The organism is Bradyrhizobium sp. 23 (assembly GCF_023073295.1).
Taxonomy (GTDB): Bacteria; Pseudomonadota; Alphaproteobacteria; order Rhizobiales; family Xanthobacteraceae; genus Bradyrhizobium; species Bradyrhizobium canariense_D.
The window spans coordinates 1-56,064 of sequence record NZ_JADPJF010000103.1 but is presented as its reverse complement, the minus strand read 5'-3'; the positions used below and the strand labels follow the sequence as shown (position 1 = coordinate 56,064).

Genomic DNA, 56,064 nt, shown 5'->3' with positions numbered 1-56,064 from the left:
GACAGCGCGGCGTTGAAACGGCCCTCGCGCTTCTCGAGCTGCTGGCGCAGCGTGTGCAGCGTCGCGATCGTCCTGGTCCGGCTCTCGTCGGCATAGAGCACGATGTCGTCGCCCTGCGCATTGGCCGGCCAGAAGCCGACGGTGGCGCGCGCGCGGAACCATTTCTCCTTGACGATCAGGTCGAGCATCTTGCGCGCGTCGCCGTAGAGCGAGCGCGCAACTTCGCCGACCTTGGCGTCGTCGAGGATGGCGGGGAAGCGTCCGGCGAGCTCCCAGGTCTGGAAGAAGGGGGTCCAGTCGATATAGGGCACCAGCTCGGCGAGATCGTAGTCGTCAAAGCTTCGGGTGCCGAGGAAGGTCGGCTTCACCGGCTTGTTCGCGGTGAAGTCGACCGGCACGCGGTTGGCGCGGGCGGTCGCCAGCTTCAGCCGCTTCTTGTCGGCCTGGGCGCGCATATGGGCGTCCGAGATCTTTGCGTATTCGGCGCGCACCTCCGCGGCATAGGCCTCGCGCGTCTCGGGCGACAGCAGCGCCGACGCAACACCGACGGCGCGGCTGGCGTCGTTGACATGCACCACGGGGCCTGCGCGATAGCTCGGGTCGATCTTCACCGCCGTATGCACGCGGCTCGTGGTGGCGCCGCCGATCAAGAGCGGCAGCTTGAGGCCTTCGCGCTGCAATTCTGCGGCGAAGAACGCCATCTCGTCGAGCGAGGGTGTGATCAGGCCGGACAGCCCGACGATGTCGGCCTTCTCCGCCTTCACCGTATCGACGATCTTGGCCGCGGGCACCATCACGCCGAGGTCGATGACCTCGTAATTGTTGCACTGGAGCACGATGCCAACGATGTTCTTGCCGATGTCGTGGACGTCGCCCTTGACGGTCGCGAGCACGATCTTGCCGGCGGACGAGGAGCCTTCCGTGCCGATGCCGTTGGCGAGATTGCGCGCCTTCTCCTCCTCCATGAACGGCATCAGCCAGGCGACAGCCTGCTTCATCACGCGGGCCGACTTCACCACCTGCGGCAGGAACATCTTGCCGTCGCCGAAGAGATCGCCGACCACGTTCATGCCGGCCATCAGCGGTCCCTCGATCACGTCGAGTGGCCGCGTCGAGGCCTTGCGGGCCTCTTCGGTATCCTGCTCGATGAATTCGGTGATGCCGTGCACCAGCGAATGTGACAGCCGCTTCGCCACCGGCCATTCGCGCCAGGCGAGATCGGCTTCCTTGGTCTGAGTCTTGTTGCCGCGGAATCTTTCCGCAAGCGCCAGCAGACGCTCGGACGCACCGGGGTCGCGGTTGAGGATGACGTCCTCGCACACCTGGCGCAATTCGGGATCGATATCGTCATAGACGATCATCTGCCCGGCATTGACGATGCCCATGTCCATGCCGGCCTTGATGGCGTGATACAGGAACACCGAGTGCATGGCCTCGCGCACCGGCTCGTTGCCGCGGAACGAGAACGACAAATTGGACACACCACCAGAAATGTGCGCGCCCGGCAGATTCTTGCGGATCCAGCGCGTCGCCTCGATGAAGTCGACGCCGTAATTGTTGTGCTCCTCGATGCCGGTTGCGATCGCGAAAATATTGGGATCGAAGATGATGTCTTCCGGCGGGAAGCCGACGCGGTTCACCAGGATGTCGTAGGCGCGCTTGCAGATCTCGGTCTTGCGGGCGAACGTGTCGGCCTGGCCGACCTCGTCGAACGCCATCACCACGACGGCCGCGCCGTGACGGCGGGCGATCTTGGCCTCGTGAATGAATTTGTCCTCGCCTTCCTTCATCGAGATCGAGTTGACGACCGGCTTGCCCTGCACGCATTTCAGGCCGGCCTCGATCACGGAGAATTTCGAGCTGTCGACCATTACGGGGACGCGGGCAATGTCGGGCTCGGCGGCGACAAGGTTGAGGAAGGTCACCATCGCGGCTTCCGAGTCCAGAAGACCCTCGTCCATGTTGACGTCGATGATCTGCGCGCCGTTCTCGACCTGGTCGCGCGCGACCTGCAGCGCGGCGGTGTAGTCGCCGGCGGTGACCAGCTTGCGGAAGCGGGCGGAGCCGGTGACGTTGGTGCGCTCGCCGACGTTCACGAAGGGAATGGCGTCGGTCAGGATGAACGGCTCGAGGCCGGAGAGCCGCAAGCGAGGTTCGATCTCCGGCACGATGCGCGGCTTGTGCGGCGCGACCGCAGCCGCAATCGCCGCGATATGGTCCGGCGTGGTGCCGCAGCAACCGCCGACGATGTTGACGAGGCCATCGCGCGCGAACTCGCCGACCAGGCGGGCCATGTATTCCGGGGTCTCGTCATACTGGCCGAACTCGTTGGGCAGGCCGGCATTGGGATAGGCGCAAACAAGCGTGTCGGCGACGCGGCCGATATCGGCGATATGCGCGCGCAGATCTTCCGCGCCGAGCGCGCAGTTGAAGCCGATGGTGACGGGCTTGGCGTGCTGGACCGAATGCCAGAACGCTTCCGGCAACTGGCCGGACAGCAGGCGGCCGGACTTGTCGGTGATGGTGCCCGACACCATCACGGGCATGTCGATGCCACGTTCTTCCGTGATCTCGGCGATCGCGTACAGCGCCGCCTTGGCGTTCAGCGTGTCGAAGATGGTCTCGACCAGCAGCAGATCGACGCCGCCGTCGAGCATGCCGTTGATCTGCTCGCCATAGGATTTGCGCAGGTCGTCGAACGTGACGGCGCGGTAGCCGGGATTGGACACGTCGGGCGAGATCGAGGCGGTGCGGTTGGTCGGTCCGATGGCGCCGGCGACGAAGCGCGGCTTGCCGTCCTCGGCCTCGACGCGGCGTGCGGCGTTGCCGGCGAGGCGGGCGCCTTCTCGCGCCATCTCGTAGACGATGTCGGCGAGATCGTAATCGGCTTGGGCAATCGAGGTCGTGGAGAAGGTGTTGGTCGCGACGATGTCGGCGCCGGCGCGCAAGTAAGCGGCGTGGATGTCCTCGATCGCCTGCGGTTGGGTCAGGATCAAGAGGTCGTTGTTGCCGCGCAAATCGCGATGGAAGTTCTTGAATCGCTCGCCGCGGAAGGCGGCCTCGTCGAACTGGAGATTCTGGATCATCGTGCCCATGGCGCCGTCGAGCACGAGAATGCGCTCGCGCGCGGCGTTGAGCAGGGCGGTTCGCTTGGGAGAGGTGGATACGGTCATGGTGTCTTAAGCCGCCTTCTGCGCGCTCTTGGCGCGGATGCCGAGCAAATGGCTGATCGCGAACACGAGATCGGCGCGGTTCATGGTGTAGAAATGGAAGGTGTCGACGCCGTGCTTGGCCAGCTTCTGCACCTGGCCGGCCGCGACGGTCGCCGCCACCAGCTTGCGGGTCTCGGCGTCTTCGTCGAGCCCCTCGAATTTCGCGGCGAACCAGTCCGGCACGGAGGTGCCGGCGCGGGTGACGAAATTGCGAGCCTGCTTGAAATTATGCATGGGCATGATGCCCGGCACGATCGGGATGTTGATCCCGCGCGCGCGCACGCGGTCGAGATAGCGGAAATAGAGGTCGTTATCGAAGAACACCTGCGTGATCGCGCGGGTCGCACCTGCATCGACCTTGGCCTGCAGCGTGTCGATGTCATCGTCGAAGTCGCGCGCCTCGGGATGCTTCTCAGGGTACGCCGAGACCGACACCTCGATATCGCCGTGCCGCTTCTTGATGCCGGCGACGAGGTCGGCGGAGCTCTGGTAGCCATCGGGATGGCTAGAATAGGCCGTGCCAATGCCGCCCGGGGGATCGCCGCGCAGGCCGACGATGTGGCGGACGCCGACCTCGTGATAGCGGTCGACGATCTCGTCGATCTCCCCGCGGGAGGCGCCGACGCAGGTCAGATGCGCGGCCGGCAGCAGCGCGGTTTCTTTCAGGATGCGCGAGATGGTCGCGTGGGTCCGCTCACGGGTCGAGCCGCCGGCGCCATAGGTCACCGAGACGAATTTCGGGTCGAGCGGGGCCAGCCGGTTGATGGTGTCCCAGAGATTGCGCTCCATATCTTCGGTCTTGGGCGGAAAGAACTCGAAGGAAATCGCAGGCCGCTTCAGGTACCCGTCTTGCCCGCCGGTGTGGGCAGGCATTGTCGCGTCAGTCATGGGCACCACTCACTCTCCAAGGGCGCGCCGGGTCGTTGGCGGCCGGCGGTCAGGTCTAGATTGCGAAAGGCCAAGATAAGCCAAAGCGGCCGCATCCGACAGCCCATCGGTAATGGGAAGTGGCCCACTTTGGCGGTGTTGGCATAAAATATTCGGTGATTTAGAATCGAAGTGGGAAGCTCGGTTTGGTATAAAAAGATAAATATACCAGCCAAGTAGGGAGAACTTGCGGATTAACTGGCGCAATATATTGAGTGGGCAATATGAAAGTCATGTTGCCAGATTGATCATTGTCCCAACGCCGCGGCGCGGGTCCGGAGCGCGCGGGCCCTGGCCTGCACGTCAGATCTGCGCGCCCTCCCATTGCCGCCGCGCTGCCCTCCACTACGTTAGCGCGCCATGATCCCGCTCTCAGTCCTCGACCTCTCCGTCGTCACCACCGGCACAAAGCCCGCCGCGGCGCTGCGCAACAGCATCGACCTGGCGCGCCATGTCGATGGGCTCGGCTATGTCCGCTATTGGCTCGCCGAGCATCACAACCTCGCCTCCGTCGCGAGCCCGGCGCCCGACGTGATGATCGGGCAGATCGCGGCGGTGACCAAGCACATCCGCGTCGGCTCCGGTGGCGTGATGCTGCCCAATCACGCGCCGCTGGTCGTGGCCGAGCGCTTCAAGATGCTGGAGGCGCTGTTTCCGGGCCGCATCGATCTCGGCCTCGGCCGCGCCCCTGGCACCGACGGCGCCACGGCCTATGCGCTGCGCAGCCGGCTCGACCGTCGCGAAGGCGACGATTTCCTCGAGCGGCTGCACGAATTGATCCTGTGGCAGACCCGGGAATTCCCCTCGGGCCATCCCTATCACAACGTCGTTGCGATGCCCGACGATACGCCGTTGCCGCCGATCTGGCTGCTCGGCTCCAGCGATTATTCGTCGGAGCTCGCCGCGCAAATCGGCATGGGGTTCGCATTCGCCCATCATTTTGCGTCCCACGATGCGATCGATGCGATGGTGCATTATCGCAATCGTTTTCAGCCCTCGGCCTGGAGTGCGAGCCCGCGCGCGATCCTCGCGGTCGCCGTCATTGCGGCCGACACGGATGACGAAGCCGAAAAGCTCGCCGCGTCTTTCGACCTCAACCGCCTGCGCCGGGACCGCGGCCAGTATCTTCCGTTGCCGAGCGTCGAAGAGGCGCTGGCCTATCCCTATACCGACTCGGAGCGCGCCTCGATGCGGCGCAACCGTTCCCGTCTGTTCGTCGGCAGCCGGGCAACCGTGCAGAAGACGCTGCAGCCGTTGATCGATGCGAGCAAGCCGGACGAGTTGATGGTGATTACCGCCGTGTACGATCACGAGGCACGAAAGAAATCATATTCGCTGCTGGCGGAGGCGTTCGGGCTTAAGGCGGTCGGATAAGGCTCTGGTGCTCCGGCTCGCGCTTCGCGCGTCCGGGACACGAATCTATTCCATCGTCGCGCGGAACGGGTGCCCCGGATACACGCCAACAATGCGGAATTCGCGTGAGAAGAATTTCAGCTCCTCGATCGCGAAAGCGAGGCCCTTGTCCGCGGGGTGGCCGTCGACGTCGGCATAAAACTGCGTGGCGAAGAAATTGCCGTCGACCATATAGCTCTCGAGCTTGGTCATGTTGACGCCGTTGGTGGCAAAGCCACCGAGCGCCTTGTAGAGCGCGGCGGGCAAATTGCGCACCCGGAACACAAAAGTCGTGACCAACGGACCGGAGCCCTGTGCGGCCCATTTCGGTTCGCGCGCGAGCACCACGAAGCGCGTGGTGTTGTGGGCCTCGTCCTCGATGTCCTCCGCGAGGATGTCGAGGCCGTAGATCTGCGCGGCGAGGCGCGAGGCGATCGCGGCGACGGACTTGTCGTTACGCTCGGAAATGTCGCGGGCGCTGCCGGCGGTGTCGGCGTGCACGATTGGCTTGATGCCAAGCTTGCGAATGATGCGCCGGCATTGGCCGAGCGCGTGCACGTGGCTCTCGACGCTCTTGATGTCCTCGAGCCTGGTCCCCTTCACCGCCATCAGCTGATGCCGGACCGGCAGAAACCATTCGCCGATGATGAAGAGGCCGGAGGCCGGCAGCAAATGATGGATGTCGGCGACGCGGCCTGCGACCGAATTCTCGATCGGAATCATGCCGAGATCGGCTTCGCCCGACGAGATCGCCGACAAGGCGTCCTCGAAGGTGGCGCAGGGCATCGGCTCGGCGTCGGGATAGGCCTCGACGATGGCGATGTGCGAATTGGCCCCAGGCTCGCCCTGGAATGCGATTTTCAGCTTGCTCATGCTCGGCCTTGTAACAGCGGCTCAGGATTTGGAAAGGATGCTGCGGGCGGTTTCCAGGTCCGCCGGCGTGTCGACCCCGCGGGGCACGGTATCGACAATGGTGAAGTCGATGCGCATTCCGGCCTCGAGCGCCCGGAGCTGCTCGAGCTTCTCCTGCAATTCCAGCGGCGACGGCGGAAGCCGGACGTAGCGCTCCAGCGCGGCACGGCGATAGGCATAGAGACCGATATGGTGGTAGCGCGGTCCGTCGCCGGTCGGCGCGGTTGCGCGGGTGAAATAAAGTGCGCGCATGCGTCTGCCGCCGAGCGAGGTTCCGATCGCCTTCACGACGCTCGGCGCGAGGTCCTCCTCCTCGGTGTGGATCTGCGACGCCAGCGTTGCGATATCCACGGCGGGGTCTTGCAGCGGCGGCAACACCTCGCGGATGTTGTCGATCGTGATGGTCGGGAAATCGCCCTGCAGATTGACCACGATCTCGGCTTTGCCGTCCGGATCGAGCTTCTGCATGGCCTCGTGGATGCGGTCGGAGCCGGACGGATGCTCCGGGCGGGTCATCACGGCCTCGCCACCATGGGCGGTCACGACGGATGCGATCTCCGCGGTGTCGGTTGCGACCGCGACCCGGCCTATCCCGGCCGCTTCGGCACGGCGCATCACGTGCACGATCATCGGCTGCCCCGCGATATCGGCTAGCGGCTTGCCGGGCAGGCGGGTGGCGGCCATGCGGGCCGGAATCAGCACCAGGATGCGGGGATCGATCATCGGTTCAAGGGCCTGGAAACGGGGCGTTTTCCGCGCCGGGAAATGGGGTGGGGACGGGGGTGAAGCCCGCTCGCTTATACGGGTTGCCAGACCCCGGGCAAACCGATATCTCAATGGCAAAACTCGGGGAAACAGTAAGGAACGTTGATTCTCCGAGGCTCGTCCTGGCGGCCGCACTGGGCCGCTCGATCCTTCTTGCGGTGTGGGGCCTGGCCGGAAATGGACTCTTTCGAACTGAACAAGATTCTCGGTGCCGTGCTCGGCACCTGTCTCCTTCTGCTGGTGACGAGCTTCACCGCCAGTGCGCTGTTCTCGCCCAAGATGCCGGAGAAGCCGGGCTTCGAGATCGCCGTGAAGGAAGACGCCGGCCACGGCAAGGAAGGCGGCGCTGCCGCCGCGGCTGCCGAGCCGATCGAAAAGGTGCTCCAGACCGCCTCGGTCGAGAAGGGCGCCGCCGCTGCCAAGAAGTGCGGCGCTTGCCACACCTTCGAGAAGGGCGGCCCGAACCGTGTCGGTCCGAACCTCTATGGCGTCGTCGGCGACCATGTTGGCGAGGGCCGCGGCGGCTTCAACTTCTCGGCCGCGATGAAGGCCAAGGGCGGCACCTGGGACTTCGATGCGCTCAACAAGTTCATCGCCAATCCCAAGGCAGCTGTCCCGGGCACCGCGATGGGCTTTGCTGGCATCCCGAAGGATAGCGAGCGTGCCGACGTGATCGCTTACCTGAACAGTCTCTCCGACAGCCCGAAGCCGCTGCCGACCGCGGCGAAGTAAGGCCTATCGACTTCGATCTTAGTACGCGGCCAGGCTGAAAAGCCTGGCCGTTTGCTTATCCGGGCCTCGCGGCGTTGTTATCGGGGCGTTTGGCCGCAGCGATCGGCCAGCTGGCCCTCCAAGATGAGGAAAAAGCAACATATTCCGTCGAAACCTCGCCTATATTGGGAACTTAAAGGAGTAGCCTCCTTCAAGACAGGAATGTTGATTTGGCCCTTACCCGACGCGATCTCCTGCTCACCGGCACTGCTGCCGCAACGCTCCCCGCCCTTGGTTCCGTAGGGGGCCTTTCCGGCGTCGGCGTGGCACACGCGCAATCCGCCAACGAGCCCACCTGGCGGCACGCGCTGTCGCTGTTCGGACAGATCAAATACCCGGCGGATTTCAAGCGCTTCGACTACGTCAATCCGGAAGCGCCCAAGGGCGGCGTCGCGCGCCAGATCGCCGTCGGCACATTCGACAATTTCAACATCGTCGTCTCCGGTGTGAAGGGGCAAGTCGCCGGTGCCGTGGCGTTCATCTACGAATCCCTCACGACGGCCTCGCTTGACGAAGTCTCGACCGAGTACGGCGCGCTGGCCGAGGCCGTCAGCCATCCGGATGATTTCTCCTTCGTGACTTACCGCTTGCGGCCGCAAGCCAAATGGCACGACGGCAAGCCGGTAACCGCGGATGACGTGATCTTCTCGCTCGATTCCTTCAAGAAGCACCACCCGCAGTACTCGGCCTATTACAGCCATGTGACGAAAGCCGAGAAGGTCGGCGAGCGCGAGGTAAAATTCGTGTTCGACGCGCCGGGCAACCGCGAACTGCCGCAGATCGTCGGGCAGCTCACGGTCCTGCCGAAGCATTGGTGGGAGGGCACGGATGCGCAGGGCCGCAAGCGCGATGTCTCCGCCACCACGCTTGAAGTGCCTCTAGGTTCCGGCCCCTATCGGGTCAAGGAATTCGTTGCCGGGCGGTCGATCGCGCTGGAGCGCGTCAAGGATTATTGGGGGCGCGACCTCGCCGCCAATGTGGGCCGCAATAATTTCGACGAGCTGCGCTATGAGTATTTCCGCGACGCCACCGTGGCGATTGAGGCATTCAAGGCCGATCAGGTCGATTGGCGCACCGAGAACAGCGCGAAGAACTGGGCGACAGCCTACGATTTCCCGGCCGTCACCGAAAAACGCGTGATCCTCGAGGAGTTCGCCAATCGCAGCTCGGGCGTCATGCAGGCCTTCGTGCCGAACCTGCGCCGCGCCAAGTTTAAGGATCCGCGCGTGCGACGCGCGCTCAATTACGCGTTCGACTTTGAGGAGATGAACAAGCAGATCTTCTACGGCCAGTACAAGCGCATCAGCAGTTATTTCGACGGCATCGATGAGCTGATGGCGACCGGGTTGCCGCAGGGCAAGGAGCTCGAGATCCTCGAGACAGTCCGCGCCGAGGTCCCGCCCGAAGTCTTCACCACGGCCTACACCAACCCGGTCGGCGGCAGTCCGGAAGCCGTTCGCGACAATCTGCGCGAGGCGCTGCGCCTGTTCAAGGAAGCTGGCTACGAGGTGCGCGAGCGCAAGCTGATCGACGTCAAGACGGGCGCCCAGTTCTCCCTTGAATTGCTGAACTCGGATCCAAGCTTCGAGCGGATCACGCTGTTCTACAAGCCGTCGCTGGAACGGCTCGGCATTGCTGTCAGCGTGCGGACGGTGGATCCCACTCAGTACGAGAACAGGACGCGCGAGTGGGATTTCGACATCGTCACTAACTCCTGGGGCGAGTCGCAGTCGCCGGGTAACGAGCAGCGCGAATTCTGGTCCTCGAAGACGGCTGACATCGCCGGTTCACGCAACATCACCGGCATCAAGAATCCGGCGGTCGACAAGCTGATCGAGCGGGTGATCTACGCCAAGGGTCGCGACGATCTCGTCGCGGCAACCAAGGCACTCGACCGCGTGCTGCTGTGGAATCACTACGTCGTACCGCAGTGGACTTATACGAAGGTGCGCACCGCGCGCTGGGATCGGTTCGGCCGGCCGGCGGAATTACCCAAATACGGTCAGTCCGGCTTCCCGTTCATTTGGTGGTACGACGCGGACAAGGCGGCGCGGATCGCAAAGAAGTCGTGAAGGGCATTTCTCGCATGGCGCAGCTTTCACGCCGGCATGTGCTGGCCTTGGGTGCCGGTGGCGCGTTCAGCGCCGCCTGGCTCCGGGGCGCGACAGCGTCCGAGATGCCTGCAGAGGCCCACGGCATGTCGGCCTTCGGCGACCTCAAATATCCCGCCGACTTCCATCACTTCGACTACGTCAATGTCGACGCGCCGAAGGGCGGCACCTTCTCGCTTATCCCGTCGGTGCGCGCGTACAACCAGTCCTACCAGACCTTCAACTCGCTCAATGCCTTCATCCTCAAAGGCGATGGCGCGCAGGGCATGGACATGACTTTTGCGCCGCTGATGGTGCGAGCCAATGACGAACCGGACGGGATGTACGGGCTTGCCGCCAAGTCTGTAAATATATCGGCAGACAGGCTGGTCTATCGCTTCACCATGCGGCCAGAGGCGAAATTCCATGACGGCACCAAGCTTACCGCTCACGACGCGGCGTTTTCGCTGACGTCGCTGAAGGCCAAGGGGCATCCGCTGATCATCGTGCAGATGCGCGACATGGTCAGCGCGGAAGCCGTTGACGATGCGACGCTGGTCGTCACCTTTGCCAAGGGACGCGCGCGTGACGTGCCGCTCTATGTGGCGAGTCTGCCGATCTTCTCGAAAGCATATTATGCCTCTCGCGCTTTCGACGAAACATCGCTCGATATCCCGTTGGGCTCGGGCCCGTACAAGGTCGGCAAGTTCGAGGTCAACCGCTACATCGAATACGAACGCGTCAAGGATTGGTGGGCTGCCGACCTGCCCCCCTGTCGTGGCAGCTACAATTTCGACGTCGTGCGCTACGAATTCTACCGCGACCGCGATGTCGCTTTTGAAGGTTTCACCGGCAAGAACTATCTCTACCGCGAAGAGTTCACCGCTCGTATCTGGGCGACCCGCTATGACTTCCCCGCGGTCAAGGAGGGTCGCGTCAAGATGGAGGTCGTGCCCGACGACACGCCGTCCGGCGCGCAAGGATGGTTCATCAACACGCGGCGCGAAAAATTCAGGGATCCTCGCGTGCGTGAGGCACTGATCGACGCCTTCGACTTCGAGTGGACCAACAAGACCATCATGTACGGTGCTTATGCCCGCACGGTATCGCCATTTCAGAACTCGGACCTCATGGCGAGCGATGGGCCTCCGCCGCCGGAAGAGCTGAAGCTGCTGGAGCCGTTTCGCGGCCAGGTTCCGGACGAGGTGTTCGCCGCACCGTTCACGCCGCCCGTCTCCGACGGCTCCGGGCAGGATCGCAGCCTGTTGCGCAGGGCGCAGCGATTGCTGAGCGAGGCCGGCCTGCCGATCAAGGACGGCAAGAGGATGCTGCCGAACGGCGAGATCTTCAGGATCGAATTTCTGTTGGACGAGCCTTCGTTCCAGCCGCACCATGGGCCCTACATCAAGAATCTCGCGACGCTTGGCATCGAAGCGAGCGTGCGCCTCGTCGACGCCGTGCAATACAAGGTACGCCAGGAAGATTTCGACTTCGATATGACGACCCAGCGCTTCAGCATGTCGGCAACGCCGGGCGACGCCATGCGCTCGTTCTTCTCGTCGCAGGTCGCGGCAACGAAGGGCTCGTACAATCTTGCGGGCGTCGCCAATCCGGCCATCGATGCCATGATCGAGAAGATCATGGCGGCCGACAGCCGCGAGGAATTGACCGTCGCCTGCCGCGCCTTCGATCGCCTGTTCCGCGCCGGCCGTTATTGGGTGCCGCACTGGTTCAACAAGACGCACCGGCTTGCTTATTGGGACCAATTCGGTCATCCGCAGAAGCCGCCGCGTTATGCCAACGGCGTCGGCGCTCCCGACATCTGGTGGTACGATGGCGGCAAGGCCGCCAGGCTCGAGCAGGCGAAGCAGCCATGAGCGCCTACATCGCCCGCCGCATCCTGCTGATGATCCCGACCTTGCTCGGGATCCTCTTCGTCTCCTTCATCGTCGTGCAGTTCGCGCCGGGCGGCCCGGTCGAGCGCGTGATCGCGCAGCTCTCGGGCGCGGACACCGGCGGGACCTCGCGCATTTCGGGCGGCGGCGACTTTGCGCAGCGCGCCCCGGGGCAGTTGGGAGCCGGCGGCGACGCCATCAACTCGAAGTATCGCGGCGCGCAAGGCCTCGATCCCGATTTCATCAAGAAGCTGGAAGTGCAGTTCGGCTTCGACAAGCCGGCGCCGGAGCGCTTCGCGCTGATGGTCTGGAATTTCGCCCGCTTCGATTTCGGCAAGAGCTATTTTCGCGACGTCAGCGTCCTGCAGCTCGTCAAGGAGAAGTTGCCGGTCTCGATCTCGCTCGGCATCTGGCTGACGCTGCTGACCTACCTGATCTCGATTCCGCTCGGCATCCGCAAGGCGGTCAGGGACGGGACGCGCTTCGACACCTGGACGTCGAGCGTGCTCGTACTTGGCTACGCGATTCCCGGCTTTCTATTCGCGATCCTCCTGATCATCCTGTTTGCCGGCGGTTCGTTCTTCAACTGGTTCCCGCTGCGCGGACTGACGTCAGACGGCTGGTCGCAGTTTCCGTGGTATTGGAAGATCATCGATTACTTCTGGCATTTGACGCTGCCGCTGATCGCCATGGGGCTCGGTGCGTTCACCACCATGACGTTCCTGACCAAGAACTCGTTTCTGGACGAGATCCGCAAGCAATACGTGATGACCGCGCGCGCGAAGGGCTGCAGCGAGAATCGGGTGCTTTACGGTCACGTTTTCCGCAACGCGATGCTGATCGTCATCGCCGGCTTTCCCTCGACCTTCATTCACGCCTTCTTCTCGGGCTCGCTTCTGATCGAGACCATCTTCTCGCTGGACGGACTGGGACTGCTCAGTTTCGAGAGCGTTCTCAATCGCGACTACCCCGTGGTGTTCGGCACGCTCTTCATCTTTTCGCTCGTCGGCCTCGTGATCAACCTGATCTCTGACCTGACCTATATGTGGATCGATCCACGAATCGATTTCGAGGCGCGGGAGGTCTGATGACGCTGGCCGCCCCCACCACGCCGATCGAAACCACTGCGAAGTCGCCGCTCGGCAGTGCCGTGCCGATCACTCGCAAACCGTTCGTGCCGTCGCCGCTCAACAGGCGCCGCTGGCAGAATTTCAAGGCGAACCGGCGCGGCTATTGGTCGTTCTGGATCTTCCTGATCCTATTTGTGGTGTCGCTGTTCGCCGAGCTGATCGCCAATGATCGGCCGTTCCTGATCAAATATGACGGCCACCTTTATTGGCCGTCCGTCGTCACCTATTCGGAAACCACTTTCGGCGGCGACTTCGAAACCGCGGCCGACTATCGCGATCCCTATTTGCAGAAGCTGATCAGGGACAAGGGCGGCAGCATCGTCTGGCCGCTGATCCGCTATTCCTACGACACCCACAATCTCGATCTGCCGACGCCGGCGCCGTCGCGGCCGACCTGGATGTTGACGGAAGCGCAGTGCAAGCCCGTCGTCGAGAAGAAAGGCCTCAAGAGCTGCCGCGATCTCGAATACAACTGGCTCGGCACCGACGATCAGGGCCGCGACGTGGTGGCGCGGCTGATCTACGGCTTCCGCATCTCAGTGCTGTTCGGCCTCTGCCTGACCATCGTCTCCTCCATCGTCGGCATCGCGGCCGGCGCGGTGCAGGGCTATTTCGGCGGCTGGATCGACCTGTTGTTCCAGCGTTTCATCGAGATATGGACTGCGATCCCTTCGCTCTATCTGCTGCTGATCTTGTCGTCGGTGCTGGTGCCCGGCTTCTTCGTGCTTCTCGGCATCCTGTTGTTATTTTCCTGGGTGTCGCTGGTCGGACTCGTGCGCGCGGAATTCCTGCGCGGGCGCAATTTCGAGTATATCCAGGCGGCGCGGGCGCTCGGCGTGTCGAACAAGGTCATCATGTTCCGGCATCTGTTGCCGAACGCGATGGTCGCGACCATGACGTTCCTGCCGTTCATCGTGTCGAGTTCGGTGATGACGCTGACGGCGCTCGATTTCCTGGGGTTCGGACTGCCGCCCGGCTCGCCGTCGCTCGGCGAGTTGCTGTCGCAGGGCAAGTCCAACGTGCAGGCGCCGTGGCTCGGTTTTTCCGGCTTCTTCTCGGTCGCGATCATGCTGTCGCTTTTGATCTTCATCGGCGAGGCCGTGCGCGACGCATTCGATCCGCGCAAGACGTTCAGGTAAGCCAATGGACGCGATCAACCAGCCTTTGCTCAGCGTGCGCGACCTCTCGGTGGCCTTCCACCAGGGGGGCGCCACCACGCTCGCGGTCGACAAGGTCTCGTTCCAGATCAAGCGCGGCGAGTGCCTGGCGCTGGTCGGCGAGTCCGGCTCCGGCAAGTCGGTCAGCGCGCTCTCGATTCTCAAGCTCTTGCCCTATCCAAATGCCTCGCATCCCTCGGGCAGCATCCACTTCAAGGGCCAGGAACTGATCGACCGGTCGGAGCAGGAGATGCGGGAGATTCGCGGCAGCGACATCTCGATCATCTTCCAGGAGCCGATGACCTCGCTCAACCCGCTGCATACGATCGAGGCGCAGATCGGCGAGATCATTCAGCTGCACAATCCGACCAGCAATGCCGAGGCGCGCAGGCGGACGCTGGAATTGCTCACGCAGGTCGGCATTCCCGAGCCTGAAACGCGGCTGAAGAGCTATCCGCACCAGCTCTCCGGCGGCCAGCGCCAGCGCGTGATGATCGCGATGGCGCTCGCCAACGAGCCGGACCTCCTGATCGCGGACGAGCCGACCACGGCGCTCGACGTTACCGTGCAGGCGCAGATCCTGACGCTGCTCGCAGAGATCCGCGGCCGGCTCGGCATGAGCCTGCTCTTCATCACCCACGATCTCGGCATCGTGCGCCGCATCGCCGACCAGGTCTGCGTCATGAAGGGGGGCGAGATCGTCGAGCAGGGGCCGGTCGAGCACGTCTTCAAGACCCCGAAGCATCCCTATACGCGCGACCTGCTCGCCGCGGAGCCGAAGCCAGATCCGGCGCCGCCGCAGCCGGATGCCCCGGTGGTGATGTCCGCCGACGACCTAAAGGTCTGGTTCCCGATCAAGCGGGGGCTGATGCGTAAGACGGTCGGCCACATCAAGGCGGTCGACGGCGTCAGCATCGCCGTGCGCAAGGGCGAGACGCTCGGCGTTGTCGGCGAGTCCGGCTCGGGCAAGACCACGCTGGGGCTCGCATTGCTGCGGCTGATCTCCTCGAACGGACGCATTGTGTTCCTGGGAAAAGATATCCAGGGCCTGCGCTTCAAGGAGATGCGGCCGTTCCGGCGCGACATGCAGATCGTGTTCCAGGATCCGTTCGGCTCGCTCAGCCCGCGCATGTCGGTCGCCGACATCGTCGCCGAAGGCCTCACCGTGCATCAGCCGCAGCTCTCGCGAGGCGAGCGGGAGGAGCGCGTCGTCAAGGCGCTCGAGGACGTCGGACTGAAACCGGATACTCGCCACCGTTATCCGCATGAATTCTCCGGCGGCCAGCGCCAGCGCATCAGCATCGCGCGGGCGGTGGTGCTGGAGCCGGATTTCGTCGTCCTGGACGAGCCGACCAGTGCGCTCGACATGCTGATTCAGGCGCAGATGGTCGATCTGCTGCGTGAATTGCAGCGCCGGCGCGATCTCACTTACATGTTCATCTCGCACGATCTGCGCGTCGTCGCCTCGCTCGCCAGCCATCTGATCGTGATGCGTGGCGGCAAGGTGGTCGAGGAAGGTCAGGCCGCCGAGCTCTTCAAGAACCCGAAGACGGATTACACGCGCGCGCTGTTTGCGGCGGCGTTCCGGCTGGAGACGGCGGAGAACGGGTCCGCGGCGACGTAGCCTCCGTCAGAGCCGCTTGATCGCGGCGACCTCGCTGCCGGCTTGCTTGATCCTTGCGATTGCCGGCTCGATCGGCTCGATCACCGTTGCCATGTGATGCGCATTGGCGTGAACCATGGTGCTGCCATCGCGGACGATGGCGACATGACCTTTCCAGAAAATGAGATCGCCGCGCAGCAAGCTGCTTTGCTCATGGGGCTCCAGCGCGCGGCCGAGGCCGGCCTGCTGCATGTCGCTGTCGCGCGGGCAGCCGATGCCCGCCGATGTCAGCGACATCTGGACCAGGCCGGAGCAATCGACGCCAAGGCTGCTCTTGCCACCCCAGAGATAGGGCGTGCCGACGAAACGCTCGGCGACTGCGACGAAATCCGGCTCGCAATGACCAAGCGGGGCGAGATGGGCCTTCGGCAGATAGTGTCCGTCGCGTGTCACGGCGAAGCTGCCGTCCTCGCGTGCAACCGCGATCTTCGATCCCATCACCAGCGTGTCTGCTGGCCGCAGCTTGATCGAGGGACCGGGGAAGGCAAAGGTTCGTAAAGCACTGACCATATGGGTCGGCGCGGCCGCGGGCTTCATGAGCGCTGCGTCCGGCAGCCAGCCGACATAGCCGTCACCTGAAAGTTGACCCCATGCCCAGCCTTCGCCGTTGCGGTCGTAAACCGTGACGCCCTCGCCGCGCAACGCTTGTGTCATTAGCATCGCGTTCGACGACGGCTGCTCGCGCACGGGCGCGATCGCCGCGATGATCTCGAATTCCTCGCCCGTGACGAAACGATCCGCCTGCACCTTGCTTTCGAGGTATTTCGCGGCGATGTCGCCGCGCGACGGTGTCAGCCTTGGATCGTATCTTGGATCGTGACTTGGATCGTGGCTTAGATCGTGTTCTGGATCACGCATAGCGCTCGCTCAGCAATGTGTAGATCGCGCGCGCGGCCTGGCACTCGCCGCCCTCGGGGCGTGCGGGCTTCGCCGACGGCGTCCAGCCGTAGATGTCGACATGCAGCCAGCTCCTGGCATGCTCGACGAAGCGTTGCAGGAACAGCGCGCAAATGATCGAGCCGGCAAAGCCGCCTGATGGTGCGTTGGTGATAGTGGCGGTCTTGGAATCCAGCCACGCATCGTAAGGCGGCCACAGTGGCATGCGCCACAACGGATCGTTCTCCCTCGCCGCGCATCGTGCGACGTCAGCGGCAAGCGTCTCATCATTGGTGTAAAAGGGCGGTAAATCCGGCCCCAGCGCGACGCGTGCCGCTCCCGTCAACGTGCCGAGATCGATCAGCAGGTCCGGCTTTTCCTCGTCCGCAAGCGCCAGCGCGTCGGCGAGCACCAGCCGCCCCTCTGCGTCCGTATTGCCGATCTCGACCGTGATGCCCTTGCGCGAGGTGAAGATGTCGAGCGGGCGGAAGGCATTGCCCGCGACCGCGTTCTCCACGGCCGGAATCAGCACGCGCAGTCGCACCTTCAGCTTCGCATCCATCACCATGCGCGCCAGCGCCAGCACGTTGGCGGCGCCGCCCATGTCCTTCTTCATGATCAGCATGCCGCTCGGAGGCTTCAAGTCGAGCCCGCCGGTGTCAAAGCAGACGCCCTTGCCGACCAGCGTCACCTTGGGATGAGCCGGGTCGCCCCAGCCAATGTCGATCAGCCGCGGCGCGCGGCTAGATGCCATGCCGACGGCGTGGATCAGTGGAAAATTCGTCTTTAAGTCGTCACCGATGGTGCAGGCAAAGCTTGCGCCGAATTCGGCGGCGAGATCCTGCGCGGCTGCGGCCAGCTCCTCCGGCCCCATGTCGTTGGCCGGCGTGTTGATGAGGTCGCGCGCCAGCATTGCGGCGTCCGCCATGCGATTGATGTCGGTCGCGTCGACGCCGTCGGGGGGAACGAGGCTGACCTCGGGGCGATCGGCCTTGCGGTACCGGGCGAAGCGGTAGCTGCCGAGCGCGAAGGCGAGTGCGGCGAGCCGTGCATCCTGCGGTGCATTGGCGAAGCGATAGATGCCCGGCGGCAGGAGGCCGGGCAGGGCGCCCGGTCGGAACAGGTCGCGCGATTTTGCACCCTCGTCCTCGAGCCCGAACAGCACTTGCGCGATCGCGCCATCGGGCGCGGGCAGCGCGAGATAGCCGCCCGGCTTTGCGGTGAAGGCGCTCGCGGTGGCGAACTGGCGTTGCGCCGCCGGTAGCCCCTCGGCGACCTGATCCCAGCTCGACTTGGTGACGAAGGTGATCGGGATGGCGGTAGGCGACGTCTCGAAGACAGAAGGCATTGGCGGGTCCGGATCGTCAGATCGAGCGGGTCATACGAACGGACGAGATTTCGCAGAGTTTTGCCGCCGCCGCAATCAGCTTTGCTGCCACCGTTCGGCGGTCCGCTACTCGCAGCAAAGGGGCCATGCTAGGTTCCGGCAACGGCCGTCAGGTGTGCAGATCTCCGGCGGCCGACGACAAAGCCGGCCGGGAGGAAATGCAATGGAATTTGTGTGGAGCGTGGTCACCTTCATCGGGCAGGCGGTCGAGGCGATTTTTGGCTATGTCGAGCATCATCATTGGATATTCGCGTTCCTTGCCGGCGGTTACGTCTTCTATCTCCACGACCGCTCCGTTCACGCGCGGTTCGATGCATTGGACAAGCGCATTGATGAAATTCGCAAGAGGCTCGCTATCGAATATTGATCGGGTGAGCGAAACCATCATCGGGCGAGCCCCGTCTCATGCCGAGGACACGATCCACGCGAGCGGCCGCAGGGCTTTACTAGCGCTGCGGTTGTGGCATTATTGCCCAATATTTTAGATTGTGTCGTACGGTTCTGCACGGAGTGCAACAACAGGGGATGGGGTCAATTCTTACCCGGCTCATCATGGCCCGGGCTGATTGATACCGGACTGAACCTGATCGTCGAAGGCATTTCTCTCATCGTTTGCGCGGCGCGGCATTCGCAAATAAGCGACGCAAAATGGATAGATCGTTCGTCATCGTACAGATTTCCGACCTGCATCTGGACGGGTCTGGTCGACTGCTTGCGACCATCGAGACGCTCAATGCCGCAATTCGCGAGAGGATGGCGGACTTCGCGGATGTTCCCGATCGCATCCTGCTGATCACCGGCGATATCGTGGACGACCCGGCGCCGCCTGCGCTCGACGAAGCGATCGCCGTCATTGCGTCCTTCCGGCAGACCGGGCTGTTCACCGACATCCAGGCAATTGCCGGCAATCACGACGTCAAGCGACCGAGCCAGCGTGCAGGTCGCCACGATGTTTATGATTACCTGCATTTGCCGCGGACCTCGAAGAGCGTCTACTACCGTCAGGCCGGCCTCGATCTGGTGCTGCTGGATTCCAACCGCGCGAGCCTCACGACGCTCGTGAGCGGCAACGTCGACCAGAGCGCCTATAGCGCCATGGTTTCGGATTCCGCGCGGCTGAGCGTCAAGCTCGCGGGCAGCCTCGGGTCGGGCGGCCGCGCCGATTATGCCGAGCCGGTGGAAAACCTCGTGCGCGTGCTGGCGCTGCACCATCATCCACTGCCGCAGGCGACCGGAGAAGGAAAGCGGTTTCTCGGCGTGCCCGACGAGCCGCTGATGTATCTCGCCGCGCCCGCGACCTTCCTCGAAGCGGCGACATCGCTCAATGTCGATCTGGTCCTGCACGGACACCGGCATGTCGAAGGGCTGACGCGTTATTCGATTCCCGATCCGCGCGCCACGTCGAGCGAGAGCGCTGAAGCATTCTGGCGCACGATCTACGTCCTGTCCTGTCCGTCATCGACCGGGCAGGCCGGTGACGATGCCGGCTTCAACGTCATCCATTTCGGCCCGATGTCCGACCCGATGTCCCATGGCGGCCGCACAGAGTATCGCTTCGCGATCGCCCGCTACTCACGTCCGCGCAAGGATGGTGTCTTCAGGCCGCTCGATTCCAACCTGCCGCACGGCGTCGTCAGACTGCCGGCCGGACGGGATTTTTCCCGAGATCCGGCCGTCCAATCGGGCATCGAGATCGACGCATGCACCACGCTGAAACGGAATCAGGTCGCAGCATTCGCGCGCCGGCTCCTGCTGCGCCGCGCCTTCTATGCCGACGACGAGGTGGATTGGGCCAATTTGCTCCACGTCTATCTCGTGACCTCTCATGTCTGGGCCGATCTGGAAAGCAAGTTCTCGAGATCCGCACGCAAGCATGATGTCGAGGCCGCGGTGACGTCACTACTGCGCCGACTGATCGAGCAATCTGCAAATGTGCTCGGCATCGACGACGTTCAGCTCGACGAGCTCCGCGCGAGGCGTCTGGTCAATCGTGACGATCTTCGACGCGAATTGCCGAGGGTCGTGCGTCCGGGCATCGATGTCGCGATCGAGACGCGGCAACGACTGCAATTGCTGCGGGACCTGAACGAGCAGGCGAAGGCGCTCGGCCTCGATGCGGGTCTCGGCGGCGAGGTGCCGCCGCAGGCGCCGCAGTGACGGGCCCGGGCCGGGAGCATTAACCGGCCGTTAGGGTTAACAGTCTATTGCTGGCGCGTTCGGCTCGATCAATCGGCTCGAGAGTCAAAGCGTCATGCGTCAACGGTTCAGTCGTGAACGGTTAAGTCTTGCCCGGCTTCTTGCGTCCACCTCGCTGGTCGCAGCGGTGGCCATGGGTCTCGGCGGCTGCACGGCGATGTCGAAACTCTCCGACGTCACGGGCTCGGTCGGGCCGCGGGCGGAAGCCGCTCCCACCGATCCCGCGCGCGCTGCTGAAGTCTATGGCGAGCGCTATCGTGCCAATCCCAAGGACGCCGACGCGGCGCTCGCCTACGGCCAGGCCCTGCGCGCCAACGGCCAGCGCGCCCAGGCTGCCGCCGTGCTCGAGCAGGCGACCATCGCCAATCCCGGCAACAAGGCGCTGATGGCCCAATACGGCCGCGCGCTCTCCGACAACGGCAATTTCCAGCAAGCCTTCGACGTGCTGTCGAAGGCGCATTCGCCCGATAACCCGGATTGGCGCCTGCTCTCGGTGCAGGGTACCGCGCTCGATCAGATGGGGCGTCACGAGGAAGCGCGCTCCTACTATGCGAGTGCGCTCAAGATCGCGCCTGGCGATCCCGGCGTGCTCTCCAATCTCGGCCTGTCCTACATGTTGTCGAGAGATCTGCCGAAGGCCGAAGACGCGCTGCGCCAAGCCTATGCCTCGCCGCACGCAAGCGCGCGGGTGCGGCAGAATCTCGGTCTTGTCGTCGGTCTCCAGGGCCGCTTCGCCGAAGCCGAGACTATTGTGAAGGCGGACCTGCCGCCGGACCAGGCTACGGCCAATGTCGCCTATCTCAAGGAAATGTTGACCCGCAGCGACGTCCGGCGTGGTGCGCCGAAGCGGACGCCGGTCGCCTCGCTCGGCCTGCCCGACTGATCAGACGTGATCTTCCGATCTTGATCTTCCAATCTTGAAGGCATCCTCGGACCGTACGCGGTCCACGTCTAAGGTCATTGCATCTCGGTGACCTTGATGCCAGTCGGTCCAAGGATGACGACGAACAGCACCGGCAGGAAGAACAGGATCATCGGTACCGTCAGCTTCGGCGGCAGTGCCGCGGCCTTTTTCTCGGCTTCGTTCATGCGCATGTCGCGGTTTTCCTGCGCCATCACCCGCAAGGATTGGCCGAGCGGGGTGCCGTAACGCTCCGCCTGCTGGAGCGCGAGACATACCGACTTGACGCCCTCGAGCCCGGTGCGCCGCGCGAGGTTCTCGTAGGCGACCTTGCGATCCTGCAAATACGACAGCTCGGCCGTGGTCAGGGTGAACTCCTCCGATAGCGCGATCGACTGGCCCACGATTTCGACCGCGACCTTCCGGAACGCCATCTCGACCGACATGCCGGATTCGATGCAGATCAGGAGCAGGTCGAGCGCATCGGGAAAGGCGCGCTTGATCGAGAGTTGGCGCTTGGAGATCGCGTTCCTGAGGAACAGCATCGGCGCCTGGAGTCCGAGATAGGCCGCACCGACGCAGATGCCGATCTTGATCGGCATGGACTGCTGCATATGCGCGATCAGGAACACGTAGACGACCGAACCGACGAACAGCACGATCGGGGCAACCAGGCGGGCAAACAGGAAGGTGATGTAGGGCGCCTGGCCTCGATAGCCGGCCATGATGAGCTTGTCCCGCGCAGCTTCCTGCGCGAGCCATTTGGTCAGGTTGAAGTCATCGACGACCTTCGAGACGAGCTGCTTCGGCGTCTGGCGCAGCGAGACTTTTTCACTCTTGTGGAGGCGCTCGCGCTCGCGCTGCCGGATGCGCTCACGTTCGTTCGCCACCGCCTTCATGCGCTTGGAAAGGCCCTCGCCGGCGAACAGCGGCATCACCAGCGTATAGACGGTGGCGCTGGCGGCAATGGCCGCCAGCAGCATCGTCATGAAGTGGACGTCGTGAAGTTTCGCAACGAGGAACTCTACCATAAGACACCATCAGAAGTCGAAATTGATCATCTTCTTCATCACCATGATGCCGATCGACATCCAGACAACACAGCCGACCAGCATGAGCTGGCCGGTGGGATGAGTCCAAAGCATCGAGATGTATCCTGGCGTTGTGAGGTAGACGAGGAACATCACGATCGGCGGCAGCGAGCCGATGATGCCGGCCGAGGCCTTGGCTTCCATCGACATCGCCTGGATCTTCTCTTTCATCTTCTTGCGGTCGCGCAGCACCTTGGAAAGGTTGCCGAGCGCTTCGGAGAGGTTGCCGCCCGATTTCTGCTGGATGGAGATGACGATGCCGAAGAAATTGGCCTCGGGCAGCGGCATGCGATCGTAGAGCCGCGTGCAGGCCTCGCCGAGCGGCATGCCGATCGCCTGCGTCTCGATGATGGACAGAAACTCGGAGCGCAGCGGCTCTGGCGCGTCGGCGGCGACCACCTTGATCGATTCGAACAGCGGCAGGCCCGCCTTGATGCCGCGGACGATGACGTCGACGGCATCGGGCAAGGCGGCCAGGAACTTGTTTTCACGGCGCTTCTTCAGGAAGCCGAGCGCCCAGCGGGGCAGACCGAGGCCGCCGGCAAACGCGAAGCCGGCGGCACCGAGCAGGCCGCCGCCGATGAACAAGGCGACTGCGAACAGCACGCCCGCCACGACGGCGGACACGATCCAGAATTTCTGCGGCGCCCAATCGAGGCCGGCCTGCGACAGGCGGACACTGAGCGGTACGCTCTTCTCCTGCTGGCGCCGCGCCTCGAGATCCTTGAGCGAGGTTTCGACCTGCTCGCGGCGCGAGCGCTGCGTCTTCTCGGCGGCGCGGGCCGTGGGCGCCTCGGCCCGCGAGATCGAGGCGCGGCGGCTCTCGGCCTTCCGTTCCCCGGACAGCATTGGATAAAGGAAGACCCAGGCGAGGCCGCCGACGGTGGCGGTGGCAAGGAAGGCGAGGGCAAGGACTTGCATGTTCATGGCTGCGTTGACCTGCTCACGTCGTGGGCGCCACTTCCGCCGCGTCGAGCGCCGCGGCAAGGCGCTTCTCTTCGCCGTAATAGCGGGCGCGTTCCCAGAATTTCGGGCGGCCGATTCCGGTCGACCGGTGCCGGCCGATGATCTTGCCGTTGGCGTCCTCGCCGACCATGTCGTAGAGGAACACGTCCTGGGTGATGATGGTGTCGCCTTCCATGCCCATCACTTCGGTGATGTGGGTGATGCGGCGTGAACCGTCGCGCAGGCGCGCGGCCTGGACGATGACGTCGATCGAGGCGCAGATCATCTCGCGGATGGTGCGTGAAGGCAGGGAGAAGCCGCCCATCGTGATCATGGATTCGCAGCGCGATAGCGCCTCGCGCGGATTGTTGGCGTGCAGCGTGCCCATCGAGCCGTCATGGCCGGTGTTCATGGCCTGGAGCAGGTCGAACGCCTCGGGTCCGCGGACTTCGCCGACGATGATGCGCTCGGGACGCATACGCAGGCAGTTGCGCACCAGCTCGCGCATGGTGACCTGGCCCTCGCCCTCGATGTTGGGCGGGCGGGTTTCCAGTCGCACCACGTGCGGCTGCTGGAGCTGGAGTTCGGCGGCGTCCTCGCAGGTGATGACGCGCTCGTCGTGCTCGATGTAGTTGGTCAGGCAGTTGAGCAACGTGGTCTTGCCCGAGCCGGTACCGCCGGAGATCAGCACGTTGCAGCGGACGCGGCCGATGATCTGGAGGATTTCCGCGCCTTCCGGCGAGATTGCGCCGAACTTGACGAGCTGATCGAGCGTCAGCTTGTCCTTCTTGAACTTGCGGATCGTGAGCGTGGGGCCGTCGATTGACAGCGGGGGCACGATGGCGTTGACGCGGGAGCCGTCGGCCAGGCGGGCGTCGCAGATCGGCGAGGATTCGTCGACGCGCCGGCCGACCTGGCTGACGATACGCTGGCAGATGTTGAGGAGCTGCTGATTGTCGCGGAAGCGGATACCGGTGCGTTGGATCTTGCCGGCGACCTCGATGTAGACGGTGTCGGCGCCGTTGACCATAATGTCGGCGATGTCGTCGCGCGACAACAGCGGCTCCAGCGGACCGTAGCCGAGGACGTCGTTGCAGATGTCGTCGAGCAGCTCTTCCTGCTCGGCGATCGACATCACGATGTTCTTGATCGCGATGATCTCGTTGACGATGTCCCGGATTTCCTCGCGCGCGGACTCCGAATCGAGCTTGGCAAGCTGGGCGAGGTCGATGGCCTCGATCAGCGCGCCGAAGATGGTCGCCTTGACCTCGTAATAATTGTCCGAGCGGCGGGCTTCCATGGTCGGCGCAGGCTTCGCCGGGGCGAGCGGCGGCGAGGAGATTGCCGGCGGCGGCGGCACGCGCGACATGGCGGGCGCCGAAGCCTGGGCAGGCTCTGGCGACACGGCACCGGGCTTCGGGGCCCGGGCGTCGGCGTCTGTTCCGCTACGCTTACCGAACACTTAAAAACTCCATGCGGCGACCTATTTTCCCCGCAACTTGTCAATCAGGGGTGAAAGCAGGGACGACTTTTGCTTCTTCGTTTCGCTGCGGCCGGTCAGGCGCTGGGCGATCTGAAGGAACATCTCGATCGACTTATGGTTGGCCGAGATCTCCGCGATCATCTGGCCGTTATTGGCCGCCGAGCCGAAGATCTGCGGCTCGAACGGAATCGAGACGACCGGCTGGCTCTCGATCGCCTTGGCGAACTCCGCCGCGGCGATTTCGGGCCGTTTCGGCACGCCGACCTGGTTCAGGCAGTAGAGCGGCGGCCGGTCGTTGGGGCGCGCGGCCTTCAGGAGATCGAACAGGTTCTTGGTGTTGCGCAAATTGGCGAGGTCGGGCGCCGCCACGATCAGGATGTCGTCCGCTCCGATCAGGGCGCGTTTCGTCCAGCCCGACCATTGGTGCGGAACGTCGAGGACGATGCAGGGCATCGTGGAGCGCAACGTGTCGAACACGGAATCGAAGGCGTCGGCGCCGAAATCGTAGACCCGGTCGAGCGTCGCCGGCGCCGCCAGCAGACTGAGGTGGTCGGTGCATTTCGACAGAAGGCGGTCGACGAAGGCGGTGTCGACGCGATCGGGTGAGAATACGGCGTCGGCAATGCCCTGCGGTGGATCCTGGTTGTAGTCGAGTCCGGCCGTGCCGAAGGCGAGGTCGAGGTCGGCGACGACCGCGTCCATCGCGAGATCGCGGGCGATCGCCCAGGCGACATTGTGGGAGATGGTTGATGCGCCGACGCCGCCCTTGGCCCCGACCACGGCGATAATGCGGCCGACGGCCTTGGCTTCCGGCGCCGAGAACAGGTTGCAGATCGAGCGCACGACGTCGATCGCGCCGACCGGCGCGAGCACGTAGTCGCTGACGCCGCGGCGGACCAGCTCGCGGTAGAGCGTGACGTCGTTGATGCGGCCGATCACGACCACGCGGGTGCCGGCATCGCAGACGGTCGCGAGATGGTCGAGCCCGCCCAGGAGGTCGTTGCGGCCGTCGCTTTCGAGCACGATCACGTTCGGCGTGGGGGCCGAGCGGTAGGCTTCCACCGCAGCCGCCATTCCGCCCATCTGGATCTTCAGATGGGCCTTGCCGAGACGGCGATCTTCGCCGGCTGACTGCACGGCGGCCGCCGTTTCCACGGTCTCGCAGAAAGCCTGGACGGAAACGCGGGGCGCCGGCGCAATATGCTCCTCGACCGGTGGGAGCGATGCCTCGGACTGATCTTCTTGGGGCTGGCGAGCGTAGCTGATCATCTGCCGGTGTCGCTGAGTTTGGCCTTGTCGGCCTCAGGATAGGCGACCGCCGTCGGCATTCCCTTGCGATACTTCTCGAACGCGGCGGTCCGCCGCGGCGTGTAGGACGGCGTTTCGGGCCGCGGCTGCTCGAGATCCGACGGATTGTCGACCATCGCTGCGAGGTTGCGCTGATAGGCGCAGCCGTAATTGTAGTAGTCCTTGTTCTCGAACCAGCTCTTGTTCTTCATCGAAGGGCCGATATCTTCCGGCCACAGGCCGCAGGGACCCGCGACTGCGGCGATCTTGGAATAGGTGAGGCGGATCGGCGGCAGGAATCGCTTGTCGTCCGGCGTGTAAGAGCGGGCGTTGATGCCGCGCGGCGGAACGCCCGCCGCCGACAGCATTGCCTGGATTTCGCGCATGGTGTCCGCGACCGGACGCGCGTTGGGCGTGCCGGACGGTACGTCGATCCGGATCGCGCCGGTGCCTTCGTGCATCCAGGCCGACGCGACGCCCATCACGTCGGCGCGCTGGGCGGCGGTCAAGCCGCCGCGGGCATGGCCGACGAAGACGACGATGGAACGATTCTGCTCCTCGATCGCGATCGGATGGCGCTGCTTGTAGTCGTCGGGAATGGAGGCCGTGACCGCTTCGTCATGCTGGCAGCCGCCTAGGGCGAGCGCCATGCCGACGAGCGCGCCGCCGAGGTGGATGGCGCGCCTGCGAATCTGGGGTGGTCTAGTGATCTTCATGAAGTCCCCGTTCCGCCTCAGTCGGTGATGAAGCCGTAGGTGCCGCGGTAGTTCTTGGCCGGTTCGGTCCGGCCGGGCACGCCGTAGATGCGGTTGATGTTGCCGAGCAGTTCGGCCTGCGGATCAGCCGGTGCGGAGAAGCCATCATCCGGCCGCGACAGGTCCTTTTGCGCAACTGCGCGAACGATGTAGGGCGTCACGATCACGACCAGCTCGGTCGCGTTGTTGACGAAGTCGCGGCTACGGAACAGCGTGCCGAGGACCGGGAGCTGCATCAGACCTGGCAGTCCGCTGACCGCTTGCTTGGTCTGCTGCTGGATCAGGCCAGCCATCGCCATCGCGCCGCCTGAGGGAATTTCCAGCGAGGTTTCTGCGCGGCGGGTCTTGATCGAGGGCACCGTGAGCGAGTTGACCGAGGTCGAGGTCACGGCCTGGGACAGCGTGATCGCGTTTTCGTTCGAGAGCTCGGACACCTCGGTCATTACCCGCAGGCTGATCTTGCCCTCCGTGAGAACGACGGGGGTGAAGTTGAGCGAGATGCCGAACTTCTTGAAGCTGATCTGGGTGGTACAGACGTGCGTGGTGGGGTCGCACGCATAGCCCGCAGGCACCGGAAATTCACCGCCGGCAATGAACGTTGCCGATTCACCGGAGATCGCGGTCAGGTTCGGTTCGGCCAGCGTCCGGATCACGCCCGCGGTCTCCATCGCACGCAGCGTGGCCTGCACCGACGGGGCCGCGCCGAACTTCGTGGTCAGGTTATTGCCGTCGACGAGGTTGTGGCCAAGAGCCGTGAACGGATTGGAGTTGCTGAAGCTGACGACCGAGGTGCCGTAGCTGAGGTTGGCGGTGAGGTCGATTCCGAGCTGCTTGACGATGCTGCGCTGCACTTCCGCGACCGTCACCTTGAGCATGACCTGATCGCGGCCGCGGACCACGATCGAGTTCACGACCTTCTCGGGGCCGCCGGCGAGGCGCACGGCGAGGTCGTTGGCCTGCTGGGCTTCGGCCGGATTCGCGGCCGAGCCGGTCAAGATGATGCCGTCGCCTAGCCCGTCGATCTGGATGTCTGAGTTCGGCAGGACCTGCTTCAGCGCGGCCCGCACGCCGTTGAGGTCGCGCTTGACCGCGATGTCATAGGCCGCGATCTGCTGGCCGGCGGAATCGAAGAACACGATGTTGGTCTGCCCGATCGAGGCGCCAATGATGTAGGCACGCTGCGCCGAGCGGACGACCGCGTTGGCGATCTTCGGATCGGCGACAAGCACGTCCTTGATGTCGCGCGGAAGGTCGATCACGATCGACTTGCCGATGCCGAGCGAGAGGAATCGCGCGTTCATCTGACCGTCGGCCGCAGCCTGCGCCACAGGGCGATAGTCGGCGGCGACCACAGGGGTGAGCACCGGGTTGAGCGCGAGCGCGACGGCGGCCGAAAACGACAGGGCGCGGACCACCGGGGTTCGCATCGTCGCCAAATTCGCCCTGCATTTCATGTCGACAGTCCTCATCGTGCCTTCGCCGTCGAGCTTGGGATACCGTACCGAATGATCGAAATGCCCTCGCGCTTCTGTGCGGAGTCATCGAGCGTGATCTCGCTCAGCTTGACATCGACGATGCTGCGCAGCGCCAGCGACAGCGTGCCGCTCTGGCGTGCGGAGGAGAGCGTCGCAGTCTGCGCAGGATTGAGTTCGAGAGTGACGGTCTTGCCGACCACCGCGTTCTGGCCGTCCTTCTCCTTGGGAGCCTGGTCGATGGCCAGGACGCGGATATTGGCCAGGATGATCTCGGACGTGACGACATCGGGAGCGCCGCTGCTCTGGTCCGGGTTCTTGAGACGGCGCGTCAAAAGCACGTCGACGCGGTCGTTGGGCAGGATGAAGCCGCCTGCGCCGGTTTCCGGCGAGATCTCGGTCGAGATCGCCCGCATGCCGGTGGGCAGGATTGCCGCCATGAAGCCGGAGCCTTCGGCCTTGACCAGCTTCTGGTCCCGGATCGGCTCGCCCTGGATGAAGGGAGATCGTGCGATCGAGCCGGTGACCTGGGTTACCCCCTCGGGGCGCTCGTTGCGGCGGATGAAGGTGGCGCTGGCGGTCGCGGACGGCCAGGTCTGCCATTGCACGTCTTCCGGCTTGACGGTCTGGCCGAGGCCGATGTCGTTTTTCGCGACCAGGACGTCGACGGTGGGAAGCTGCGCGACCGGAGCAGGAGGCGGTGCAGAATTGTCCGAGCCGCTCGCCAGATACGCGGCGACACCGCCGGCGCAGATGGCGACCGTCAGGACGACAATGCGTGCCCTATTCATACGCTTCACTTTCCAACAAACGCCGCGACGCTGACGCCGCCGTAATCGGCAGTTGACCAGCTATTCGTCAAAGCATGGTTAATGAGGCGTATCTAAATCGCCTTAACGCCGGGTTTACCCGATGCGTTCAGCGCAATGCGAGGTGAGCGAGGTCGATCGCCTTCACCCATTCGGTCTCCGGGTAGACCATCAGCGCGCTCAGTGCGAGCGCGATGCCGTAGGGAATGCCGCTGTCCTTGGCGTGCAGCCGCGCGAGCCAGGTCTGGCCAGCGAGCCCGTAAGGCAGCGGCCACTGCCGGAACTGGAGCAGGAGCAGCGTCAGCGCCCCGCCGAACAGCGAGGCGTAGAGCAGGAAGTTCATCAGCTGTGCGAACCCGAACCAAAGCGCGACGGAGGCCGCCACCTTGGCATCGCCGCCACCGACCCAGCCCATCGCAAAACAGGTGAAGGCCACGACTAGGACGAGCGCGCCGGCGCCGACATGGCCCAGCATCTCGTAAGGTGCCATGCCACCGGCGAGAGCGAGCGCGAAAAAGCCGGCGACCAGCGCCAGCGATACGCGGTTGGAGATCGTCATCGTGAAGAGATCGCTTGCGGCGGCAAACGCCATCAGGGCCGGGAAGAGCAGAAGGCGCGCAAGGTCGAGGATCATGGGCTGCGTCTTGAGGCCTGGGTGTGCCGCGGAGCTGGCGTCGCCGGATTCTAGCCGGCAGTGCTAAACAAACCGAAAACGGCGGCGGCGGTCTTGAGGGGTAGAACCAGCCGAAGGCGTGCTCACCAGAGGGAGGCGATGCGTGCGGCGAGCGCGACGGTCGCAAGCAGCAGGGCCAGGCAGACCCAGTAAGCCGGCGAGCCGGTCTGCGCCGCCTCGGCCGCGTTCGCCGCGACCACGGCATCGGTTCTGTACTTGCTCAACGCCACTGGAACTCGCCGTCTTAAAAACAAAGGCCCCGGAAATCCGGGGCTTTTGCAGTCGTTGATCGATCGCCTACTTCAGCGAGCTGCTGATCGAGGTGAACTTGGCGTTCAGCGTGGTGCCGAGATTGTTGACGACGGTGATGATGGCCAGCGCGATGCCGGCGGCAATCAGACCGTATTCGATGGCGGTGGCGCCGGATTCATCTTTCGCGAAACGCGCAATCAGGTTCTTCATGAACAAAACTCCATCTGGGGTGGGATCGCCTCGTTCGGCGGTGTGCTTGACGCAACGACCATGAGATCCGAGCTCTTTCGGGAGAGTTAATTCGATCGGGCAAACGCGCTTGCCGCTGGCCAGAGTGAATTTCGCCTTAAGGCAGCCAGCTGCAATTCGTTCCGGTTCCGGATGTGCAGCAAGCGCAGCACCGGCTTCACCCTCCCTTAAATTTGGGGGAGTACGCGTAGGCGGGACCAGCAATTCGCAAGAGAGGCGACAATGTCGAGCCTGCCCATGGAAATCGCCCTGATGCTTGGCGAGACCATCGCGAAGGTGATCCCCGCGACCTTCGCGCTCGCGGTGGTCTTCACCGTGCTCGAGCATGTCTGGGCCTGCAATCCCGGCGTGCCGTGGTGGCGCAAGCGGGAGATCGTCACGGACATCTGCTACTGGTTTATCGTTCCGGTGTTCGCACGTGTCATGCGGATCGGCCTTCTGATCGTCGGTGCGAGCTTCGTCTTCAACATCCATGATGCCGACGGGCTCATCGCCTTCTACGACAATGGCCACGGCTCGCTGGCGCTATTGCCGCTCTGGGTCCAGGCCATGCTGTTCCTGGTGCTGTCCGATTTCATGCTGTACTGGCTGCACCGGTTGTTCCACGGCGGTGGGTTCTGGAAGTACCACGCGATCCACCACTCCTCGGAGGAGATCAGCTGGATTTCTGCGGCACGCTTCCATCCCGTCAATCTCGTGCTCGGTACCATCGCGGTCGACGTCGTGCTGCTGATGGCCGGCATTTCGCCGAACGCCATGGTCTGGCTCGCCCCGTTCACGACCTTCCATTCGGCCTTCGTGCACGCCAACCTGAACTGGACCTTCGGGCCGTTCAAATATGTGTTGGCGACGCCGGTGTTCCACCGTTGGCACCACACCGCGCTAGCAGAGGGCGGCGACACCAATTTTGCCGGCACGTTCCCGATCTGGGACTTGCTGTTCGGCACTTTCCGCATGCCCGAGGGGCAACTGCCGCAGGATTACGGCAAGGATGAAGCCACCATGCCGAAGGAAATCGGAGGGCAGCTTGCCTATCCGTTCCGCCGCTAGGTTCTCGAGAGCCGCGAACGCCAGTCCGTTCAAACAATAGTCCGAGAGTTTGCGGAACGTTCACGAATTGAGGGCAGGTTAGCCGGGTCGGGCACCGGCTCGGCTGTTATCTGATCGCTTCTGCCGGTTTGTGACGTCCCGGGGGTAAGAGTATGCGTAAACAACTGCTGCGCCGTCATGCGCGCGTCTGTCTTCTGGTTGCGACAGCGGTGCTGGCATCGCCGGCTGCCGTCATTGCCGAGTCCGCCGATACCATCGCCGTCAATGTCGACCAGGCCAAGCTGGTGCGGCTGCCTGGCAAGGTGGCAACCATCGTGGTCGGCAATCCCCTGATCGCCGACGTCACGCTCCAGCCCGGCGGCATGATCGTCGTCACCGGAAAGGGCTATGGCGCCACCAATTTCATCGCGCTCGACCGCGGCGGCGAGATCCTGGTCGACCGCCAGGTCCAGGTCGAAGGTCCGAGCGACCGGCTCGTTACCGTCTATCGCGGGATCGAACGCGAGTCCTACAGCTGCGCGCCGCTTTGCCAGCGCCGCGTGACGCTCGGCGACAGCGACACCTACTTCAACAGCACGATGAGCCAGGCCGGTTCGTTGAGCAGCTCGGCGAGCGGCAGTGCCGGTGCGGGCGCCAAGACGAACTGACTAAGGCGAACTGAGCAAGACGAACCAAGTAAGACGAACCAAGTAAGACCAACCAGCAAGTTTGATTGGCGGATTTGGGGGCAAGGATCGTCCCCGCCCGCCGCACGCGCGCGAGTTTCTCTTTCCGTGTCCTCGTCTCCCTGGTCCGGGTCGTTCGCGGTTAACGCGCTCTTAACGGCCCGGGCCGCCGGGTGCGGATCGCCTGAAACACTTAAACAATCAGTTTCCGCTATTGAACATGGCAGATGATTGCTGCTGCTGGGGAATTTGATGCCTTCGCCTGCACCTACGAGATTCAGGCTCCTCGCCACGTTGCGCCGGTTTCGTGGCAGCCGCCGCGGCTCCGCAGCCGTCGAGTTCGCGCTCGTTGCGCCGATGTTCTTTGCGTTGCTGTTCGCCATCATCGAGTCGGCGCTGATGTTCCTGGCGAGCCAGGTGCTCGAGAGTGCCTCGCAAAATTCTGCGCGCGTGTTGCTGACCGGGCAGGCGCAATCCGGCACGCTCACGGCCTGCGCGGTCTCCGGCGTCAGCACACCCTGCTCGCAAACGACGTTCAAGGCTTACGTCTGCAGCCAGATCCCGGCGCTGTTTGATTGCACCAAGCTCTACGTCGACGTCGTGAGTACAAACTCGTTCGGAGCGCTGAGCCTCACCAATTATGGTGATTCCTGCAGCTTCAATCCAACCGGCGTGCAGTACAGTGCCGGGGCCGCCAACCAGGTCGTCGTGGTGCGGCTGTTCTATCAGTGGCCGCTCTTCGTCACTGGCCTTGGCTTCAACATGGGCTGCAACAACAAGCGGCTGCTGATTGCGACCGCGGCCTTCAAGAATGAACCCTTCTGAGACAGATGGATCCGAGCGGACAGATGCAGGCGATTGCGAATATCTGGAGGAATGCCCGTAACTCCGTGCGCGACTTCGTCGCCGACACGCGTGCGATCGCGGCGACCGAGTTCGCGGTCATCGTGCCGCTGATGCTGGTGATGTTCTTCGGGACCGTCGAATTTTCATCGGCCGTGGCGATCAATCGCAAAGTCACAATGATTGCACGGACTCTGTCCGATTTGACGTCGCAGTCGACATCGGTCGACGATGGCGACATGCAGGACACGTTCACGGCAAGCATATCGATGATCATGCCGTACGACGCTACGCTCGTGAACGGCACGGTCCTTCAGATCTATATCGACTCAAGCAAGGTCGCCAAGATTCAATGGAGCAAGTCCGCCACCATTGCCAACGGTGCGACGCAGGCCACGCTGACGGCTCCGCCCCCGACTCTGGTAGCTGGCACCACGGTCACCTCGATGATTCCGCCATCGCTCTTGATCGCGTCGACCTACCTTATCTTCAGTCAGGCGAGTTACGTCTACACGCCTTCTGTCAAATTCGTCCTGAAGACGGGCATCACGCTGAGCGATGTCTCCTACACGCGGCCGCGCCAGGTCACCTGCGTTCCTTACACGGGTGTAAAGTCGCCGTGCTGAAATACGAGAGCAGATCCTGGAATAAAAAAAGGCCGGGCATCGCGCCCGGCCTTTTCATTGATTGGTTCGCTCGAGCCGATCGGGGCCCGTAAGCGGTAGGCTCAGCCGGCGGAGCGGAGGTTGTCGGCTGCCGACTTGCCGGAACGGCGGTCGGCGACGATCTCGTAGGAGATCTTCTGACCTTCGCGCAGCGTGCCGAGGCCTGCACGCTCCACAGCGCTGATGTGAACGAACACGTCCTGGCCGCCATCGTCGGGCTGGATGAAGCCGAAGCCTTTGGTCGCGTTAAACCACTTCACGGTTCCCATGCTCATGGGGGTAGTCCCTTCTCAGATAACACAATGTCAGAGCCCGCTTGCGCGGACAGGTTAGATCGAATTTTTGGAAGGGTCGTCAGCGTGTCTGAACCGGCTGTACCGGTGGATGCTAATGTCGTCCGGCCGAAAATCGATTAAGTCATTTTATTGGAAACAGACACCCAAAACAATGCTGACGTGCACGATTTTTTGATCCGCCGTGATGGTCACGGCGGATCAGCATACACGTCGGAATTACAGGTCCGCGCTCGCGCGCTGGGCCCCCGCTAGCGGCGGCGGAACTGGCCGCCGCGCTGTCCGGGACGCGGAGGTCCGCCCATCCCGCTCGGACGTTCGTCCTTGTGGCGGAAAATCAGCCGGCCCTTTTCGAGGTCATAGGGCGACATCTCTACCGTCACGCGGTCGCCCGCCAGAGTCTTGATGCGGTTCTTCTTCATCTTGCCGGCGGTGTAGGCGACGATCTCGTGTCCGGCGTCGAGCTGCACGCGGTAGCGCGCGTCGGGGAGGATTTCGGTGACCAGTCCTTCGAACTGGATCAGCTCTTCCTTAGCCATGAATTTCTCCAGGTCGTGGACGGCTAGTGCGAATGGGGTTTGCGGTTCGGTTGGCCGTTCGGCCGACTCTCGCGGCGCAAAAAGGCAACGCCTTGTATCCCATCAGACGCCCCGGCGCTATGCGCGGAACGCTGTTCCGGACGGGCGTTTGGCGAAGAATGCGCCTTGCCTCCGGAGCGGCTGCGAGGAGCTGCCTTCGGGCCACTGCCGGGCCTTCCGTCGCCCTGCTTGGCGGCACTGTGGTGGCGCCCGTCCGCATGCCTTTCGTCGGCACGGCGACCGTCAGCGTGGCGTCCCTCACCATGCCTTGCGCCTTGCGGACGCTGGCCCGGGCGGCCCGGCCGACCCTGTCGTTGCTGCTGCGGGGGAGGGCCCGCATCGCGGCGGCCGGCGTCGGTGCGGCGATCCTCACGCGGCAGCGCCACTTTGATCAGCCGCTCGATGTCGCGGAGATAGGCGAGTTCCTCGCCGCCTGCGACCAGCGAGATCGCGGTGCCCTCGGCACCCGCGCGCGCGGTGCGCCCGATGCGGTGCACATAGGTCTCCGGCACGTTGGGCAGATCGAAATTGATGACGTGGGTGATGCCGTCGACATCGATGCCGCGGGCGGCGATATCGGTGGCGACCAGGGTACGGATCTCGCCGGTGCGGAACAGAGCGAGTGTCCGTTCGCGGTGGTTCTGCGACTTGTTGCCGTGGATGGCGCTGGCGGGGATGCCGGCCTTCTCGAGCGTCTTCACCACCTTGTCCGCGCCGTGTTTGGTGCGGGTGAAAACCAGCGCGCGGTTGACCTGCTCCTGCTTCAACAGCTGGGCGAGGAACGCCGGCTTGGCGGAGAAGTCGACCTGGATGATGCGCTGCTGGATGCGCTCCACGGTCGAGGAGACCGGGGTCACCGCGACGCGGGCGGGGTCGCGCAGCATGGCGTCGGCCAGCTCGGCGATGTCCTTCGGCATGGTGGCCGAGAAGAACAGCGTCTGCCGCTTGATCGGCAGCTTGGCGACGATTTTGCGGATGTCGTTGATGAAGCCCATGTCGAGCATGCGGTCCGCCTCGTCGAGCACGAGGAATTCGACGCTGCCAAGCTTCAGTCCGTTGCTCTGCACGAGGTCGAGCAAACGACCGGGGGTGGCGACCAGCACCTCGACGCCCTGCATCAGCGAGCGGACCTGACGGCCCATCGGCACGCCGCCGATGGCGAGCGTCGAGGACAGGCGGATGTGACGGCCATAGGCGTTGAAACTGTCGAGGATCTGGCCGGACAGTTCGCGGGTCGGCGACAGCACCAGGACGCGGGTCGTCTTCGGCTGCGGCTTGATGCGATTCTCGAGCAGGCGGTGCAGGATCGGCAGCGCGAAGGACGCGGTCTTGCCGGTTCCGGTTTGGGCGATGCCGACGACGTCGCGGCCGGTCAGCGCGGTCGGAATTGTCTGGGCTTGGATGGGGGTGGGGGTGACGTAGTTCTCTTCGGTGAGAGCACGGGCGATGGGCTCGGCGAGGCCGAAATCCTGAAACGAAGTCAAAAGATGGGTTCTTTCCATGTCAAAAGCGGGCGCCCGGCGCATTCGGCGCGGCGCGCGCAAAAGGGTGTCGAGTGGGACACCTGCGTGTTTGGGGTGTCGGATGGCTTGATGGGATGGGGCAAGCCAGACGCCCGTAAGGGCTTAAGAACACGCGGCTCGCAACGGTCTCCTGATTCGCAAGAGACCTCGACCTCATATGGAACATTGAGGCGGCGCTTTCAAGGCACGCCCCACAGAAACGGCGATCGCGGTGCAGAAATAGTTATGCCGGAAATTTAGCCAGAGTGACAAATTTGCTCAGAAAATAACCTGCCTGCCGCATTCGCATACATTAGAGTTGCTCAATGTTTAGGCGGCGCGGCCTGTGCGATACTTCGTTTTCTGTCAATTTCACCAGCAAAAACAATCGGTTGAAGGGTGTCTAATCCATGGCACAGTTCTTGCGAATCCGTTAATCGCAGGCGGCCGTTGGGGCCGTTTCGCAGCGTTTTTCACGTCTGCGTCAGGGAGATGAGACACTCATGCATAGCAAATCCACTCACGATATAGCGGCGCCATTTAGCCGCCGTGGCGTTCTCGCCGCGACCGCCGGACTGATGCTTGGTCTGGCTTCCATTTCTGGTGCGAAAGCCGCGGACGACACCATCAAGGTCGGCGTGCTTCACTCCCTCTCCGGCACCATGGCCATCAGCGAAACCACGCTGAAGGACACCATCCTCTTCCTGATCGACGAGCAGAACAAGAAGGGCGGCGTCAACGGCAAGAAGCTCGAAGCCGTGGTCGTCGATCCCGCTTCGAACTGGCCGCTGTTCGCCGAGAAGGCGCGCGAGCTGATCACCAAGGACAAGGTCTCGGTCGTGTTCGGCTGCTGGACCTCGGTGTCGCGCAAGTCGGTGCTCCCGGTGTTCAAGGAGCTGAACAGCATCCTGTTCTACCCCGTGCAGTACGAGGGCGAGGAGAGCGAGCGCAACGTGTTCTACACCGGCGCCGCGCCGAACCAGCAGGCAATCCCCGCCGTCGACTATCTGATGAAGGACGAGAAGGTGAAGCGCTGGGTGCTCGCGGGCACCGACTACGTCTATCCGCGCACCACCAACAAGATCCTGGAAGCCTATCTGAAGTCCAAGGGTGTCGCCCAGGAAGACATCATGATCAACTACACGCCGTTCGGTCATTCCGACTGGCAGACGATCGTGGCCGACATCAAGAAGTTCGGCTCGGCCGGCAAGAAGACCGCTGTGGTCTCGACCATCAACGGCGACGCCAACGTTCCTTTCTACAAGGAGCTCGGCAACCAGGGCATCAAGGCGAAGGACATCCCGGTCGTCGCGTTCTCGGTGGGTGAGGAAGAACTCGCCGGCATCGACACCAAGCCGCTGCTCGGCCATCTCGCCGCCTGGAACTATTTCCAGTCGATCAAGTCGCCGGAGAACGAGAAGTTCATCAAGGCGTGGCAGACCTACACCAAGAATCCGAAGCGCGTGACCAACGATCCGATGGAAGCGCACGTGATCGGCTTCGACATGTGGATCAAGGCGGTCGAGAAGGTGAAGTCGACCGATCCGGACAAGGTGATCGATGCGCTCCCCGGCATCGAAGCCAAGAACCTGACCGGCGGCACCTCCAAGATGCTTCCGAACCATCACATCACCAAGCCGGTGTTCATTGGCGAAATCAAAGCCAACGGCCAGTTCGACGTGGTGTGGAAGACCCCGGGTCTTGTCGCGGGCGACGCCTGGTCGAAGGAGCTCGACGGCTCCAAGGACCTGGTCGGCGACTGGGTCGGCAAGAAGTGCGGTAACTTCAACACCAAAACCAACAAGTGCCTCGGTTCGGGCTCCTGATCCGGATCTGACGCTCCATTGCACGATCGGAGAAGGCGGCGATCCCGCCGCCTTCTCCACCCTTTTCTGCCGGGGTCTTTCACAGTGCCAGCCAATTTGTCCGCCCGCCTCTGTTCGCTCCTGCTCTCGTTCTTCCTGATCGCGTTCGCACTGCCGGCCTTGGCCGGCCCGTTCGAGGATGCGGTCGCCAAATTCGCCAACGACGATTATTCCGACACGGAGGAGGCGATCGGCGTGGTCGCAAGCAGCGGCAATACGCTGGCCTTTCCGATCATCAGCGCGCTCCAGGACGGCCGGCTCATGGCCGACCCTGATAGCAAGAAGGTTTACGTCAGCGGCACCGACGGCAAGTCGATCGATGCCACGACCGGTCAGGCCGTGGCCAGCGTGCCCGACAGTGCGAGCGCGGTCCGCCTCAACAACCGCCTTCGCCGCAGCGTCGATGCGGCGATCGGCAGCCTGACGCTGCAGTCACCCGACATCGGAGCGCGGCTCCAGGCCGCGCAATCCGTCTTCAAGTCGCATGAGGAGACGTCGCTCGAAGCGGTCGATGGCGCGCTCGCCAAGGAAACCAACCGATCCGTCAAGGCTGCGCTGGGCGACGCCCGCGCGGCGATCCTGTTGTTCAAGCCGGATGCCACCGAGCTCGAGAAGCTCGAAGCCGTTGCCACCATCAAGGCGCGCGGCGACCAGGAGGCGATGGCGCTGCTGACCGGCATGGGCGACCAGCCGGCCTCGGTGACCAAGGCTGCCGCGAGCGCAATCGGCTCGATCCAGAGTTCGCTCGCGGTCTGGTCGATGGTGCAGAATGCCTGGTACGGCCTCTCGCTCGGTTCGGTGCTGCTGCTTGCTGCGATCGGGCTTGCCATCACGTTCGGCGTGATGGGCGTCATCAACATGGCCCATGGCGAGATGGTGATGATCGGGGCCTACACCACCTTCGTGGTGCAGGAGGTGATCCGTACCCGCTATCCCGTCCTGTTCGACTATTCGCTGCTGATCGCCGTGCCGCTCGCCTTCCTGGTGGCCGGCGCGCTCGGCGTCGTGATCGAGCGCAGCATCATCCGCTTTCTCTATGGCCGTCCGCTGGAGACGCTGCTGGCGACCTGGGGCCTGTCGCTGGTGCTGCAGCAGGCCGTGCGCACCATGTTCGGCCCGACCAACCGCGAGGTCGGCAACCCCTCCTGGATGAGCGGCGCGTTTGAGATCGGCCAGATCACGGTCACCTATAACCGGCTCTGGATCCTTGTCTTCACGCTCGCGGTGTTCGTCATTCTGCTCGCGATGCTGCGCTACACGGCACTCGGGCTCGAGATGCGCGCGGTGACACAGAACCGGCGCATGGCGGCTTCGATGGGCATCGCCACTTCGCGGGTCGACGCGCTGACTTTTGGTCTCGGCTCGGGCATTGCGGGCATCGCCGGCGTGGCGCTGTCGCAGATCGACAATGTCAGCCCCAATCTCGGCCAGAGCTACATCATCGACAGCTTCATGGTCGTGGTGTTCGGTGGCGTCGGCAATCTCTGGGGCACGCTGGTCGGCGCCTTCACGCTCGGCATCGCCAACAAATTCCTGGAGCCGGTCGCCGGCGCCGTGCTCGGCAAGATCGCCATCCTCGTTCTCATCATCCTGTTCATTCAAAAACGGCCGCGCGGCCTGTTCGCGCTCAAGGGCCGCGCGGTGGAAGCATGACCCCTCACATGCTGACGCGATCGCTGGACCGCGGCGCGACCATCTTCCTTGCCATCGTCGTGGCCTGCGGCATCCTCATCCCGCTCTCCAACCTGCTGCTGCCCGCAGGTTCGTTCCTGCAAGTGCCGACCTATCTCGTCGCGCTCTGGGGCAAATATGTCTGCTACGCGATCCTGGCGCTCTCGATCGACCTGATCTGGGGCTATTGCGGCATCCTCTCGCTCGGTCACGGTGCCTTCTTCGCGCTCGGCGGCTACGCGATGGGCATGTACCTGATGCGGCAGATCGGCAGCCGCGGCGTCTACGGCAATCCGATTCTGCCGGACTTCATGGTGTTCCTGAACTATTCGAAGCTGCCCTGGTACTGGTACGGCTTTGACATGTTCTGGTTTGCCGCGCTGATGGTGCTGATCGTGCCGGGCCTGCTCGCCTTTTCCTTCGGCTGGCTCGCCTTCCGCTCGCGCGTCACTGGCGTGTATCTGTCAATCATCACCCAGGCGATGACCTATGCACTGCTGCTCGCCTTTTTCCGCAACGATTTCGGCTTCGGCGGCAACAACGGCATGACCGACTTCAAGGACATCTTGGGCTTCAACGTGCAGGCCGAGGGCACGCGTGCTGCGCTGTTCGCGCTGAGCTGCCTGGCGCTGATCGCCGGCTTTCTGATCTGCCGCGCCATCGTCTCGTCCAAGCTCGGCAAGGTGCTGATCGCCGTGCGCGATGCGGAATCGCGCACGCGCTTCCTCGGCTACCGGGTCGAATCCTACAAGCTGTTCGTGTTCACAGTGTCGGCCTGCATGGCCGGCGTCGCCGGCGCGCTCTATGTGCCGCAGGTCGGCATCATCAACCCGAGCGAATTCGCGCCGGGCAATTCGATCGAGGCCGTGATCTGGGTCGCGGTCGGCGGCCGCGGTACGCTGGTCGGCGCCGCGCTCGGCGCCGTCGTCGTCAACTACGCAAAGACGTTCTTCACCTCCGGCATGCTCGCGCCCTACTGGCTGTTCATGCTGGGTGCCATGTTCATCCTGGTAACGTTGCTGCTGCCTAAGGGCATCGTCGGCACTTTCAACGCCTGGTGGGACTCGTCGAAGGAAAGGCGCGACGCCGCGACCATTGCGAGCGCCGCGGCCGAAGACGGCGTCACCCAACCCAAAATGGCGGAGGAGGCGCAATGAACGTCATGGACACCCGCGCGACCTCCGCAATGCTGTATCTCGACGGTGTGCACGTCTCGTTCGACGGCTTCCACGCCATCAACAACCTCTCGTTGACGCTCGAGCCCGGCGAGATGCGCGCCATCATCGGCCCGAACGGCGCCGGCAAGACCACGATGATGGACATCATCACCGGAAAGACCAAGCCCGACGAAGGCACCGTGCTGTTCGACGGAGTCACCGATCTGACGCGACTGGACGAGACCCGCATCGCCGAGCTCGGCATCGGCCGTAAATTCCAGAAGCCGACCGTGTTCGAGAGCCAGACCGTGCAGGACAATTTGCTGCTCGCGCTCAATGTCGACCACAGCGTCAAGGGTACGCTGTTCTGGCGCGGCAGCCGGGCGGAGGCCGAGCAGATCGACAAGGTGCTGGAGACGATCCGCCTCACCGATGCCCGCAACCGTCTCGCCGGCAGCCTCAGCCACGGCCAGAAGCAGTGGCTCGAGATCGGCATGCTGCTCGCCCAGGATCCGAAACTACTGCTCGTCGACGAGCCCGTCGCCGGCATGACCGACGTCGAGACGCATCTCACCGCCGAGCTGCTCAAGGAAATCAACAAGACCCACACCGTGATGGTGGTCGAGCACGACATGACATTCGTGCGCGAGCTCGGCGTCAAGGTCACTTGCTTGCACGAGGGTACCGTGCTCGCGGAAGGCACCATCGACCAGGTCTCGTCCAACGAGCGGGTCATCGAAGTTTATCTGGGGCGCTGAGCGATGCTTGAGGTCAAGGACATCAACCTGTTCTACGGCGCGGCGCAGGCACTACGCGGCGTGTCGATTGCGGCCGAGCCCGGCAAGGTCACCTGCGTGCTCGGGCGCAACGGCGTCGGCAAGACCTCGCTCCTGCGTGCCATGGTCGGGCAGTACCCGATCTCCTCGGGCGCCATCGTGCTCGACGGCAACGATATCACGGGCCTGAAACCCTATGAGCGCGCGCGCAAGGGTATCGGCTTCGTGCCGCAGGGGCGCGAGATATTTCCGCTTCTGACGGTCGAGGAGAATCTCAAGACCGGCTTCGGGCCGCTCAGGCGCGAGGACAAGCACATTCCGGACGACGTGTACTCCCTGTTTCCGGTGCTGCAATCCATGCTCGGACGGCGTGGCGGCGATCTCTCCGGCGGCCAGCAGCAACAGCTCGCGATCGGGCGCGCGCTGGTGATGCGGCCGAAGCTGCTGCTGCTCGACGAGCCGACCGAGGGCATCCAGCCCTCGATCATCAAGGACATCGGCCGTGCCATCTCGTACCTGCGCAATCTCGGCAACATCGCCATCGTGCTGGTCGAACAATATCTCGACTTTGCCTGCGAACTCGGCGACAGTTTTGCGGTGATGGATCGCGGCGCGGTGAAGTTCACCTGCGACCGCTCCAATCTCGACGCGAGCGAAATCAGCCGCCAGATGGCGCTGTAGGCCATTCTGCCGCGACCGGCTGGGGGGCGGATGCGCAGCGACGTTCTAACGGCATCTTCGGTGTTCGACGCCAACCGTGCCCGCGGCGCGGTGCGCTTCGACGTCCACGCGCGCGACGGTGTGACACGTCGCGGGATATTGCATGAGTCCGGCTCCCTGCGCGTGCGCTTCCCTTCGCCGGAGGACGAGGGGCTCTCCGGCGTGTTCGTCAACACGGCCGGTGGTGTCGCCGGCGGCGATCGCTTCGACATCGAGATCGCTGCCGCTGATGGTTCGAAGCTGACGCTGACGACGGCGGCCGCGGAAAAGGTCTATCGCGCGCCCGGTCAGGCGGCGGAGCTCAATATCGCACTGAACGTTGCCGCAGGCGCACATCTCGGCTGGCTGCCGCAGGAGACGATCCTGTTCGACCGCGCGCGCGTGCGTCGTCGCTTCGACATAGACCTCGATGCGACTGCCTCGCTCCTGCTGTGCGAGATCGTGGTGTTCGGCCGTACCGCGATGGGCGAACGGATGGAGCAGGGTGAGTTCGTCGATCGCTGGCGGCTGCGTCGCGGCGGCAAGCTAGTGTTCGCCGAGACCGTCAGGCTCGACGGCAATATTGGCGCAAAGCTTGCGCGATCGGCGGTGGCCAGGGGCGGCGCTGCGATTGGCACGGCGCTGATCGTGCCCGGCGACGAGGCCCTGATCGAGCGCATCCGCGAGGCCTCGGAATCCTTCGCCAGCGAGGTCGGGATATCCGCCTGGAATGGCTTTGCAATGGCGCGGTTCTGTGCCCAAGATGCGGCGCGTCTGCGCGCAGACATGATGACCGTGCTGGCGCGCACCGGCGCGGCGCTGCCGCGGCTCTGGTTGAATTGACGAAGTGAACGGAAGAGATTTCGTATGAACCTGTCTCCTCGCGAAAAGGACAAGCTTCTGATCTCGATGGCGGCGATCGTGGCCCGCCGCCGGCTGGATCGCGGCGTCAAGCTCAACCATCCGGAGGCGATCGCGCTCATCTCCGATTTCATCCTCGAAGGCGCGCGGGATGGCCGCACCGTCGCCGAGTTGATGCAATCGGGTGCGCAGGTTCTCACCCGCGACCAGGTGATGCCGGGCATTCCCGAGATGATCCACGACATCCAGGTCGAGGCGACGTTTCCGGACGGGACCAAGCTCGTCACTGTGCACGAGCCGATCAGGTAGGAGCGAAGCATGATCCCCGGCGAACTCTTCATCCAGGACGGCGAGATCGAGCTCAACGCCGGCCGCAAGACGGTGACGCTGACGGTCGCCAACACCGGCGACCGCCCGATCCAGGTCGGCTCGCACTACCATTTCTTCGAGACCAACCCGGCCCTGAAGTTCGACCGCAAGAAGGCCCGCGGCATGCGCCTCGACATCGCCGCCGGCACCGCGGTCCGCTTCGAGCCCGGCCAGACCCGCGACGTCCAACTCGTCGCGGTGGCCGGCAAGAAGACCATCTACGGCTTCCGCGGCGACGTGATGGGGAAGCTGTGAATTCCACAGGAACGAGCGTGGCGCGGCATGGTTGAGGCGAAAACGGAGGACTTTGCCATGCTGTCACCTGTCCGCCTCGTCTCCGAAGCCGCCGAACTCGCCGCGCGCCGTCACAACGGCATGGCGCGCAAGGGCCGCGGTCATGAGCCTTACATCAACCACCTCGCCGAGGTCGCGAACCTGCTTGCGACCGCGACCGACGGCGCCGACGCCGAACTGGTTGCAGCCGGCTGGCTGCATGATGCGATCGAGGACACCGACACCACGCGCGAGGAGCTCGCGCAAAAATTCTCCGACCGTGTCGCGTCGCTTGTCGACGAGTGCACCGACGATATGAGCCTGTCGAAGCCGGAGCGGCGGCGGCGTCAGGTGCTCGACGCACCGAAAAAATCGGCTGGCGCCAGGCTGATCAAGATCGCCGACAAGATCAGCAATATCGGCGCGCGCGTACATTCGGATCCGACGGCCGAGGAACGTGACGATCTCGTCGATTATACCGACTGGGCCGAACAGGTTGTCGCTGGTTGCCGCGGCGGTAACTCTTGGCTCGATACGACCTTCGACGACATGGTGCTCACAGCGAGAACCTCTCTGTGAGCACCGATCCAGAATTCAAACGCAAACGGGGCTTGTGATGTCCGTCAAAATAAAGCGTTCCGTCTATGCCGACATGTTCGGCCCGACCACCGGCGACAAGGTGCGGCTGGCCGACACGGATCTCATCATCGAGGTCGAGAAGGACTTCACCAGCTACGGCGAGGAAGTGAAGTTCGGCGGCGGCAAGGTGATCCGCGACGGCATGGGCCAGTCGCAGGTCACCAACAGGCAGGGCGCGGCCGACACAGTCATCACCAATGCGCTGATCGTCGATCACTGGGGCATCGTGAAGGCCGACGTCGCGATCAAGGACGGCATGATCGCCGGCATCGGCAAGGCCGGCAATCCCGACATCCAGCCCGGTGTCACCATCATCATCGGCCCCGGCACGGACGTGATCGCGGGTGAAGGCAAGATCCTCACCGCGGGCGGCTTCGACAGCCACATCCATTTCATCTGTCCGCAGCAGATCGGGCACGCGCTGATGTCGGGCGTCACCTCGATGCTAGGGGGCGGCACCGGCCCCTCGCACGGCACGTTCGCCACCACCTGCACGCCGGGGCCGTGGCACATGGGGCGGATGATCCAATCGTTCGACGCATTCCCGGTCAATCTCGGCGTCTCCGGCAAGGGCAACGCCTCGCGGCCCGCCGCGCTGGTCGAGATGATCAAGGCCGGCGCCTGTGCGCTGAAGCTGCACGAAGACTGGGGCACCACGCCTGCCGCGATCGACAATTGCCTGTCGGTCGCCGACGACTACGACATCCAGGTGATGATCCACACCGACACGCTCAACGAATCCGGCTTCGTCGAGGATACGATCAAGGCGTTCAAAGGCCGCACCATCCACGCCTTCCACACCGAGGGCGCCGGCGGCGGTCACGCCCCCGATATCATCAAGGTCGCAGGGCTGAAGAACGTGCTGCCGTCCTCGACCAACCCGACGCGGCCCTTCACGCGCAACACCATCGACGAGCATCTGGACATGCTGATGGTGTGCCACCACCTCGATCCCTCGATCGCGGAAGACCTGGCGTTCGCCGAAAGCCGCATTCGCAAGGAGACCATCGCGGCCGAGGACATCCTGCATGATCTCGGCGCGCTCTCGATGATCTCCTCGGACTCCCAGGCCATGGGCCGCCTCGGCGAGGTCATCATCCGGACCTGGCAGACCGCCGACAAGATGAAGAAGCAGCGCGGTTCGCTGCCGCAGGACAAGGGCAAGGACAACGACAATTTCCGCGTCAAGCGCTACATCGCCAAATACACGATCAATCCCGCGATCGCCCATGGCGTTTCGAAGCTGATCGGCTCGGTGGAGAAGGGCAAGCTCGCCGATCTCGTGCTGTGGTCGCCGGCCTTCTTCGGCGTCAAGCCGGATTGCGTCGTCAAGGGCGGCATGATCGTCGCCGCTCCCATGGGCGATCCCAACGCCTCGATCCCGACCCCGCAGCCGGTGCATTATCAGCCGATGTTCGGCGCCTTCGGCAAGGCGCGCACCGCGTCCTCGGTGGTGTTCACCTCGAAGGCCGCCATCACCGGCGGCCTCGCGCGTAAGCTCGGCATCGACAAGAAGCTCTATGCGGTCCAGAACACCCGCGGAAAAATCTCGAAGAAAAGCATGATCCACAACGACGCCACGCCCAATATCGAGGTCGATCCTGAGACCTATGAGGTCCGCGCCGACGGCGAGCTTTTGACCTGCGCCCCCGCCGAGGTGCTGCCGATGGCGCAGCGATATTTCATGTACTGAAATAGCGCCTCAACGCATGTCCCAGGACCATGTCCTGGTCGCATATCCGGGAGCGGCTTTTCCGGGTTTTGCGTTCGATCCCGCCTGGTCTAAGGTCCCGCCCGGTATCTGAAGCCCAGAAGAAAAGCCGGGAGGATTTCTCGTGATCTACGTCGTCGCCACCTTGACCATCAAGCCTGAAACGCGCGCCGAATTCATTGCAGCCGCCACCGCCTGCATCAAGGAGACGCGGAAAGAGCCCGGCAATATCGCCTATGATCTGCATGAGAGCGTCACCGATCCCGCCAAGATGGTGTTCGTCGAGCAGTGGGAGAATGCCGAGGCGCTGGTGCCGCATCGCGCCATGGAGCACATGAAGACGTTCGGCCGCGTCGCGGTGAAGTGTTTTACGGCGCCGCCGAAGATCGAAGTGATCACGCCCGAGAAGGTCGAGACACGGTAACGGGGTAAACGCGGATGATCCGGGCGACGCAGGTCAGGGGACAACACCGCTTCGCGGAAGCGCCGGCGGATACGGTCGTGCTCGATTTCGACGATCGGCACCGCCGCCGCATGGCAATGACGGGGACGCGGGGACTCGAGTTCCTGCTCGACCTGGAGAATGCCGTCGCGCTGCGCGGCGGCGATGCGCTGGTGTTGGAGGACGGCCGGCTGGTCGAGGTGGTCGCTGCGCCCGAGCCGCTGCTCGAGATCCGCGGCCACGATCCGCACCACCTTATTCGTGTCGGCTGGCATCTCGGCAATCGCCATCTGCCGACGCAGATCATGGCCAAGAGCCTGCGCATCCGCCGCGACCACGTCATCGAAGCCATGGTGAAGGGCCTCGGCGCGCGCGTGATCGAGATCGAGGCGCCGTTCGATCCCGAAGGCGGCGCCTATGCGGATGCCGGACATGCGCATGGACACGACGACCACGCGCATCACGATCACGGCCACGATGATCATCACGGTCATGATCACCATCATGATCATGCCGCACATGGCGACGGTCACGATCACCATCACCACCACGACGAGCATTGCGATCACCCGGACCATCACCACGGCCACAAGCATGCTCATGACCACAAATGAGCCGGTCGCGGCCCGCGACCTCGCGGAGTGCGAGGCGGCGGCGCTGTACCGGTTGATGACCTGGCTGTCGCCGGCGTTTCCCGTCGGGGGCTTTTCCTACTCCAGCGGCATCGAATGGGCGGTCGAAGCCGGTGACATCAACGACACCGCGTCGCTGGCGGACTGGCTCGATGCGATGCTTCGCGATGGCTCTGGCTTCTGCGATGCGACGTTTCTGGTCCACGCCTATCGCGCCACTGAAGCGGGCGAGGGCGACACCTTGGGCGATATCGCCGAGCTCGCCGCGGCCTTCGTGCCGTCGCGCGAGCGGCAGCTGGAGACGACATCGCAGGGCCGTGCCTTCATCGACATCGCCCGCGCCGCGTGGGATGCAGACGGGCTGGATGCGATGGTTGCGGCATGCCGTACGCCACTGGTCTATCCCGTTGCCGTTGGCGTGGTCGCTGCGATGCACGGCGTGCCGCTGGCGCCGACGCTGCACGCCTTCCTGCATGCGCTGGTCTCGAACTGGATTTCCGCGGCCAGCCGGCTCATTCCGCTCGGCCAGACCGACAGCCAGCGCGTGCTGGTGAGGCTGGAAGCCGCGGTTGCCGCGACGGCGAATCGTGCGCTGAATGCGACATTGGACGATGTCGGCGGCGCGACGTTCCGCGCCGACCTCGCCAGCGTGCGGCACGAGACGCAATATACGCGGCTGTTCAGATCTTGAGCGGGTTCGTCGCTTTCACTGTCGTCCTGGCGAAAGCCAGGACCCATAACCACGGGTGCGCGTGGTTATGCACAGATGTGGCTGCAGCGTGCCGTGACAATCGGATTCAGTGGTAACGGGTCCTGGCTTTCGCCAGGACGACGATAGGAAAAAAAGCAATGGCTACATCTCACGGCCCCTTGCGTGTCGGCATCGGCGGTCCGGTCGGATCGGGCAAGACTGCGCTGATGGACCTGCTCTGCAAGACCATGCGCGAGCGCTACGACATCGCCGCGATCACCAACGACATCTACACCAAATGGGATGCGGAATTCCTGGTACGCTCGGGCTCGCTGACGCCGGATCGCATTGCCGGGGTCGAGACCGGCGGCTGCCCGCACACCGCGATCCGCGAGGACGCCTCGATGAATCTCGCCGCGGTGGCGGATATGCGCGCCAAGTTTCCCGGACTCGATCTCGTGCTGATCGAATCCGGCGGTGATAACCTCGCTGCCACTTTTTCCCCGGAGCTCGCCGATCTCACCATTTACGTCATCGACGTGGCGGCCGGCGACAAGATCCCGTCCAAGGGCGGCCCCGGCATCACCCGGTCCGACCTCCTTGTCATCAACAAGATCGACTTGGCGCCCCATGTCGGCGCCTCCCTGGAAAAGATGGAGACGGACGCCAGGCGGATGCGCGGCGAGCGGCCGTTCGTCATGACCAACCTGAAAAAGAGCCAGGGGCTGGACCGCATCATCGGCTTCATTGAGGCCAAAGGCGGCTTGAAACGGGCCGGCTGACCGGCGCGACGACCTAACGCAGGCGTTTCCCCCGTTAACACCGTGGGCAGAGCCGTGTCCGCGGAACAAATTTCGGTCACGGCAATTGATTACCTCCGGTGCCCGGAGCAAATCCAACTCGGCCGGACCATCGGCGGGCCGATTTAAGCTTCTCAGGCGACCAAGTTGCGTACCGATGCCTCCTCCTTCATTATCTCGGCGATTGGGGTTCACCCTGTTTCGGCACGTGCCCGTTCGAGCGGCGTCCATATGCTCCGTATTTATTGCCGACCTCCTGCTTTCGCCTGAGTAGTCGCGTGGTCCGGCTGGGTTTCATCATCGGCTTCATTGCTCTTCTCGGGGCCTTGCTCTCCGGGCTTGCGGCTTATCGCGTCCACGACCAGGAGCTGGCGCTGGACCGGATCGCGCTGGCGCGCGCGATCGATGTCCATGCGAGCCTGGTCCAGGACCGGCTCACCGAGCGCGAACTGCTCGCGCGGGTTGCCTCCGGCCTGTTCCGGGCGCCGTCGGTGCTCAAGCCCAACATGCTCGAGCCGCTGCGCTCGGCCATCTACGCCTTCAAGACCGATTTCGTGGTGGCGGGCTGGGTCGCCCGCCTGAAGCCGAACGAGCTTGCCGCAGCACAAGCCGCGATCGCGAGCGCCGGCTTCCCCAATCCGCGAATCCGCAGCTATGAGGACAAGCCGATCGATCCGGCAGGTGTCACCCAGCCGATCGATGTGCTGATGGATCTCGAGCCGCGCAGCAACGAGACCAAGGGGCTGCCCGGCCGCAGTTACGACCAGGATCAGGTGCGCGGCGCCATGCTGGCGCGCGCCAGAGTGGAGAAGAGGTCGGTTGCCTCAGAACCGGTTGCCCTCCTGCGTGGCGACGGGTCGATCGGCATCATTGTGGCGGCTCCCGTCATCCCGGAGGGCGCGACGGAGCCGGCGGGCTTCATCACATTTTCCTATGAGCTCTCTTCCCTGATGCTGACCAACGACGACATGTCGTTGTTCGCGGTTGCGCTGAAGGATCCGCGCCGGGAGGGTGGCGAGTTGGTCGCCAACGATCAAGGCGTGGTCTCGGCCCGCCCGACAGCGGCCGATGGGCCGGCGCCGTCGGCGACGCGCACGGTGAGCTTCGGTGGTCGCGACTGGCAGCTCGGCTATTACGCCAAGACCAATTCGGCGCGCCGCGCCGAGCAGACTGCGATCATCGTGGCGGCGATCGGCCTTGCGATCACCGCGATGGTGTGCGGCCTGTTCGGCTATGTCGCCTACAACAATTTGCGGCTCAGCCGGGAAATCCAGGTCAGAATCGGCTTCGAGCGCCGGCTGACGGCTGTCATCGACGAGCTCAACCATCGGGTCAAAAACATCCTGGCGGTGATCCAGTCGATCGTGACCCGCACGCTGCGCCATGGCTCCGACATCGATGTCGCGCGCGAGCTCCTGATCGGCCGCATCCACGCCATGTCCAACGTCGTCTCGCTGCTCAGCGAGAGCCAGTGGCAGGGTGTCAAGCTGAAGGGCCTGTTCGAGGCGCGCGCCATCCCGCATGCCGACCGCATTGCCGTCACCGGTCCTGATATCGCAGTCAGCGCGCGCGCGGCGCAGAGTCTGTCGCTGCTGTTCTTCGAGCTCGCCTCGCACTCCGACGAGGGCCTGTCGCTTGTCGGCAAGCATCCGCACATCACTGCCAATTGGACGGTGACGAACGAGGGGTCCGGCGAGGTCTTCTATTTCCGCTGGGAGGAGTTCAACACCAGCGAAGCGACGCGCCGCCCCGATTCCGACTTCGGCCTGATCCTGCTCGACCGCGTCGCGCCCGAGGCGCTCGGCGGCACCGCCAAGCGCTATTTCACCGATGTCTCCTATGTCTACGAGCTGACCGCGCCGATGGAGACGGTCGAGGACATGACCGAGCGCGACCGCACCGACAAGCTGTCAGCACCGATCCGGCCTGCGCGGTAATTCGAGGCTAGCTCTTCGGCCGCAGCACGAGGTCAACCAGGGTCCGCGCGTAGGCCGGCGTGATCGGCGCGATGCCGAAGACGTAGCGGTAGAACAGGCTGCCATAGATCGCGTCGTAGAGATCCTGGGGCGGTGCTTCCGCCAGAATGCTGCCGTCGTTCTGGCCCGCGGCGATCATCTCGATCAGCGCGTCGCGGCGGAATTGCAGGTAGCGGGCGTAGAACAGCTCCGCCGAGCCGGTCTTGGAGATGCATTCGGAGATGACGGCGAGCTGGACCTTGCCGAACTCGCCCTGGAGGGCTTCGGCATAGGCGGCGGCATGGCGGCGTGCGCGCGCGGCGGGGCTGCCCGAGCTTGCATGCGGCAGCGGCAGCATCTGCGCGGCATGGTGAAGAAAGGCGTCGATCAGCAAGGCTTCGCGCGACGGCCACCATTTGTAGATCGTCATCTTGGAGACGCTGGAGTGGCGCGCGATCGCGTCAATGGTGGTGGCGGCAAGGCCGGTAGTGGCCATCAGCGCATAGGCGCTTTGGAGAATGGCGTTGGTGGTCTCGATCGACCTTGGCCGGCCGCGCCGGGGCGCGCCGTCGGCTCCCTCATCCCCGCCATTCGCCATCACCACGCCCGGCCTCCCCATGCAATCCGCTGCCGCTCCGCATAGCCCAGCCGTAATGGCCGGCCTAGGGGAATCGGAAGGTGCCGGGTTAGGCCTGTTGCCGCAAGGCCGCGGGCAGGTCCTGCCGCTTCGACCAGGCGATGTAATATGCGACCGCGGCCATCGCCGCGAAGCCGGCCAGGCTCACGGCAATCTGCATCACCACCAAATTGGCGCCGGTGATCAGGATGAGATGGCCGGCAAACGACAGGAACACGCCGACGCAGAACACCGCGAGCCATTCCTCGCCGCATCTGATCACCGCCTGAAGCGGCTTCAGTCGCAGGCCGGGATGATCGGCCGGGACGAAATATGTCGCGAGGAAAGCGAGCGCGAGGAAGTGGACCACGCGATAGGGGGCGAGGTCTTCCTTGTCGGTCGGCGTGATGGTGTTGAGCGCGATATCCGGCAAATAGGCCGCTAGCGTCGGCGAGTGTCGCATCAGCGTGATTGCCATCGCGAATACGAGATAGGCGCCTGCGAGCACGCGCAGCCAGGACAGGCCATGCAGCGCGCGGCCCGACGTGCCGGTCACGGCAAACCAGCCGCCCAGCACCATCAGCATCTGCCAGCAGAACGGGTTGAAGGTCCACTCCTGGTCCGGATAAACCCGGAAATTCCAGCCGAACCAGCGCGCCGCAACGTACAGCGCGACCGACGCCGCCAGCGTCAGGTTCGGACGCCGCAACAGCCCCCACAGCGCGAGTGGAAGGAGGGCCATCAGCGGGATCATCAGCTGAAGAAGATCGAGGTTCAGCGGCTCTTCCTGAAGCACCAGTCCGCGTATCAGGATCCGCAGCGGATGCTCGATGATGCCCGAGATGTTGTATTCGTTGATGATCTCGGGCGCCATCGATTGCGAGGCGACATAGGCGATGGCGTCGATGTAGATCACGAACAGGACGACATAGGCGGCGTAGAGCCGCCACATGCGCTGGAAGATGCGCGTCGCCGCGACGACGTAGCCGCGCTCCAGGGCGATCTTGCCGTGAATGATGGCCATGCCATAGCCGGCCACGAACACGAACAAGTCTGCGGCGCCGCTGAAGCCGAAATTGCGCAGCGTCAGCAAATTGACGACGTTGTTCGGGATGTGGTCGACGAAAACCGACCAGTTGGCGATACCGAGCGTCAAATAGAGCCGGGGGTCGTGTTGAAATGCGGCGAGGTTCGCCTGGACGGACGGTTTCATCGAAAAAATGGCTTTTGGAATCAGGGGCGCTGCTTTTAGCGGCAACCGCCTGCCTATCCGAGTAGCGTTTGCGTGATGGCGCAGGCAAACGGCGCGAAATTGGCGCGGGGCCGCCGGTGCCGATTGGATAGGCGCGTTCGCGGGACCCGTGACGAAATTTTCTAACCCGGTAGCTGCTACTCGGCAGGCTCAGCCGAGGCCTCGTCGGGTACGCCGGCGCGGCTCGCCATGAGTCCGAGGGCGACGCCGCCGATCGCCAGGATCGGCAACAGCCGCTTGATCCCGATGGCGCGAACGATCTGGAGACCGGTGGCGAGCAGCATGGGGTCCGCGAGCATGCTCGAGGCCGCCGATTTCGTGGCGCGCTCGGCCGCGATATGAGCTTGCTTGCGCAGCTGCCGTTTGTAGACCCAATAGCTCACCGCCGCGGTGAGGGTCAGCAGAAAGAAAATGCCCGCACCGGCGAGGCAGGCCTGCACCGGACCATATTTGTTGAGCACCGAAATGAATGCCGCCGCGCACAGGAAGCACGTGGTGATGAAGAGTGCGAACGCCGCGCCTGCTGCCAGCGAGGTCAGCCGCACAGTGGTGCCGGTGGATGCGCTGATCCCGTCGATGATGCGCTGAAACATGGTCTTGCTCCTCAGATCCCCACAAGCCGGCACCGGCGGCGCCGCTGCGCCACCGTCTCGATACCCGTTCGCGATCTCAGCGACGCCAGACCGCGCCGATCAGGAAGCCGATGCCGAGCGCAAGCCCGACGGTCGCGAGCGGCCGCTGCGTGATCGCGTCCTCCAGCGTCTCCTCGATCGAGCCGTAGGCCTCCTGTGCCGCGCCCATCATCGCGCTGCCGCGTTCCGACATGTCGTCGATCGCGGAATCCACGTTTTCGCGCGCTTGGCTATAGCCGCGGCGGGCTTGCTTGCTGGAGGAGTTGGCAAAAGTATTGAGCGCGTCGGTGATCTGATCAGTGAGGGCGGCGATATCGCTTTTCACGGCTGCTACATCCTTCTCGAGGCGTTCTCTGGTGGCTTTGTCGGTCCAGTCTCTCATCCCGGCTTCGGCATTGGTGGTGGACATCAGGGGCTCCGGGCTGTTGACGGTTGAGACAGCCGGGAAACGTTTCGTCGTGGTGTAAGTTCCGTTCACGGAAACCGGTCAGTCCTGCGGGAGCTGCGGCGAATCCTCAGGCAACAGATGCTCCTTCAGGATCAGGGCGACGATCAGCAGCGGCGACGACAGGAACGCGCCCATCGGGCCCCACAGCCAGGTCCAGAACGCCAGCGCCAGCAGCACCGCGAGCGCATTGAGCGCCAGCCGCCGGCCGATGATGGTCGGCGTGACGAAATGTCCCTCCAGGAAGGTGATGCCGCCAAAGGCGAGCGCCGCCATCAGGCCGCCGCTGACGGTCGGGAAGGTGACCAGCCCCACCACGACCAGAATGGCGAACATGGCCACCGGTCCGATGATCGGAATGAAATTGAGGGTGGCCGCCAGCGCGCCGAGGCCAGCCGGATTGGGCATTCCGGTGAGGGCGCAGACGATTCCGGCGGCGACGCCGACGCCGACGTTGATCAGGGTCACAGTCAAAAGGTAGTTGCCGAGATGGACCTCGATCTCGTTGAGGATGCGAAGCGTGCGCAGCCGTGCGTCGTGATCGCTGAAGGTCATGATCATTGCCCGTCGCAGGTCGCGCCAGCTGGCGATGAACAGGATCAGGGTGACGAAGAACAGCAGGAATTCGGTAAAGGTCGGTGACAGGAATTCAATCGTTGGCTGCACCCACTCGAATTTCGGCATCTGGAAGCTTGGCAATCCCTCCGAGCCGCCGAGCATCGTCTGCAGCTCTCGCCACAGCGCCAGCGGCCGGTCGAACACGTGGACCTTGTCTTTCAACTGCGCGCCGAGTTCGGGCAGGCGCGAGCTCCATTCCATCGCCGGCGAGGCGATCAGCGCGACGATGAAGCCGACCACGGCGGTCACCGCGAACACGATCAAGACGGCGGCAAGCCCGCGCGGCACTTTCCGGTACTCCAGAAAGGTCGCTGCCGGCGAGAGCATCGTGCCGGTGACGAACGCCATCACGACAGGCAAAAAGAACGCCTTTCCGACATAGAGCACCGCGACGATTGCGATGAGGAGCAGTCCGGCGAGCGAGAAGGCGACGAGTTCGGTGCGGCGGATCACCGGCGGGAGTTCGCCGTGGCTCTCGGGAAGCGGAGTGCCTTCGCCATTGCCGGGAGTCATACGTTCACTGGGAAGGACGCGCACAATACCTCTCCGGCACGGAGACTTCAGTCCTCGCGCCCATGACCAGGGGAGAACGTCCTCGCGCCCTGCGGGTTCCATCGCGGCTTCGCGAAGAAGCGCTCGCTTGACTCTGACGTCGCTGCTGCATCCCGCCGCGGAACTTGTAGCGGTTGGACCGCGTTGAACAAACCAGCGCATCACCCTGATGCAGGCATCCACACGGGGCAGCACATGACGAAGTTCTCTGCAGTCCGACGCCGCTTATCGCAGCGCCGCATCACCGCTTTTGCCTTTGCAACCGCTTTGCTGGCAGTGCCGTTCGGCGCCGCAAGCGCACAGACGCTGGGCTACACCTATCCGCAAGATCAGGCTTACCCGCAGGACCAGGGCTATTCGCAGGGTTATGCGAGCCCAAGCTATGCGAACCAGGGCTATGCGAACCAAGGCTATGCAAGTCAGAACGCGCAAGCGCCCGACGAGGATGCCGCGCTGCCAGATCGCCTGCGCAGGCAGATTGTCAGCTTCGACCGCAGCGAGCCGGCCGGCACCATCGTCATCGATACCAACAATACTTACCTTTACTATGTGCTCGGCCAGGGCCGCGCGATCCGTTATGGCGTCGGCGTCGGCCGCGAGGGCTTCACCTGGTCGGGCGTGCAGAGCGTCAGCCGCAAGGCGGAGTGGCCGGACTGGCATCCGCCGGCTGAGATGATCGCGCGCCAACCCTATCTGCCCCGCTTCGTCGCTGGTGGCCCCGGCAATCCGCTCGGCGCGCGTGCGATGTATCTCGGGTCGAGCGAATACCGCATCCATGGCACCAACGATCCCACCACGATCGGGAAGTTCGTTTCGTCCGGTTGCATCCGCATGACCAATGAGGATGTCACCGACCTGTTCGGCCGTGTCAATGTCGGCGCCAAGGTGGTCGTGCTACCGAAGAACGCGCCGCTGATGGCGAAAGGCAGTGATTCCGTGCGCAAGCGCCCAGCCGTGACCGCGCTGCCCTCAGGCCGGCAGGCGCTGAACATTTCGAATTCGGCCGTGAACTAAGGGTCGAGTGAGGTCACATGAAGAGACGTTCGATCGGCAAACTCGCCGGGGGCGCGGCGGCGTTCGTCGCCATTGCCTCCTTCGGCCTCGCGCTGACGCCATCCGCCCATGCGGAGGACTTTTTCTCGGCGCTGTTCGGCGGCTTCCGCGGACGGCCGGCGCCCGAGATTCGCATGCCTTTCCAGACCGATGACACGCCGCGCTACGACCCGCCGCGCCAGCGGGCCTCCTACGGTGGCGGCACGGCCTATTGCGTGCGCGGCTGCGACGGACGTTATTTCCCGGCGCAGGGAAACGATTCCGAGAGCAAGGCGCAATCCTGCAAGAGCTTCTGCCCGGCCTCGGAGACCTCGCTGGTCTATGGCGGCAACATCGACGACGCGACGACGGATAAGGGGAAATCCTATTCCGACCTGCCTAACGCGTCGTCCGTGAACAAGGCACTAAGCGATTGAGCAGGAGTCAGTTTTCCGGTTGCGGCGGCATTTGAGATTGCAGGGATTGGGGG

Annotated in this window: 55 protein-coding genes (1 of these 55 only partly in view); 31 read left to right on the top strand and 24 right to left on the bottom strand. The window is 63.8% G+C overall.

The features are described from left to right. Window positions 1-3,173, bottom strand: partial view of a methionine synthase gene (gene metH, locus IVB32_RS25370; RefSeq protein ID WP_247411760.1) — the 5' portion only. Its footprint begins 691 nt before the window's first position; the window shows 3,173 of its 3,864 coding nt (coding positions 1-3,173); its start codon is at window positions 3,171-3,173; its stop codon lies beyond the left edge, outside the window. Window positions 3,174-3,179: 6 nt separating this feature from the next. Continuing rightward, window positions 3,180-4,100 (bottom strand): methylenetetrahydrofolate reductase [NAD(P)H], encoded by a 921-nt coding sequence (gene metF / locus IVB32_RS25365; protein ID WP_204513271.1) that lies wholly within the window; start codon window positions 4,098-4,100, stop codon window positions 3,180-3,182. A gap of 399 nt (window positions 4,101-4,499) precedes the next feature. Here metF and IVB32_RS25360 point away from each other — a divergent pair, with 399 nt between their 5' ends. Next, window positions 4,500-5,513, top strand: coding sequence for an LLM class flavin-dependent oxidoreductase (locus IVB32_RS25360; protein ID WP_018454701.1), 1,014 nt, complete (start codon window positions 4,500-4,502; stop codon window positions 5,511-5,513). A 45-nt stretch (window positions 5,514-5,558) separates the two neighbouring features. On the opposite strand, the gene IVB32_RS25355 is transcribed toward IVB32_RS25360, so the two are convergent. After that, on the bottom strand, window positions 5,559-6,404 hold the full coding sequence (locus IVB32_RS25355) for a prephenate dehydratase (protein ID WP_018454700.1): 846 nt from the start codon (window positions 6,402-6,404) through the stop codon (window positions 5,559-5,561). 21 nt (window positions 6,405-6,425) lie between these two features. Continuing rightward, window positions 6,426-7,166: a 3-deoxy-manno-octulosonate cytidylyltransferase gene (locus IVB32_RS25350; protein WP_018454699.1), complete on the bottom strand. Its 741-nt coding sequence runs from the start codon at window positions 7,164-7,166 to the stop codon at window positions 6,426-6,428. Between the two features lie 219 nt (window positions 7,167-7,385). On the opposite strand from IVB32_RS25350, the gene IVB32_RS25345 reads away from it, so the two are divergent. The 6 genes from IVB32_RS25345 (at window position 7,386) to IVB32_RS25320 (ending at window position 15,875) form a co-directional block, all read left to right on the top strand. Beyond that, complete coding sequence (locus IVB32_RS25345; RefSeq protein ID WP_247369347.1) at window positions 7,386-7,940, top strand: cytochrome c family protein; 555 nt, start codon at window positions 7,386-7,388, stop codon at window positions 7,938-7,940. Between the two features lie 209 nt (window positions 7,941-8,149). Further along, on the top strand, window positions 8,150-10,051 hold the full coding sequence (locus tag IVB32_RS25340; protein WP_026232797.1) for an extracellular solute-binding protein: 1,902 nt from the start codon (window positions 8,150-8,152) through the stop codon (window positions 10,049-10,051). Window positions 10,052-10,065: 14 nt separating this feature from the next. Continuing rightward, window positions 10,066-11,946, top strand: a complete 1,881-nt coding sequence (locus tag IVB32_RS25335) for an extracellular solute-binding protein (RefSeq protein ID WP_018454696.1) — start codon at window positions 10,066-10,068, stop codon at window positions 11,944-11,946. Further along, on the top strand, window positions 11,943-13,052 hold the full coding sequence (locus IVB32_RS25330) for a microcin C ABC transporter permease YejB (RefSeq protein ID WP_018454695.1): 1,110 nt from the start codon (window positions 11,943-11,945) through the stop codon (window positions 13,050-13,052). The genes IVB32_RS25335 and IVB32_RS25330 overlap by 4 nt, the downstream gene beginning before the upstream one ends. Continuing rightward, entirely contained in the window at window positions 13,052-14,233 is a 1,182-nt protein-coding gene (locus IVB32_RS25325) for an ABC transporter permease (RefSeq protein WP_018454694.1), read from the top strand. Before IVB32_RS25330 ends, IVB32_RS25325 begins: the two co-directional genes overlap by 1 nt. A gap of 4 nt (window positions 14,234-14,237) precedes the next feature. Beyond that, window positions 14,238-15,875 carry an ABC transporter ATP-binding protein gene (locus IVB32_RS25320; RefSeq protein WP_018454693.1) on the top strand — a complete coding sequence of 546 codons (1,638 nt, stop codon included), beginning with the start codon at window positions 14,238-14,240 and terminating at the stop codon, window positions 15,873-15,875. 6 nt (window positions 15,876-15,881) lie between these two features. On the opposite strand, the gene IVB32_RS25315 is transcribed toward IVB32_RS25320, so the two are convergent. Further along, a complete protein-coding gene (locus IVB32_RS25315) occupies window positions 15,882-16,772 on the bottom strand; it encodes an NlpC/P60 family protein (protein ID WP_018454692.1) in 891 nt (296 codons plus the stop codon). Further along, window positions 16,765-18,138 (bottom strand): leucyl aminopeptidase family protein, encoded by a 1,374-nt coding sequence (locus IVB32_RS25310; RefSeq protein WP_085361623.1) that lies wholly within the window; start codon window positions 18,136-18,138, stop codon window positions 16,765-16,767. Before IVB32_RS25310 ends, IVB32_RS25315 begins: the two co-directional genes overlap by 8 nt. 202 nt (window positions 18,139-18,340) lie before the next feature. On the opposite strand from IVB32_RS25310, the gene IVB32_RS25305 reads away from it, so the two are divergent. The 3 genes from IVB32_RS25305 to IVB32_RS25295 all read left to right on the top strand — a co-directional run bounded on the left by IVB32_RS25305 (window position 18,341) and on the right by IVB32_RS25295 (window position 21,256). Then, window positions 18,341-18,544: a hypothetical protein gene (locus IVB32_RS25305; protein ID WP_018454690.1), complete on the top strand. Its 204-nt coding sequence runs from the start codon at window positions 18,341-18,343 to the stop codon at window positions 18,542-18,544. Window positions 18,545-18,825: 281 nt separating this feature from the next. After that, the gene (locus IVB32_RS25300) at window positions 18,826-20,334 is read left to right on the top strand and encodes a metallophosphoesterase (RefSeq protein ID WP_085361622.1); all 1,509 of its coding nucleotides are present in this window, start codon (window positions 18,826-18,828) and stop codon (window positions 20,332-20,334) included. Window positions 20,335-20,428: 94 nt separating this feature from the next. Further along, the gene (locus IVB32_RS25295; protein ID WP_026232795.1) at window positions 20,429-21,256 is read left to right on the top strand and encodes a tetratricopeptide repeat protein; all 828 of its coding nucleotides are present in this window, start codon (window positions 20,429-20,431) and stop codon (window positions 21,254-21,256) included. Between the two features lie 74 nt (window positions 21,257-21,330). Here IVB32_RS25295 and IVB32_RS25290 read toward each other — a convergent pair whose 3' ends face one another. The 10 genes from IVB32_RS25290 to IVB32_RS25245 form a co-directional block, all read right to left on the bottom strand. Next, window positions 21,331-22,305 (bottom strand): type II secretion system F family protein, encoded by a 975-nt coding sequence (locus IVB32_RS25290; RefSeq protein WP_018454686.1) that lies wholly within the window; start codon window positions 22,303-22,305, stop codon window positions 21,331-21,333. 9 nt (window positions 22,306-22,314) lie between these two features. Continuing rightward, window positions 22,315-23,292, bottom strand: coding sequence for a type II secretion system F family protein (locus tag IVB32_RS25285; RefSeq protein WP_026232794.1), 978 nt, complete (start codon window positions 23,290-23,292; stop codon window positions 22,315-22,317). A 16-nt stretch (window positions 23,293-23,308) separates the two neighbouring features. Further along, window positions 23,309-24,772, bottom strand: coding sequence for a CpaF family protein (locus IVB32_RS25280; RefSeq protein ID WP_026232793.1), 1,464 nt, complete (start codon window positions 24,770-24,772; stop codon window positions 23,309-23,311). A 21-nt stretch (window positions 24,773-24,793) separates the two neighbouring features. Beyond that, window positions 24,794-26,062: an AAA family ATPase gene (locus IVB32_RS25275; protein WP_018454683.1), complete on the bottom strand. Its 1,269-nt coding sequence runs from the start codon at window positions 26,060-26,062 to the stop codon at window positions 24,794-24,796. Continuing rightward, window positions 26,059-26,796, bottom strand: a complete 738-nt coding sequence (locus IVB32_RS25270) for a CpaD family pilus assembly protein (protein WP_018454682.1) — start codon at window positions 26,794-26,796, stop codon at window positions 26,059-26,061. Before IVB32_RS25270 ends, IVB32_RS25275 begins: the two co-directional genes overlap by 4 nt. A 17-nt stretch (window positions 26,797-26,813) precedes the next feature. Beyond that, entirely contained in the window at window positions 26,814-28,289 is a 1,476-nt protein-coding gene (locus tag IVB32_RS25265; protein WP_026232792.1) for a type II and III secretion system protein family protein, read from the bottom strand. Window positions 28,290-28,300: 11 nt separating this feature from the next. Next, a complete protein-coding gene (gene cpaB, locus IVB32_RS25260) occupies window positions 28,301-29,098 on the bottom strand; it encodes a Flp pilus assembly protein CpaB (protein WP_018454680.1) in 798 nt (265 codons plus the stop codon). A gap of 127 nt (window positions 29,099-29,225) precedes the next feature. After that, a complete protein-coding gene (locus IVB32_RS25255) occupies window positions 29,226-29,750 on the bottom strand; it encodes a prepilin peptidase (protein WP_018454679.1) in 525 nt (174 codons plus the stop codon). Window positions 29,751-29,872: 122 nt separating this feature from the next. Further along, a complete protein-coding gene (locus IVB32_RS25250; protein ID WP_162496356.1) occupies window positions 29,873-30,013 on the bottom strand; it encodes a hypothetical protein in 141 nt (46 codons plus the stop codon). Window positions 30,014-30,086: 73 nt separating this feature from the next. Then, window positions 30,087-30,251, bottom strand: coding sequence for a Flp family type IVb pilin (locus IVB32_RS25245; protein ID WP_007599783.1), 165 nt, complete (start codon window positions 30,249-30,251; stop codon window positions 30,087-30,089). Window positions 30,252-30,512: 261 nt separating this feature from the next. Between IVB32_RS25245 and IVB32_RS25240 the strand changes: the two genes are divergently transcribed. The 4 genes from IVB32_RS25240 to IVB32_RS25225 all read left to right on the top strand — a co-directional run bounded on the left by IVB32_RS25240 (window position 30,513) and on the right by IVB32_RS25225 (window position 33,474). After that, complete coding sequence (locus IVB32_RS25240; RefSeq protein ID WP_018454677.1) at window positions 30,513-31,340, top strand: sterol desaturase family protein; 828 nt, start codon at window positions 30,513-30,515, stop codon at window positions 31,338-31,340. A 152-nt stretch (window positions 31,341-31,492) separates the two neighbouring features. Beyond that, window positions 31,493-31,987 (top strand): pilus assembly protein N-terminal domain-containing protein, encoded by a 495-nt coding sequence (locus tag IVB32_RS25235; RefSeq protein WP_018454676.1) that lies wholly within the window; start codon window positions 31,493-31,495, stop codon window positions 31,985-31,987. A gap of 270 nt (window positions 31,988-32,257) precedes the next feature. Then, window positions 32,258-32,830: a TadE/TadG family type IV pilus assembly protein gene (locus tag IVB32_RS25230; RefSeq protein ID WP_026232791.1), complete on the top strand. Its 573-nt coding sequence runs from the start codon at window positions 32,258-32,260 to the stop codon at window positions 32,828-32,830. A 23-nt stretch (window positions 32,831-32,853) separates the two neighbouring features. Beyond that, window positions 32,854-33,474: a TadE/TadG family type IV pilus assembly protein gene (locus IVB32_RS25225; RefSeq protein WP_039799130.1), complete on the top strand. Its 621-nt coding sequence runs from the start codon at window positions 32,854-32,856 to the stop codon at window positions 33,472-33,474. A gap of 101 nt (window positions 33,475-33,575) precedes the next feature. Here IVB32_RS25225 and IVB32_RS25220 read toward each other — a convergent pair whose 3' ends face one another. The 3 genes from IVB32_RS25220 to IVB32_RS25210 form a co-directional block, all read right to left on the bottom strand. After that, entirely contained in the window at window positions 33,576-33,788 is a 213-nt protein-coding gene (locus IVB32_RS25220; RefSeq protein ID WP_007599788.1) for a cold-shock protein, read from the bottom strand. 269 nt (window positions 33,789-34,057) lie between these two features. Further along, window positions 34,058-34,345 (bottom strand): translation initiation factor IF-1, encoded by a 288-nt coding sequence (gene infA / locus IVB32_RS25215; RefSeq protein WP_007599789.1) that lies wholly within the window; start codon window positions 34,343-34,345, stop codon window positions 34,058-34,060. A 23-nt stretch (window positions 34,346-34,368) separates the two neighbouring features. Further along, the gene (locus IVB32_RS25210; protein WP_051112971.1) at window positions 34,369-35,910 is read right to left on the bottom strand and encodes a DEAD/DEAH box helicase; all 1,542 of its coding nucleotides are present in this window, start codon (window positions 35,908-35,910) and stop codon (window positions 34,369-34,371) included. A gap of 479 nt (window positions 35,911-36,389) precedes the next feature. Here IVB32_RS25210 and urtA point away from each other — a divergent pair, with 479 nt between their 5' ends. From urtA to IVB32_RS25135, 15 genes are all read left to right on the top strand, one after another. Further along, entirely contained in the window at window positions 36,390-37,712 is a 1,323-nt protein-coding gene (gene urtA, locus IVB32_RS25205; RefSeq protein WP_026232789.1) for an urea ABC transporter substrate-binding protein, read from the top strand. Between the two features lie 84 nt (window positions 37,713-37,796). Continuing rightward, entirely contained in the window at window positions 37,797-39,404 is a 1,608-nt protein-coding gene (urtB, locus tag IVB32_RS25200; protein WP_018454671.1) for an urea ABC transporter permease subunit UrtB, read from the top strand. After that, window positions 39,401-40,579, top strand: a complete 1,179-nt coding sequence (gene urtC, locus IVB32_RS25195; RefSeq protein ID WP_026232788.1) for an urea ABC transporter permease subunit UrtC — start codon at window positions 39,401-39,403, stop codon at window positions 40,577-40,579. The genes urtB and urtC overlap by 4 nt, the downstream gene beginning before the upstream one ends. Further along, window positions 40,576-41,337 (top strand): urea ABC transporter ATP-binding protein UrtD, encoded by a 762-nt coding sequence (gene urtD / locus IVB32_RS25190; protein ID WP_018454669.1) that lies wholly within the window; start codon window positions 40,576-40,578, stop codon window positions 41,335-41,337. Before urtC ends, urtD begins: the two co-directional genes overlap by 4 nt. Window positions 41,338-41,340: 3 nt before the next feature. Further along, the gene (urtE, locus tag IVB32_RS25185; protein ID WP_007599806.1) at window positions 41,341-42,036 is read left to right on the top strand and encodes an urea ABC transporter ATP-binding subunit UrtE; all 696 of its coding nucleotides are present in this window, start codon (window positions 41,341-41,343) and stop codon (window positions 42,034-42,036) included. A 30-nt stretch (window positions 42,037-42,066) separates the two neighbouring features. Continuing rightward, on the top strand, window positions 42,067-42,897 hold the full coding sequence (locus IVB32_RS25180; protein WP_018454668.1) for an urease accessory protein UreD: 831 nt from the start codon (window positions 42,067-42,069) through the stop codon (window positions 42,895-42,897). 24 nt (window positions 42,898-42,921) lie between these two features. Next, the gene (locus tag IVB32_RS25175) at window positions 42,922-43,224 is read left to right on the top strand and encodes an urease subunit gamma (protein WP_018454667.1); all 303 of its coding nucleotides are present in this window, start codon (window positions 42,922-42,924) and stop codon (window positions 43,222-43,224) included. Between the two features lie 9 nt (window positions 43,225-43,233). Further along, window positions 43,234-43,539 (top strand): urease subunit beta, encoded by a 306-nt coding sequence (locus IVB32_RS25170; protein WP_007599812.1) that lies wholly within the window; start codon window positions 43,234-43,236, stop codon window positions 43,537-43,539. A gap of 57 nt (window positions 43,540-43,596) precedes the next feature. After that, window positions 43,597-44,136: an HD domain-containing protein gene (locus IVB32_RS25165; RefSeq protein WP_026232787.1), complete on the top strand. Its 540-nt coding sequence runs from the start codon at window positions 43,597-43,599 to the stop codon at window positions 44,134-44,136. Between the two features lie 37 nt (window positions 44,137-44,173). Further along, a complete protein-coding gene (ureC, locus tag IVB32_RS25160; protein ID WP_247369353.1) occupies window positions 44,174-45,889 on the top strand; it encodes an urease subunit alpha in 1,716 nt (571 codons plus the stop codon). 142 nt (window positions 45,890-46,031) lie between these two features. Continuing rightward, window positions 46,032-46,331, top strand: coding sequence for a putative quinol monooxygenase (locus tag IVB32_RS25155; RefSeq protein ID WP_007599815.1), 300 nt, complete (start codon window positions 46,032-46,034; stop codon window positions 46,329-46,331). 14 nt (window positions 46,332-46,345) lie between these two features. Then, window positions 46,346-46,963, top strand: coding sequence for an urease accessory protein UreE (locus tag IVB32_RS25150; protein WP_018454664.1), 618 nt, complete (start codon window positions 46,346-46,348; stop codon window positions 46,961-46,963). Beyond that, window positions 46,944-47,672 (top strand): urease accessory protein UreF, encoded by a 729-nt coding sequence (locus IVB32_RS25145; RefSeq protein WP_018454663.1) that lies wholly within the window; start codon window positions 46,944-46,946, stop codon window positions 47,670-47,672. Before IVB32_RS25150 ends, IVB32_RS25145 begins: the two co-directional genes overlap by 20 nt. Window positions 47,673-47,830: 158 nt before the next feature. Next, complete coding sequence (ureG, locus tag IVB32_RS25140) at window positions 47,831-48,454, top strand: urease accessory protein UreG (RefSeq protein WP_026232785.1); 624 nt, start codon at window positions 47,831-47,833, stop codon at window positions 48,452-48,454. A gap of 296 nt (window positions 48,455-48,750) precedes the next feature. Further along, on the top strand, window positions 48,751-50,409 hold the full coding sequence (locus IVB32_RS25135; protein ID WP_018454661.1) for an HWE histidine kinase domain-containing protein: 1,659 nt from the start codon (window positions 48,751-48,753) through the stop codon (window positions 50,407-50,409). A gap of 7 nt (window positions 50,410-50,416) precedes the next feature. Here IVB32_RS25135 and IVB32_RS25130 read toward each other — a convergent pair whose 3' ends face one another. The 5 genes from IVB32_RS25130 to IVB32_RS25110 all read right to left on the bottom strand — a co-directional run bounded on the left by IVB32_RS25130 (window position 50,417) and on the right by IVB32_RS25110 (window position 54,527). Beyond that, the gene (locus IVB32_RS25130; protein ID WP_026232784.1) at window positions 50,417-51,046 is read right to left on the bottom strand and encodes a TetR/AcrR family transcriptional regulator; all 630 of its coding nucleotides are present in this window, start codon (window positions 51,044-51,046) and stop codon (window positions 50,417-50,419) included. 67 nt (window positions 51,047-51,113) lie between these two features. Then, complete coding sequence (locus tag IVB32_RS25125; protein WP_018454659.1) at window positions 51,114-52,256, bottom strand: OpgC domain-containing protein; 1,143 nt, start codon at window positions 52,254-52,256, stop codon at window positions 51,114-51,116. A gap of 176 nt (window positions 52,257-52,432) precedes the next feature. Further along, window positions 52,433-52,888, bottom strand: a complete 456-nt coding sequence (locus tag IVB32_RS25120; protein WP_018454658.1) for a hypothetical protein — start codon at window positions 52,886-52,888, stop codon at window positions 52,433-52,435. Window positions 52,889-52,964: 76 nt separating this feature from the next. Then, on the bottom strand, window positions 52,965-53,336 hold the full coding sequence (locus tag IVB32_RS25115) for a DUF883 family protein (protein WP_026232783.1): 372 nt from the start codon (window positions 53,334-53,336) through the stop codon (window positions 52,965-52,967). 78 nt (window positions 53,337-53,414) lie between these two features. Next, window positions 53,415-54,527 carry an AI-2E family transporter gene (locus tag IVB32_RS25110; protein WP_026232782.1) on the bottom strand — a complete coding sequence of 371 codons (1,113 nt, stop codon included), beginning with the start codon at window positions 54,525-54,527 and terminating at the stop codon, window positions 53,415-53,417. A gap of 210 nt (window positions 54,528-54,737) precedes the next feature. Between IVB32_RS25110 and IVB32_RS25105 the strand changes: the two genes are divergently transcribed. Further along, window positions 54,738-55,556, top strand: coding sequence for a L,D-transpeptidase (locus tag IVB32_RS25105; protein ID WP_204513289.1), 819 nt, complete (start codon window positions 54,738-54,740; stop codon window positions 55,554-55,556). A gap of 17 nt (window positions 55,557-55,573) precedes the next feature. Further along, on the top strand, window positions 55,574-56,011 hold the full coding sequence (locus IVB32_RS25100; protein ID WP_256466598.1) for a DUF2865 domain-containing protein: 438 nt from the start codon (window positions 55,574-55,576) through the stop codon (window positions 56,009-56,011). Window positions 56,012-56,064: the final 53 nt, after the last annotated feature.

Excerpts from the sequence above, each read along its gene's own strand:
- IVB32_RS25150 (WP_018454664.1), top strand. The coding sequence starts at position 46,346 with ATGATCCGGGCGACGCAGGTCAGGGGACAACACCGCTTCGCGGAAGCG.
- IVB32_RS25275 (WP_018454683.1), bottom strand. The coding sequence starts at position 26,062 with ATGATCAGCTACGCTCGCCAGCCCCAAGAAGATCAGTCCGAGGCATCG.
- IVB32_RS25170 (WP_007599812.1), top strand. The coding sequence starts at position 43,234 with ATGATCCCCGGCGAACTCTTCATCCAGGACGGCGAGATCGAGCTCAAC.
- IVB32_RS25225 (WP_039799130.1), top strand. The coding sequence starts at position 32,854 with ATGCAGGCGATTGCGAATATCTGGAGGAATGCCCGTAACTCCGTGCGC.
- IVB32_RS25220 (WP_007599788.1), bottom strand. The coding sequence starts at position 33,788 with ATGAGCATGGGAACCGTGAAGTGGTTTAACGCGACCAAAGGCTTCGGC.
- IVB32_RS25335 (WP_018454696.1), top strand. The coding sequence starts at position 10,066 with ATGGCGCAGCTTTCACGCCGGCATGTGCTGGCCTTGGGTGCCGGTGGC.
- IVB32_RS25105 (WP_204513289.1), top strand. The coding sequence starts at position 54,738 with ATGACGAAGTTCTCTGCAGTCCGACGCCGCTTATCGCAGCGCCGCATC.
- IVB32_RS25120 (WP_018454658.1), bottom strand. The coding sequence starts at position 52,888 with ATGTTTCAGCGCATCATCGACGGGATCAGCGCATCCACCGGCACCACT.
- IVB32_RS25165 (WP_026232787.1), top strand. The coding sequence starts at position 43,597 with ATGCTGTCACCTGTCCGCCTCGTCTCCGAAGCCGCCGAACTCGCCGCG.
- ureC (WP_247369353.1), top strand. The coding sequence starts at position 44,174 with ATGTCCGTCAAAATAAAGCGTTCCGTCTATGCCGACATGTTCGGCCCG.
- IVB32_RS25350 (WP_018454699.1), bottom strand. The coding sequence starts at position 7,166 with ATGATCGATCCCCGCATCCTGGTGCTGATTCCGGCCCGCATGGCCGCC.
- IVB32_RS25255 (WP_018454679.1), bottom strand. The coding sequence starts at position 29,750 with ATGATCCTCGACCTTGCGCGCCTTCTGCTCTTCCCGGCCCTGATGGCG.
- IVB32_RS25270 (WP_018454682.1), bottom strand. The coding sequence starts at position 26,796 with ATGAAGATCACTAGACCACCCCAGATTCGCAGGCGCGCCATCCACCTC.
- metF (WP_204513271.1), bottom strand. The coding sequence starts at position 4,100 with ATGACTGACGCGACAATGCCTGCCCACACCGGCGGGCAAGACGGGTAC.
- IVB32_RS25245 (WP_007599783.1), bottom strand. The coding sequence starts at position 30,251 with ATGAAGAACCTGATTGCGCGTTTCGCGAAAGATGAATCCGGCGCCACC.
- IVB32_RS25175 (WP_018454667.1), top strand. The coding sequence starts at position 42,922 with ATGAACCTGTCTCCTCGCGAAAAGGACAAGCTTCTGATCTCGATGGCG.
- IVB32_RS25290 (WP_018454686.1), bottom strand. The coding sequence starts at position 22,305 with ATGGTAGAGTTCCTCGTTGCGAAACTTCACGACGTCCACTTCATGACG.
- IVB32_RS25145 (WP_018454663.1), top strand. The coding sequence starts at position 46,944 with ATGCTCATGACCACAAATGAGCCGGTCGCGGCCCGCGACCTCGCGGAG.
- urtE (WP_007599806.1), top strand. The coding sequence starts at position 41,341 with ATGCTTGAGGTCAAGGACATCAACCTGTTCTACGGCGCGGCGCAGGCA.
- IVB32_RS25315 (WP_018454692.1), bottom strand. The coding sequence starts at position 16,772 with ATGCGTGATCCAGAACACGATCTAAGCCACGATCCAAGTCACGATCCA.
- IVB32_RS25355 (WP_018454700.1), bottom strand. The coding sequence starts at position 6,404 with ATGAGCAAGCTGAAAATCGCATTCCAGGGCGAGCCTGGGGCCAATTCG.
- urtA (WP_026232789.1), top strand. The coding sequence starts at position 36,390 with ATGCATAGCAAATCCACTCACGATATAGCGGCGCCATTTAGCCGCCGT.
- IVB32_RS25230 (WP_026232791.1), top strand. The coding sequence starts at position 32,258 with ATGCCTTCGCCTGCACCTACGAGATTCAGGCTCCTCGCCACGTTGCGC.
- urtC (WP_026232788.1), top strand. The coding sequence starts at position 39,401 with ATGACCCCTCACATGCTGACGCGATCGCTGGACCGCGGCGCGACCATC.
- ureG (WP_026232785.1), top strand. The coding sequence starts at position 47,831 with ATGGCTACATCTCACGGCCCCTTGCGTGTCGGCATCGGCGGTCCGGTC.
- IVB32_RS25130 (WP_026232784.1), bottom strand. The coding sequence starts at position 51,046 with ATGGGGAGGCCGGGCGTGGTGATGGCGAATGGCGGGGATGAGGGAGCC.
- IVB32_RS25265 (WP_026232792.1), bottom strand. The coding sequence starts at position 28,289 with ATGAAATGCAGGGCGAATTTGGCGACGATGCGAACCCCGGTGGTCCGC.
- IVB32_RS25235 (WP_018454676.1), top strand. The coding sequence starts at position 31,493 with ATGCGTAAACAACTGCTGCGCCGTCATGCGCGCGTCTGTCTTCTGGTT.
- IVB32_RS25115 (WP_026232783.1), bottom strand. The coding sequence starts at position 53,336 with ATGTCCACCACCAATGCCGAAGCCGGGATGAGAGACTGGACCGACAAA.
- IVB32_RS25310 (WP_085361623.1), bottom strand. The coding sequence starts at position 18,138 with ATGCCTTCTGTCTTCGAGACGTCGCCTACCGCCATCCCGATCACCTTC.
- IVB32_RS25345 (WP_247369347.1), top strand. The coding sequence starts at position 7,386 with ATGGACTCTTTCGAACTGAACAAGATTCTCGGTGCCGTGCTCGGCACC.
- IVB32_RS25360 (WP_018454701.1), top strand. The coding sequence starts at position 4,500 with ATGATCCCGCTCTCAGTCCTCGACCTCTCCGTCGTCACCACCGGCACA.
- IVB32_RS25125 (WP_018454659.1), bottom strand. The coding sequence starts at position 52,256 with ATGAAACCGTCCGTCCAGGCGAACCTCGCCGCATTTCAACACGACCCC.
- IVB32_RS25240 (WP_018454677.1), top strand. The coding sequence starts at position 30,513 with ATGTCGAGCCTGCCCATGGAAATCGCCCTGATGCTTGGCGAGACCATC.
- IVB32_RS25330 (WP_018454695.1), top strand. The coding sequence starts at position 11,943 with ATGAGCGCCTACATCGCCCGCCGCATCCTGCTGATGATCCCGACCTTG.
- IVB32_RS25300 (WP_085361622.1), top strand. The coding sequence starts at position 18,826 with ATGGATAGATCGTTCGTCATCGTACAGATTTCCGACCTGCATCTGGAC.
- IVB32_RS25295 (WP_026232795.1), top strand. The coding sequence starts at position 20,429 with ATGCGTCAACGGTTCAGTCGTGAACGGTTAAGTCTTGCCCGGCTTCTT.
- IVB32_RS25285 (WP_026232794.1), bottom strand. The coding sequence starts at position 23,292 with ATGAACATGCAAGTCCTTGCCCTCGCCTTCCTTGCCACCGCCACCGTC.
- IVB32_RS25305 (WP_018454690.1), top strand. The coding sequence starts at position 18,341 with ATGGAATTTGTGTGGAGCGTGGTCACCTTCATCGGGCAGGCGGTCGAG.
- urtD (WP_018454669.1), top strand. The coding sequence starts at position 40,576 with ATGAACGTCATGGACACCCGCGCGACCTCCGCAATGCTGTATCTCGAC.
- infA (WP_007599789.1), bottom strand. The coding sequence starts at position 34,345 with ATGGCTAAGGAAGAGCTGATCCAGTTCGAAGGACTGGTCACCGAAATC.
- IVB32_RS25180 (WP_018454668.1), top strand. The coding sequence starts at position 42,067 with ATGCGCAGCGACGTTCTAACGGCATCTTCGGTGTTCGACGCCAACCGT.
- IVB32_RS25325 (WP_018454694.1), top strand. The coding sequence starts at position 13,052 with ATGACGCTGGCCGCCCCCACCACGCCGATCGAAACCACTGCGAAGTCG.
- IVB32_RS25210 (WP_051112971.1), bottom strand. The coding sequence starts at position 35,910 with ATGCGCCGGGCGCCCGCTTTTGACATGGAAAGAACCCATCTTTTGACT.
- IVB32_RS25320 (WP_018454693.1), top strand. The coding sequence starts at position 14,238 with ATGGACGCGATCAACCAGCCTTTGCTCAGCGTGCGCGACCTCTCGGTG.
- cpaB (WP_018454680.1), bottom strand. The coding sequence starts at position 29,098 with ATGAATAGGGCACGCATTGTCGTCCTGACGGTCGCCATCTGCGCCGGC.
- IVB32_RS25100 (WP_256466598.1), top strand. The coding sequence starts at position 55,574 with ATGAAGAGACGTTCGATCGGCAAACTCGCCGGGGGCGCGGCGGCGTTC.